The following is a 57,671-nucleotide window of genomic DNA, read 5'->3' as shown; positions in this document are numbered from 1 at the left end:
CGCCCGCAGCCTGGCCACCGGCCTGGCACACTTCCTCAGCCTCGTTATAGGCCTCGACCATAAACTCGGTCAACGTCTTGTAGCTCGACTTGACCTCGCGCGCCGTGACCTTGAGCAGCTTGCTCTCGGCCAGCTCCACGACCTCCTTGGTGTCGGTAGGAGCGTTATAGGCCAGCGCGTTGATCTCGTTGGTGGCACCGATCAGCTCGCGCAGCATCGAATCGCGGCGAACGATGGCGGCATGGTGCTGCCAGTTCACGAGCGACAGAGTCTGACCCATCAGCTCCAAAATGTACGCCTCGCCGCCCACGGCATCGAGCTTGTTGATGCTTCGCAGGTAATCGATCAGCGAGATAGAGTCGATGGGAATGCGGCTGTTGTACATATCGACCATCGCGGTATAGATGGTCTTATGAATGGGCCGGTAGAAGTCATCGGGCTGCAGCTCGACCTGGGCCTCCTCGACCACCTCGGGCGATAGCAGCATGGCGGCCAGTACATTGGCCTCTGCATCTTGGTTTTGAGGGAGACCCAACTTTGAGCCGCGGTCCTCAACCGTCAGCCCCGTCTCCCTTTCGTCATATGCCATGAGCATCCTCATTCATATCGCTTGCGAGCATCCATAGTATCAGCCACGGTCCCAAAACGCGCCGCGCGCCGCCAATCATCACCGAACGAAACGGATGAACGGTCCCGTATATAGGACTTCGACGCAACGTTCACCATGACACTCACTCAGCGCAAAAAACAAAAGGGCGCCCCGGTTTCCCAGAGCGCCCTTCTTAGAACAAGATTGTTGCGTTGCAGCAAATGCTACTCGGCAGCAGCCTCAGTCTCGACCTCGGCGGTCTCGGCCTCGGCGACCTCAGCGGCCTCCTCGACCTCAGCCTCGGCAGCGAGCTCCTCGGCGGTAACGCCGACGAGAACGACAACCTCAGCCTTGATCTCGCGGTACAGCGAGATGGCAACGGTGTGGGCACCGGCAACCTTGATGGGCTTACCGAGCTCGACGCGCTTGCGGTCGATGTCCATACCGAGCTGAGCCTTGATGGCGTCAGCGATCATAGCGGCGGTAACGGAGCCAAAGAGGATACCCTCGTCGCCGACCTTGACGTCAACGGTGACCGTCTTGCCCTCGAAGGCGGCCTTGGTCTCGTTGGCGGTAGCCAGACGGACGGCCTCGCGCTTGGCGATGTTGTTGCGACGCTCGTCGAGCTGCTTGAGGTTGCCCTTGGTGGCGGCAACAGCGAGCTTCTTGGGGAACAGGAAGTTCTCAGCGTAACCCTGAGCGACCTCTACGACGTCACCCTCGCCGCCCTTGCCCTTGATCTCATCGAGAAGAATAACCTTCATGATGCGTCTCCCTTCTTAGCCGCGGTCGCGGTTGCCACGAGAGGAAACCACGGGGACGGTGTACGGCAGGAGAGCCATCTCGCGGGCGCGCTTGATGGCGTTGGCGATGTCATGCTGATGCTGCGTGCAAGCGCCAGTGACGCGACGGGGCTTGATCTTGCCACGGTCGGTCATGTACTTACGGAGAAGCTGAGTGTCCTTATAGTCGATGAACTCAGTGTTCTCCTTGCAGAACTGGCAGTACTTACGACGCGGCTGACGTGCAGAAAAATCATTAGCCATGTCAAAATACCTTTCGTTTGGCAACTTCGGCGAACCGAAGCCGCCTCTCACTCAAAAATAGGTGAACAACCCTTAAAACGGGATGTCCTCATCGTAGACGTCGACCGCGGGCGGCGTAGCCACCGGTGCGGCAGGACGTGCTATGGGCGCGGGAGCTGCGGGGGCGTAACCGCCCTGATCGTAACCACCCTGGCCACCACGGGAGCTCATAAACTCGATCTCATCGACGATGACCTCAAGCTTGCTCCGGCGCTGGCCGTCGCGCTCCCAAGAGCTGTAGCGCAGCTTGCCCTCGATCGCGACCTTGTTTCCCTTTGCCAGGAAACGGCTCACGGCCTCGGCGCGGGTGCCGAACATAGTGCAGTCGACAAAGTTGGGATAGTCCTCCCACTCGCCAGTCTGCGCGTTGCGGCGACGATCGTTCACAGCGACGCCAAAGGACAGAACCTGGGTTCCGCCGGCGGTGGCGCGCAGCTCGGGATCGCGGGTGAGGTTACCGGTGATGTTCACTCGATTGATGCTCATAACTCACTACTTCCTCTTGGGGCACAAGCCCAGTCCAAAACGACAGTCTTACTCCTGGTCGTCGCGACGGACGATCATGTGGCGGACCACAGCGTCGGTGATGCGCAGAACGCGATCAAGCTCGGCGATCTGGGTAGGATCTGCGTGGAAGTTGATGAGGGTGTAGTCACCATCGGTGAGGTCGTTGATCTCGTAGGCGAGCTTGCGCTTGCCCCACTCGTCAACGGAGTCGACCTTGCCAGCGCCCTCAGCGATCGTGGTATCGATACGCTTCATAACAGCGAGACGAGTCTCGGGGTCGAGCGACGGGTCAACAAAGAACAGCAGTTCATAAGCCTTCATATTGTCACCTCCTCTGGGCAAATGTGGCTTCAGGTCGTGAAGGTGCGCCTGAAGCAGGAAAAGACTTGGTAATAATATCTTTCAACCTCCTAGGCTGCAAGAATATGCAGCTACAACCTCATGACCTCCACATATGCCCATACTCGCACGACGTTTCATGCACATTCCAACCAAATGCTGACCAAAAGCTTGACGGATCTGTGGACAAGATACGGCGCCGTGGGGACAAGTCGCACCAAGCCGCAGGTCAACGGGCACAACGCTGTGGTCGCGAAATGCATACCAGTGGTCCACAACGCCAACCAAAGATTTTTAAATTCATTGCCAAGTCGCTTATGAATACCCTTTTTTGAACAATTGAGGTGATCAACCACGCTGGTCGGAAGCCGTTTTTCGGAACCTCAAACCCCACTGCAGCGCCAAGCGCGGCCAAGCGTTTTAAAAAATGCCAACTTTTCTGTTTGCACTTTGCGATTCCTCGTGTATACTGACTTTCGCATTTAACGGAGAGTTGTCCGAGTGGCCGAAGGAGCACGATTGGAAATCGTGTAGGCGTCAAAAGCGTCTCCAGGGTTCAAATCCCTGACTCTCCGCCAGTTAATTCCAAAGCAGGCCTTCGAGCCTGCTTTGTTTTTACCCCACGCGGAGGGGTGGCAGAGTGGTTGAATGCGGCGGTCTCGAAAACCGTTTGGCCTGTATAAGGTCACGAGGGTTCGAATCCCTCCTCCTCCGCCATTTTGGTTGAGAAAGCTCCCAACAATGGGAGCTTTTTTTGTTATCGAAATACGTCTCGATCCCACGCTTCCCCAAACATGTACGTCACCCTCCAAAACCGACATTTTTCGACATCTTTGAAGGCTGACGTACACGTTTGGATTGAGCTCACGGGAGTGGCACTATTCGGAAGGTGCCTCTTCGTCTCGCATGCCTTTCCAGTTGCGGATAAGCGCCTTGCGTAGTTCGTTTTGCTCTCGCTGGTGCCCGGTGTCGGTACAGCGAGGCATGCCGAGTGCTTCGCGAACGTTGTTCATGGCGCGGTGAAAGGCGAGCTGACTGTCGAACTGAGCCGAAGTGAGTGTAACGATTCGATATCCCATTTGGGAGAGAACGGCCTCTCGCTCCGCATCTGCTCCTTTGCGCTCGAACTCATCGTGAAAGCCGCCCTTATATTCGATACCGAGCTCCCTGCGCTTGTAGGTAACGAGCGCATCGATTTTGAGTGTTCGAGCTTTGGCGCAATGCCAGAGACGTTGAGGGATCTCGAGCGGTTTGTTGAGTTCGATACCTCGGATGCCAACGCCGCCTTCGCTTGTTGGGAGTGAGAGGGCGATTGCCGAAGCGGTCTCCATAGGCGAGGCAGAGCGATCGTAGATGTGCCTGAGCGCGAGCCGTGCACGTGTGGCACCGGGTTTGCCGGGATGCCGATCGAGCAGTTCGATTATTTCATCCTTGGAGGTGGTGGCTGGTTGCTCGGTATAAGGGTCGGCGGGATTGAGCCTCATGCGATAATCGCCGCAAACTTCATAGCCATATTCGAGATATTCGATCCTATTCATCCACTCGGCAGCGAGCACGAAGGTGAAGGCTTCGTCGGTGATGAAGACTCCGGGCGTCAACTCGTTAATATGCTCGTAGGGAAGATTTTGTCCAAGCATGTGGCAAATGACGCCTTTGGTGCGAATTCGCTCGAATTCGAATACAACCGAGATATCGATAGTCTTGAGCATATCGGACGGAATGCCGCAGTCGGTAAGGGCCTGTCGTATGCGCGCAACACGTTGCTGGGTGGAAATGCCTTGTGCGCCTATCTGGTAGTCGTGCCGCGCAAGAGACTGAACCAAATTCTGGGGTGCATGATGGACAAGCCATGCGGTTTTATGCGAAATGAGAACAGGGGTGTCCATTGAGGGCCTCTCGCTCTGAGCCGGTATCCAACTCTTATGTCCGTTGAAGTGGGGAAATATACCGGATGTGAGTAAATCAACTCATTCATGCTGTGGGCCCAATCCAAACATGTACGTCAGCCTCCAAAGATGCCGAAAAATGTCGTTTTTGGAGGGTGACGTACATGTTTTGGACCCCTGACATTCCAGCAATGCCACGCCCGCGCCCAGTCCCTACCGTTTGCCGAGCAATAAGGTCTCAATCGCCGTCAACCATGTACTATGTACGGGCATTGTTCAAACCTACAACTCAAAGGACCCATCTTGCCCGTCGCCGCCGCTATGACCATTACTTCACATGCTTCGGATGCCATGGTCGCTATCCCATTTTGGCTCGAGATGTTCGCCGTTGTCGCGGCATCGATCTCGGGCGTGCTGGTCGCGCGCGAGCACAAGCTCGATCTGGTGGGCGCGGTCGCGCTCGCAGTGGTCTGCGGTCTGGGCGGCGGTCTCTTGCGCGATATGACGCTCCAGGTCGGCAACGTGTATATCCTCAACCAACCAATGGCGTTACCGCTCTCCATCGCCACGGCGGCCATCATCTATATCTTCCCGGCAATCGTCGATAAGCCCGACAAGCTCATTCCCCTGCTCGACATCATCTCGGTCGGCATTTATGCGGCCACCGGCGCGGACAAGGCGCTGGTCTACGGCTTTGCGCCCGCCGTATGCATCATGATGGGCTTCTTCACCGCAGTGGGCGGCGGCATGCTGCGCGACGGCTTTATGGGCGTGGTGCCGGGCATTTTCCAACGCACTAACTTTTATGCCATCGCGGCCATCGCCGGATCGACAAGCTATGTAGGCCTCGTCATGAGCGGGCTCATGAGCAATGTCGCGGCGCTGGTCGTATGCGTCATCGTGACCATGGGGCTGCGTTGGCTATCGCTGCGCTTTGACATCAAAAGCCCAACCGAAGACGACATCGCACGCTTTTTGCACCGTAAAAAGTAGGTAGCACGGCCCAGCCCTTCGAAATGCAACCGGCAGGTTCTTTTAGAGCGCTTGCGCATTGGGTACCCTGTTAGATACCTGTCGAGTATCTAACGAAGGATTCACTATGCCTTACAACCAAGTACCGTCAACCCGGCGCCGCAAAGCGCGGAGTCACATCGCTATCCTATTCGCGCTGATTGCGCTCGCGCTCACCGCACTCCCCACGGCATCGTTCGCCAGCACCGACACCGCGGGAAACGTGCTCGCGACCGAAGTTGACTCAACTCCGTCGGGTGTCGAAGGCGACCTGTACTGGGCCGGCCAAAGCCTCAACCTAGACGACGCCTCCATCGGCCGCGATATTATCGCGGCGGGCGAGAGCCTGTCGATTCGCGACTGCACCGTAGGCGGCGCCGTTCGCCTGGCGGCGCGTACCATCGATATCGCCAAAACCACAATCGATGGCAGCGTCACGGTGGCCGGCCAGCACGTCGTCCTCAACACCGGCAGTACTGCCAACTGTTTTTACGCGGCGGGCGAGACGGTCGCCCTGCGTGGCTCTGCCAAATCGGCGGCGCTCGCCGGCGACACCGTTACCATTGACGGCACCGTCGATGGCGATGTTGAGGTCTGGGCCGACAAGCTCATCCTGGGCAAAAACGCCCGCATCACCGGCACGGTGAACGCCCACGTCTCACAGGATCCCGAGCGGACAGAGGGTGCCCAGGTTGGAGCCCTCAAGATCGACCGAACCGAAAACGAGGACACCTCTACGGTCAACGACATTATCGGCGGCATCGTTGCCGCGGCGCTTTCCACCTGCTTTGTCGCCATCCTGCTTGAGCTTGTCTTTCCGCGCGCAACCGCCAGCGCCGCCGGCATGCTGCATCAGCGTCCCACGCCGCTGTGGGTAAGCGGTCTTCTGGGCACGGTTGCCGTCATTCCCGCCGTCGTGCTGCTCATCATCTCGATTGCAGGCCTGTCGCTCGCCGGTGCCCTCATGTGCGGCATCATCGGCATCGCCCTGGTCTCGGCGGCATTTACGGGCACCGCGATCGCACGCATGGTCGGACACAACCAGAATCGCTACGCCATGGCCGCCGTGGGCGGTATCGTCGCGGGCGCACTCACGGCACTTCCTCTTATGGGCAACTTTGTCAGCGGTGTAGCCTTCGTCTTCACACTCGGCTACGTCATCCAGATCATCTGGCGCAACGCCCACCTCAAGCCGCAGCAGCCGGCTAACACGCCGGGACTCCCCACCGCCTAACCACCAACCACCACAAAGGGGACAGGCACCTTTGTGGTGGCGCAGGCCGTCTCAATCCACGTGCACCAAAAAGGGCGACGACCATTGCGGTCGACGCCCTTTCATTTAAAGCTATGAAGCCCGGCGCTTATTTGTTGACCTGGCCGGCGCGGACAGCAGCCTTCTTGCGGTCGGTTGCGTTGAGCAGACGCTTGCGCAGGCGAATGTTCTTGGGAGTGATCTCGACCAGCTCGTCGTCGGCGATGTACTCCAGCGCCTCCTCCAGCGAGAAGACACGAGGCGGCACCAGCTGAACGGAGATGTCGGAGGTCGAGGAACGCTGGTTGCCCAGGTTCTTGGTACGGGCGATGTTGACGACCATGTCGCCAGCCTTGCTGCGCTCGCCCACGATCATGCCCTCGTAGCACTCGGTGCCCGGCTCAACGAAGAGCTGGCCGCGCTCCTGCAGCGTACCCAGAGCATAGGCAACGGCCTTCTCAGTGGTCATGGAGATCATGGCACCGTTCTGACGGTTGCCGATCTCGCCGGCGTAGGGACCGTACTCCAGGAAGGTGTGGTAGAACACGCCCTCGCCGTGGGTGACGTTCATGATGCGGTTCTTAAGGCCCATGATGCCACGCGTCGGGATCTTGAACTCGAGATGCGTCACGATGCCCGAGGTATCCATGCTCGTCATGATGCCACCGGAGGTGCCGAAGACCTCAACGACCTTGCCCGAGTACTCGTCCGGGCACTCGACGACGGCCTGCTCGACAGGCTCCATCTTGTTGCCGTTCTCGTCCTTCTTAAACAGAACGCGGGGACGACCGACCTGGAACTCAAAGCCCTCGCGGCGCATGGACTCCATCAGAACGGACAGATGCAGGATGCCGCGGCCCGAGACCTCGACGCCGCTCTTGTCCTCGAGCTCCTCGATCTTCATGGTCACGTTGTTCTCGGCCTCGTTGAACAGGCGCTCCTTAAGCTGACGGGCGCCCACGATGTCGCCGTCGCGGCCGACGAGCGGGGAGGTCGAAGCCTCAAAGACGATGGACAGGGTCGGCGGGTCAATCTCGATGGGCTCGAGCTCGACGGGGTTCTCGGGATCGGTGTAGACATCGCCGATATCGGTGCGGTCAATACCCACGACAGCGGCGATATCGCCGGCGCCGACTTCCTGGCACTCGGTACGGCCCAGGTAGTCGAAGGTAAAGAGCTGCTTGACGGTAGCGGTGGCGCTGGAGCCGTCGTTCTTCACAACCAGAATCTGGTCGCCCTGATGGATGGCGCCGGAATACACGCGACCGATGCCGATACGGCCAACGAAGTTGGAGTGGTCGATGGTCACACACTGCATGGCCAGCGGGGCGTTCTCGTCAACCTCGGGCGCGGGCATGTCGTCGATGATCATGTCGAGCAGCGGGTACATGTCCATGTTGCCGTCCTCAGGGTCATGACGGGCAAAGCCGTTGACGCCGCTGGCGTAGATAACGTGCTCCATGGCAAACTCGAGCTGGTCGTCGGTAGCGCCCAGGTCTGCCATAAGGTCGAGGCAGTCGTTGTAGGCCTTCTCGGGGTTAGCGCCCGGACGATCGATCTTGTTGATGACGATCATGATCTTAAGGCCGGTGTCGATAGCGTGACGCAGCACGAAGCGGGTCTGGGGCATGGGACCCTCAAAAGCGTCGACCAGCAGCAGGGCGCCGTCGGCCATACGCAGCACGCGCTCGACCTCGCCGCCAAAGTCGGCGTGGCCCGGGGTGTCGATGACGTTGATCTTAACGTCCTTGTACTCGATAGAGATGTTCTTGGCGAGAATCGTAATGCCGCGCTCGCGCTCCTGGTCGTTCGAGTCCAGGACGCGGTCCTCGACCTGCTGGTTGGCACGGAAAGCGTCCGTGGCACGCAGGAGCTTGTCGACCATCGTCGTCTTGCCGTGGTCGACGTGGGCGATGATGGCGATGTTCCTCAGATTGTCTACGCGCATGTAGTTCCCCTATCTTCTATCCATATACAAACGGCACGCGTATGCGGCCCGCCCAGCGATACAACGCTCAGCGAGAATATTGAGCCTTTTACCGAAAACTCGTTTATTTTAGCGATTTTAGATAAGAGGGGTTTCCTCACCTGCAGGTTCAGGGTCGCTCCACATAAAACCATCGCCGGCACCCATGCCCTCATACAGCACGTATGCCGAAAAACCGCTCTCGAGCGTGGTTTCGAAGAAGCTCACGAGCAGGGCGTCGTGATAGCCGCCGTCAATCTCGACGCAGCCGGTATAGCCGATAGCATAGCGGGCGATACGGCCCAGGCCCTCGTCCTTAAGACCCATCTTGTGCTCGGAGATAAAGTTGGTGGCAGCCTCCAGGCATGCCTCCTCGCCATCCTCGTCGAGCGCGGCAAGATAACGGTTGGAAGTGGCGTCCTCAATTGCCACAACCACGCCAGGGTTTTCGCCCGCGGCCAGGTCGTCCAAGAAGGCGCCAATCAGATCGCACACCATGGCGTCGAGCTCGGCGGAGACGTTACCGGCGTCCTGCATATCCTGTGCCATCTTTAGACCTTCCCATCGAGTCCGGAGTCGTTACAGTTCCTGTGCCTCGGCGGCGATCTTGGCGGCAGCGTCGCGGGCGCGCATCATATCCATCGCGCGCTTGTCGAGCACCTTGATCTGACTGGTCAGCATCACCGCGTCGACCACGCCCCAGATCACCAGGCCCGTAGAGATCGAAAACCCAAGCGCACCAACTGTACCACGAAGGCGCGAGCAGATTGCCGCGACAAGGGCGGAGATGACGACCATCTTGATAAACGAGCCGCGGCGCTCGCGAAGCGTGCGGGCCTGCGTCACATAGGCAATGCGAGCCGCCTCAAAAGCCTCTGAGCGCATCTGGGCTTCACGCGCGATGGCGGCCGCCTCGGCCGACATGCCGCCGGCCATCAGCGAACGCTCCGCAACCTGGACGCCCCGCATTTAGAAGTCATCGGGGGAGAGCGTATGGACGAACTCGTCGAACTTCTCGAACTCCCGCTCGTCGTCGACTTCCTCGGCGTGGGTAGAAAGAGTGCCCAGGCGATTCATGATGTCGTCCTCCACAAACATGGGAGCATTGCTGCGCACGGCAAGGGCAATGGCATCACTGGGGCGGGCGTCGATCTTACGCTCCTCGCCATCGGCCAGCACGACGATCGTCGCGTAAAACACCGGCGGCTCGGCGCGGACGATCTCGATGCGCTCGAGTTTGGCGCCCAGGGCGCCAACAGTATCGAGCAGCAGGTCATGGGTAATCGGGCGCTCGGCGCGGCCGCTATCGATGCCGCGGCTGATGGCAGCAGCTTCAAACGAACCAGTCTGAATGGAAAGGGAACGCAGCGGCGCGGGCGAGTCCGATTTGCTGCAGCGCTCGCGAAGCACGATAAGCGATGGCACGGGACCGGCGGCCATGACGATGGTCTCTATGTCGACACGAACCATGGAACACCTCCGGTACGTAGCGATTAACACACGGCATCTTCGCCGCATTGAATAGCTATACTACCCAATCTTTCGCACAGCACACAAAATTAAAGTAGTTAATTAGGGACGGGGCTTTTTTGACTACTTTCAGTAGGTAAGAAAAGAGCCCCGAGGCAATTGCCCCGAGGCTCTTCACAGTTTTGATGGTGGACCTGACAAGATTCGAACTTGTGACCTCCCGGTTATCAGCCGGACGCTCTAACCAACTGAGCTACAGGTCCATCATGGTGGAGGTTAGGGGGATCGAACCCCTGACCTCAGGCTTGCAAAGCCCGCGCTCTCCCAGCTGAGCTAAACCCCCACGGAGACAGTAATAAACACCCCAGCGGCGACTCGGCTCTCGCTGGGGTGTTTATTGCGAAAGAAAGTGGTGGACCTGACAAGATTCGAACTTGTGACCTCCCGGTTATCAGCCGGACGCTCTAACCAACTGAGCTACAGGTCCATCGCGGGGATTAATATAGCCCAGAGGTCGGTGGCGCGTCAACAACTTTTTTTTCAAATTTGTTTTGAAAAATGAGGCGGTACACGAATGAGCCAATACTCCAAGCTATAAAGACGCAGGTAACAGCCGTGATGTAGCCTGAGGCATCCAGAAACAAATCGAGCTTGTCGAAGTGACGACCAGGCACATACAGCTTGTGATACTGGTCGGCAAACGACGCCGCCGCGCAGGCCAGGATAGTCAGGGCGTACATGAGCCACGTTCTCCATATACGAATGTGGCCTCGACGGCTGCGACGGTGCGCCCATCCAGACATCCAGGCGAGCACGTTGAGGGCTATCACTCCGCCCAAAATGGCAAATTCGACCACGTGCGCCTGCTGGCGAACGGATAGACCATGGTTAGAGAACTTCACAGAAAGCAGCAGGATGTGAGCGGCCGTCCATTTGATTGGATCGTCCTCGAAGGCCGGAATCAGCCCAGCCTGCACCAAATAGGCCCCATGTTCGGCAAGCGAGCCCGCGCCGGAGGACAGGGCGGATGTGTCTGCGACCGACTGCTCTGTAAGGTAGTAGACGGTCATCGCCCCGAAAACAAGCAGGCCGAGGCACAAGATACGCGCGATCCAGCGGAGCGCAGATGCGCCGCGGCGAGGCTGAGGCTCGGCGAGCTGCTGAGACGTCTTGCGTGTGGGGCGCTCGGGTTTTGCCGGAGACGGGTCATAGGTGTCAGGATCGTAGGCCGACGGATATGGCTGCTGACCACGCTGCCCATATGCTGCCTGATCTGCAGGAAGATTCTGCCGAGATGTGGGCGGGCGACGCATTTGCACCGTTGGAGCATCCTGCATGATGCGGTGTTGTGGAGCCGTGCTGCCTGGCGATGCAACCTGGCCGTCCTGAACATTAGGAGACTCGTAGGGGCTCGGCTGCGGAGTCGCTGCTTGAGGGCTGGTGTATGGATCAGGCTGCAGCCCCGCAGGCCAAGAATCTGCGTAGGGGTTATTCACCACCGTCTTGTCGGCAGACGGGTAATCGCCAGATGGCGCATTTTCGTTTTGAAACGGGTAATCGTTGTTGGGCATGTTGACCCCCTTCCAAACGCCATCATTTTCCTACGGTTTTATTCCAAGCGCGGAAACTCAACGGAATGGGCATGAGGAGAAATGCGCGCAACACGCGATCCCACTTTATAAAGGTTCGATTACAGGGCCCTCTCCACACCCTGCAGTAAACCCCTTAAAAGAAAGAATTGACGATTTCTTTCTTTTAAGGGACTCCTGTTTGACCCATCTGAAAGAGGGGCACGTTTCTTTTTTCCGTTACCCAATGCCCAAAAGCTCGGCACCCACATCCGTCAACTTATAAATAGGAGGTCGCTGTGAGACCCTAGACATTAACTCCAGCCTCTCAAGCTCTTTCGCGCAGTTTCGAGCCGTCGGCAGTGATACATCCAGGTATTCTCGCAGCCCATCGAGCCTGATTTCCCCAAAAATGCTGTAAAGATGAATCTGCGCCGCGTAACAAAGCGCCTCGAGCTGCCTCTTGCTGAACTCCCCTTCCAGATTATGCACGCACTCAAATAGGCCATCTAGAGCGCGCTTCTTCTCCTCAAGATTCGCGATGAGCCCATCTTGCGCGTCCGAAATCAAATCCAGAATAGCAATGACGAAGCTTGTTGCATCCGATCTGTTTAATGGGCGCTCGACCGCATCGAATGCGCGATAATACGTTGCCTTGTTTTCTGCAATCACGCGAGATAACGATAGAACGGTCGGCTGAGACAGCGGTCTGCTCAACTGCAAAGCAAGCAGATACCTGCCGGTTCTTCCATTGCCATCAAAGAAGGGGTGAATATAACCGAACAGAAAGTGACACAGTGCCGCAACATACAGCTCGGGAATGTCCTCACGTTGAGAAAGGCCGAGCCACGCGCTCATCATCTCTTCGATTTTCTGAGGCGGGTAAACCCCTTTGTGGACTGTCTTCCCATGCTGATTGAGTATCTCGACCGGCCCGGACCGAAACAGACCATCCCCCGGTAGGTCTTCGGGGGATATCGCATCCGCAACTACCGAGTCGTATATCCGCCTGATGTCTTGCAGCGATTGGGGCATAGGTGGATTGTTGCTCAAATTAAGATACAACTGAGCAAACTCAACAAAGGGTGCATGAGCCGACTTGTCGTTGGCGGCGAGAGCCTCCTCAATCTGACGCCGGGTACTGTGCACACCCTCAATCTCATTGCTATACACAACCTCATCCATAATGAGGGAGCGAACGTAGGCACCCAAGGCAACGATAGGCAGGTCCCTCCAAAGGGCAGACACCCTTCTCTCCTTGCGAAGCACTTGTTCCGTGTTATAGAGCAGCTCATGGGGCACAGACAGAAACATCTCGCCCGATTCGAGCTCAATTCCAGTTCTATAGGTCGATTCGCTATTGAATCTAGACGTATACAGTTCTTCGACATTTGCATATCGATCGGACGAAGCGTCCGCATAGAAAGTTTTTTCGAGAGTACAGTATGCCATCAATCCTCCCTACTTTTTTCTTTTACGGTAACAGGAAGTGCTTATAAAAGAAAGAAATCGCCGTTTTTTTCTTTTATAAGATTAAATCTACCCCAAGATAAAAGAAGCGTTTTTTCGCGTTTACACCGTTTGAATCGCAGACGAGCCGACCTCTTTCCACAATGAATATCACTCTCTTCGGCAGCGGCCCCACTCACATTGGCAATATGTCCAACCTCAACAGAGTTCAGACGCACCCCAGCAGGGGTCGACCGAAAACGTCACACGATATGTACGCCCTCTACACTTGGGCAGAATCAATAAATACCGACGACAAGGAAGTAATATCACATGGAGCTTTTTAGCGCGCTCGGAGCCAATATCGACCACCGAAATCTAATTCAACTTGACGGAACCTCCCCCTCGCAACATGCTCTATATGAGAGAAGTCCGGTATTCAGTGACACCACCACAAGCTCGCTCTCCAGGAAACTTGATTTGGAAAGCGACGATCGAAAGCGTCTGGAACTTTGGAAGCACTTTTGGCTCGAGTATATTGATTCCTTTGACACACTAGCAACCGTACGCCCCGACTCCGTCGCAACCGCCTATCTAGGTGGACATGCAGTTGAACTTGGGTTTAAGTATCTCCTGCTCGCCAAAACCAACTCCTTCATTAGAACCCACAACCTCGGTGTTCTTGCCGAGAAGGTCAATAACGCATATAGCCCGCTACCGGCGTATTGCGATTGGATTGTCGATTTCTGCACGTTATACCAAAAGTGCGTTGAGGAGGGACACATTGAATACTTTCGGTATCCAGAATACGGCGGTGCGGAAGGCAGCTCCCTATTCAAAGGCATGAAGTTGGACATTCACTGGATTTCATACAACCTCGCGCTGATTACGCTCAAGCTATTACATCTTGCAGGAATAGAAAGATAATTGCGTCGAGGTCCGCTTTGAAGAACTCGAAGTCGGGCCACATCCCTCCGGAAGAACTTGTCCTTCATGTGGCCGAAGACCTGCTCCATGGCGCCGTCGTCGATGCAGTTACCCTTCCGGGGCATGCTCTGCTCAATTCTCAATGACCACGGCACTCAGGAAGCGGTGGTCATTCGGACCACATCTTAGTGAACATCAACAGTGACTACACCGTCAGCTATGAGCCTTTTGAGACGATATCTAACATCACCCCATCTATATCGGACTATCTCTGTGGTATCGATATAGATGTCAGAGTTCCAGATATAGTTCGATATAGATATTGAGCCCCACTACTGGGAGCTCAGGACGTAATGGGCGTCCGGACCGCGTTTTGCCGACTTAAGCTCTCCAGCCTTGATCAACTTCCGAATTTCATAGTAAGCAACATCGGGATTAACGTGAAGGAGCTCCGCCACATCCTGCTTGGTCACACGCCCCTGTTCCCGCGCCAGTCTTAAAATGAGTTCTGGATAGCGGATCGAATCGATGTCCGCCTGACGTACATACTCCTTAACTCTTCCCGTGCGCTTATATACTTTTGAGCTCATACGGTATTCCCTATGCGCCGCCGAGCCAACTGCCTCAACCAGACCAGACTCGACCAGCAGCTCTACCGTCTGGATGAGTTGAGCCTTTCGAACGTCAACATGCTCTGTCAGCACCTCAATCGTAGCTCGACGCAGGCGCTTGAGCGCATCGAGGACAAGCAGGGTCTGCAGGGGAAGCGGCGCAGATCTCTTCTCCGACTCTTCCGCAATGAGCTTGATGAATTCCTGGTCCGGCTTGCTGCGCGCAATAAACAGGCTGACGCCCGTCGAACCGGATTCGGAATAATCCGGGAGAGGCCTGCCCGAAAGCAGGGAGCCTTCATAGATTCGGTCGATCCCTCGCCCGGTTCGCTCTGCGAGGCCGATGCGCTTAAGGGCGTCCATGAGACTCGGATTTCTTCCATGGGGATCGGCAGTGAGAAGGTTATCGATCGATATGCCTTCGATAAAACCGCCCGGATTCGAAATGGTTAAACCCGTGTCGTCAATCAGAACGCGGACCCTACCCAACATCGAGTAATCCCTGTGCCCGAATGCGTTTACAAGCGCCTCGCGAATTGCGCGGCCGTTAAACGTTTCAATCGGATCGCTGAACAACCCCAAAGATACTTCGGTGACGGGATTCCACGGTATGATCGCCTCGGAGACCTGCTCGATAGTGCGGAGCAGGGGGCCTTTATAGGTAAGGTTTACCCTCACATTCGTGCCCTCCAGCACCTGAAGGGTCGCCTCGGAAGTGGGGACGGCCTTGGCAAGAACATCTTCGCGGCCGATCATCAACAGTCCCGTCAAAGTTGGAATTGTTTGGTCTCCAACGGTTGCGACAAACCCCAACGCCCTCTCAAGATCCTCATCGTCGAGCTCTAGAAGCGATTTATCGCTGTTATTGTATTTCCGCACAACATTACGAAGATTTTCCATCGCCAACGGATCAAAATCTTCACGCGTAGTATCCGGGACGGGCTGGGCGGAGTAATCCAAGCGACCAAGGTCGGAGAGGCGGGTCGATATCTCGTACGGATACATTGGTATGCTCTCAGGTTCGCCGTTGGCCTTGAGACGCCGGCGCAGGATACGCCCCTGGGCGGAAGCGATGACGCTCGTGGAACGCGGAACCTCTATTCGAGTAATGTACTTTTCGTCTTCCACAAGGACGACCGTTCGCACGGAGACAGAAGGCACTGTCTTGTTCGCAATCATGGCGCTCATCTGCAACGGGTCTCGATGTTGAGGCTGAGCACCGGTGAGCGTTCCGTCGTCCTCGACACCAATGTACAGCTCCCCTCCATCGGTGTTGGAGAGGGCAACCACCTCATCTACGATGACATTTTCGGAGATGGTCTTACGATCGCTCTTAAATTCTACGATTAAAGATTCGCGCTGCGGGACACTCATATCCAACTCCTTATATCTGAATCTGTATCAGATTATATCTGTAATCAGATATATATATCGATAGTATAGATATAGTTTGATATATCGCCTCACGACGGGGCATATTCCAGCAATTAATTCCAAATTCCTCGGGAACGGCTTTTTTTCGATATCGTGAGACTAGAATGCCCTTTCAAGGACCTAACATGCACGCAATATGAATGGAGACGGCATGACTTGTGATCGACTCATAGAGTTAGCAGTTCAAATCATAAGCGCGATAGCAACTGCCACAGCGGTCATAGTCGCACTCCGAGACTCTCATCGCGCAAGAAATGTACACGATGAAGATATGCGGCGGCGCTCAGGTGGAAGGCGTCTCGTGCTGGCTTGAGGATCTCGGGCCCGACGACCACCCATACGACAGCGCTTTCCTATACATGCGGACTGTCTTGTCAAACAAAAGTGAATCTCCGGTTTACAACGTCGTCATAACTTGTGTTGGAATCCAGGGAAGCGGCCCTAAACCTAACGGTGAACTCGCCGGCCCTGACTATGAATGTCGTTCTTACATATCCGTTCTTCCTCCGGGTTCCTGGTCCACTCTTTTGCCAACTCACGGGCGCGGAATGGGAATTGTTCTTGGCTCAGAGATTGCTTTTACCGACGCCCGTGGCACATCGTGGATCCGTAGGGCGAACGGCCACCTCGAAACAATAGACACCTCTCCGATTAATTTCTATGGGATAAGCCTTCCGATACCATGGGCGACATGCGATCTCGATATATCCGACACCCCGATACACGGTCGGAGATGGGTGTGAATGTTATAGGCATTGGCTCTCCAGGGGGCTGGATAATTGACAATCTTGAAGTGCCGCTGAGGATTAGGACGAATGGCATCGCAAATCGACACGGATGAAGAGGCCGCTCCATGCCTAACCAACCCACGAAATGAGACGCCCCCATGGACCCGCCATCATTTGGGTCCACGGGGGCATCGTCAAACCAATGGAAGCCTCAGGCGAGACAGGCCCTTTCGGAAGACGCCAGAGAGGCCCGCCGTATTGACGCGGGCGGTCCTACTGCCCCTGAGATTTGTACCTGGCCTCGGTGGCCTCCTTGGCGGAGCGCCGCCGGGCCTCGTTGGCGCGGTACCAGCGGATCGTCCCCGCGAGGCCCGCGGCGAAGTCGGTGTTCCTCGGCTCCCAGCCGAGCTCGCGGCGGAGCTTGGCCGCGTCGATGGCGTAGCGGCGGTCGTGGCCGGGGCGGTCGCGCACCCAGTCGAAGTCGTCCTCGGGGCGGCCGAAGGCCTTCACTTACTCCTCGAGCAGGTCCTCCAGCGCCTCGTCACCAGAGCCGATGTCAACATGGTCGTCATCGGCCGGGACTTCCATCGCGCCGGCGGCCAGCGGGTCGAGCGACTCCTGGCCCTCGGCAACGGCCGGAACCTTGGCCTTCTTCTTGGCACTCGTCATACGAGCCACAGCGGTGACGCGGTCGCCATCTCCCACGCTCATCATCTTCACACCCTGGGTCGCGCGACCGGTCTGGCTGATCTCGTCGGTCTTGACTCGAATGACCGTCGCGCCTTCCGTCACGATGAACAGCTCGTGCTGCGGGCCCACCGCCTTCATGGCCGCGAGGTTACCCTTACGCTCGGTCATTTGGATGGTGTAGACGCCCTGGCCGCCGCGATTCTGCTCCGGGTAGTCCGCAACCGGCGTGCGTTTGCCGTAGCCGCGCTCGGTAATGACGAACAGATCGCCGTTGCCGTTAGTGACTTCCATGCCCAGAACGCTCACGCCGTCCTTCATACCGATACCGCGAACGCCGCTGGTGTCGCGGCCGGTGGCGCGCACCTGCTCCTCGGAGAACATAATCGCCTTGCCCGCAGTGGTGGCCAGGATGATCTTGTCACCCTCGCGCACGCGGCGCACGTTCAGCAGCGCGTCGTCGTCACGCAGGTTGATAGCGATCAGGCCGTCGCGGCGGCTGCGGTCATATGCGCTCATCACGGTCTTCTTGACCATGCCGCTCTTGGTGGCAAACATCAGGTACTCGTCGGCCGGGAACTCGCGGCAGCTGATGACGCTCGCGATCTTCTCGCCCTCCTCGAAGGGCAGCAGGTTGACGATCGCGGTGCCGCGGGCCTGGCGGGTGCCCACGGGCAGCTCATGCACCTTGAGGCGGTACACCTTGCCGCGCGTCGAGAAGAACAGCACGTATTCATGGGTGCTGGCGATGAACATCTCGTCGATGACGTCGTCTTCCTTGAGGCTCACGCCGGAGACGCCCTTGCCGCCGCGCTTCTGGGCGCGGTAGGCGGCCACCGGGATGCGCTTCACGTAGCCGGTGTGGGTGATGGTCACGACCATGTCCTCGTCGGCGATGAGGTCCTCGACGTCGAGGTCCTTCTCGGCGTGGGTGATCTCGGTGCGGCGCTTGTCGCCAAACTTGCGGGCGATCTCGCGCATCTCCTCCTTGATCACGCCGAGGATCTTCTCCTCGTGCGCAAGCAGATCCTCGTAGTAGGCGATGGCGCGGCGCAGGCCTTCGAGTTCTTCCTCGATCTTGTCGCGCTCCAGGCCGGTGAGGCGGCGGAGCTTCATCTCAAGGATGGCCGTGGTCTGCTCGGGCGTAAACCCAAAGCGCTCGATCAGGCGGCTGCTGGCCTCGGAGTCGGTCTGCGAGGAGCGGATGATGCTAATGACCTCGTCGATATGGTCAAGGGCCATCAGGTAGCCCTCGAGGATATGCGCGCGGGCCTGGGCCTTCTTAAGGTCGAAGCGGGTGCGGCGGGTGACGACGTCGACCTGGTGGTCGATGTAGTGCTGCAGCATCTCGCGCAGGCTCAGGCATTTGGGCACGCCGTTGACAAGCGCCAGGTTGTTGGCGCCGAAGGTCGTCTGCAGCGAGGTGTACTTATACAGGTTGTTGAGCACGACCTGCGGAATGACGCCCTTCTTGAGCTCGATGACCAGACGGATGCCCTTCTGGTTGGACTCATCGCGCATGTCTGAGATGCCCTCGATGCGCTTGTCGTTAACGAGCTGGGCGATCTTCTCCTGCAGGGTGCCCTTGTTGACCATGTAGGGAATCTCGGTAAAGACCAGGCGGCTGCGGCCGGTCTTGGTGGACTCCACATGTGCCTTGGCACGCACGGTAATGGAGCCGCGGCCGGTCTCGTAGCTCTGCTTAATGCCAGCGCTGCCCATGATGATGGCGCCGGTGGGGAAGTCCGGACCGGGCATGATCTGCATGAGTTCGTCGACGGTGGCGTCGGGGTTGTCGATCAGGTAGCAGGTGGCCTCGATCGCCTCGGTGAGGTTATGCGGGGCGATGTTGGTGGCCATGCCGACGGCGATGCCCTGGCTGCCGTTGACCAGCAGGTTGGGGAAGCGCGCAGGCAGCGCCTGGGGCTCGGCGAGCGATTCGTCGTAGTTGGGCTGCCAGTCGACGGTATCCTTCTGCAGGTCGCGCAGAAGCTCCATGGCGGGCTTTGCCAGGCGGCTCTCGGTGTAACGCATGGCCGCCGCGCCGTCGCCATCGATGTTGCCGAAGTTGCCGTGGCCGTCGATGAGCGGTGTGCGCATGGAGAACCACTGCGCCAGGCGAACCATGGCCTCGTAGACCGCGGAATCGCCGTGCGGGTGGTACTTACCGATAACTTCGCCGACCGTCCACGCCGACTTCTTGTGCGGGCGGTTGGGGTAGATGCCGCTCTCGTTCATCGCGTACAGGATGCGGCGGTGCACCGGCTTTAAGCCGTCGCGCACGTCCGGCAGGGCGCGCGCCGTGATGACCGACATCGAATACTCGATAAACGACTGCTTCATCTCGCGACCGAACTCCGAAATCTGGAGCTGGCCGCCGTTGATATCCTCGCCGGCCGAGGCGCCACGGTCGACTTCGCCAAAGCTCTCCTCGAGCTCGGCGTCGTCGTCCTCTTCCTCCTCATCATCGGCATCGGGGTTATAGGCGTCCGGATCGCCGTCCTCGCCCTGCTCAGCACGGGCAAGCAGGCGCTTCAGATCGTCGGGCATACCGGCATCGCCGGCCTCGCCCATACCCTCGTTATTGTTGATATCGTCTGCCACGTTACCTCCTCTTAAGCGTCAAGGAATCGTGCATCATGTGCATGTTTTTCAATGTACTCGCGGCGATAGCCGACCTCGGAACCCATCAGCTCGCGCACGGCGCGGTCTGCCACCACGGCGTCCTCGATCGACACGCGCTGCAGAATACGGGTCTTGGGGTCCATCGTCGTCGAGGCAAGCTGCTTGGGGTCCATCTCGCCCAGGCCCTTGTAGCGCTGGACGGTATAGCCCTTGCGTTTCTTGGTGATCTTGCCATCCTTGGCCTTGCCGTCCTCGTCGTTGTCGTCGGGGTTCAGGCCCAGACTCTGGATGGTGTCGCGTAGGATCTCGTCTTCGGGCTGGCGGCCGTTGGGATACACGTAGTGGATCTTGTTGCGCACCTTAATGCCAAAGATGGGCGGGCAGGCAACATAGACGTAGCCGGCATCGATCAGCGGACGCATGTACTTGTAGAAGAATGTCAGCAGCAGGATGCGGATATGCGCACCGTCGACGTCTGCATCGGTCATGATGATGATCTTGTGGTAACGCGCCTTAGCAATATCGAAGTCGCCGCCGTCGCCGGCACTCGTCGTAACGCCGCAGCCGATCGCGGTAATCAGCGACTGGATGGTGTCACTCGAGAACGCGCGGTGGTCGCCAACGCGTTCGACGTTCAAAATCTTGCCGCGCAGGGGCAGAATCGCCTGGATGTCTCGGCGACGGCCGTCCTTGGCCGAGCCGCCTGCCGAGTCGCCCTCTACGATAAAGAGCTCGGTCAGCTCGGCATCGCGCACCGAGCAGTCAGCGAGCTTACCGGGCAGGGACGCCGTCTCGAGTAGGCTCTTGCGACGCGTCGCCTCGCGCGCCTTGCGGGCGGCATTGCGGGCCTTGCAGGCCTGCTGGGCCTTCTTGACGATCTCGCGGGCAGGCTTAGGGTGCTCCTCGAGGTAATCGGCGAGGCCGTCGGTCACGATCTTGAGCGTCAGCGCGCGCATATAGGAGCTGCCGAGCTTGGCCTTGGTCTGGCCCTCAAACTGCGGGTCGGGCAGCTTGACCGAGATAACGGCCGAAAGGCCCTCGCGCACATCGTCGCCGGTCAGGTTGGCGTCCTTTTCCTTGAGCAGATTCTGCTTGCGCGCGTAATCGTTGATTACGCGGGTAAGCGCGGTGCGGAAGCCCTCAAGGTGCATGCCGCCCTCGGGGGTGTAGATATCGTTGGCAAACGACATGACGTTCTCGCCGTAGCCGCTATTCCACTGCAGGGAAACCTCGACCTCGCCCATCTTGGCCACAGGCGCGTCCGGGTCCGATTTGCCCTCGATGTAGATGGGCTCCTTAAAGGCCTCGGGGACGTCCTTGCCCTCGTTGAGGAACTCGACGAAGTCGATGATGCCGCCCTCGTAGCAAAACTCCTCCACGTGGGGAGTCGCCTCGCGCTCGTCGGTCAGCACGATCTTGAGGTTCTTATTGAGGAACGCCGTCTCCTGCAGACGGTTGTGCAGCGTATCGAAATCGTAGATGCAGGTCTCGAAGATCTCGTCGTCGGGCCAGAAGGTGACGGTGGTGCCCGTCGAATCCGAGGTGCCCACGACCTCCATCTTCTTGACAGTCTTGCCGCGCGAGAACTCCATCTCGTAGGTGTTGCCATCGCGGCGAACCTGAACGACCACGCGCTTGGACAGTGCGTTGACGACGGAGATGCCCACGCCGTGCAGGCCGCCCGAGACCTTATAGGCCGAGTTATCGAACTTACCGCCGGCGTGCAGGATCGTCATGACGACCTCGAGCGTCGGAATCTTTTTAACAGGGTGCTCGTCGACGGGGATGCCGCGCCCGTTGTCGACGACCGTGATGGAGTTGTCGGCGTGGACCGTCACCTGGATCTCGGTGCAGAAACCGGCCATGGCCTCGTCGACGGAGTTGTCAACGATCTCCCACACCAGGTGATGCAGACCGCTGGCACTCGTCGAACCGATATACATGCCCGGGCGCTTACGAACGGCCTCGAGACCTTCGAGAATCTTAATCTCGCCGCCATCGTAATCGTTTTCGTTTGCCACACGTCCTCCTTCAGTCAAGAAAATGTGTACAGCCTTACTAGTTTATCGTAAAAAAATACCCTCGGGAACGAGGGTATTTGGCTCTACAAGGCCACCAGATGCGATTTAAGGCTCTTTTTTGCTTTGCACGCCCTTGGCCCACTCGGCACTGGCTCTCATGGCGTTCTCGAGGGCCTCGCGCAGTTTTTGGTCTTCGATGGGCGCCACTTGGCGCTTGATCTCGGTGCGCTCGGCCTCACTTAGGTCGGCGTGCGGGGCCGGCGGGCGCTCGGTCGTCGCCGGGCGCAGGCGCTCCTTGGCGACGGGCGGTGTGTGACCGGGTGCGGTGGTTTTGAACACCAGGCCGTCCACATGCGCACCGGCGCGCTCCATGCGCGCGCGGATGATCTCGCGCAACAGCGTCATTTCCTGCGTCCACGAGGGCGAGTCGAGATACACCAGCAGCTCATTGGACTCAGGCAGGTAGCGCAGCCCCGTCACATGCCGCCCCTCGCGCGTGCCCGAGCACACCGCGTTCCACGCGCGATAGACCGCGCGCGATTCCTCGGCAGCCTCCATCTGCGCACGGCGCTTAGGCGTCGCCGACGCCAGGATGCGCTGGCGCTCTGCGTTCAAAAAGCCACTGAAGGCGACCGTCTCGCTCTCGCGCTCGTAATTAGCACGTCTCACCCATGCTCACCACCTTGGCTCGATCAAGCAGGTCATCGGTAAAGTACCCCAGGTTGGTCGTGGTTATGACCGTCTGGATATCATCGCCGATCAGACGCAGGAAAGCACCGCGGCGCTCGCCGTCGAGCTCGCTCATCACGTCGTCCAGAAGCAACAGCGGGGCGGTGCCCAGGACATCGCGAGCCACGGCCACCTCGGCCACCTTCCAGGACAGTACCAACGTTCGCTGCTGTCCTTGGCTGGCAAATGAACGGGCGGAGCGACCCGCCACGGTAAACTCGATCTCGTCGCGATGCGGTCCTACCAGCGTCACGCCGCGGCGAATTTCCTCGTCGGCGTGCTCATCAAGGGCAGCCAGCATGCGCTCGTACGCCCAGCCCTTCAGCTCTTCGCGATCCTCGACCTGGGGCAAATCCCCCAGCGTGGACGCATAGGTCACGTTGGCGGCCTCGCCGGACGCCACTTGCCCGTAGGCAGTGTGCACATGGCCCGCCAGCCGGTCGAGCAGGGCCAACCGGTGCACGAGCAGAGCCGAGCCCGCGCGGGCAATCGAATCGTTCCACGCGCCGAGCATCTCACGGCAGCACCAGGTCTCCTTGAGCAAGGCGTTGCGCTGGGTCACGCAGCGCCCATAGGTGCTCACAAGATCGGCATAGCGCGCGCTCAGTTGCATGCCAAAGTCATCGAGAGCGGAGCGGCGCACACTGGCGCCCCGCTTAACCATGTCCAGATGGTCGGGGCAAAACAGCACGCTCGGCAGAACCCCGCGCACACCGGCGGCAGAGCATCTCTTGCCGTTTCGGCTAAACGAGCGCTTACCGTCCTCCGCGCTCAATCCCATATCAAGCACGCGGCCGTCGCCCTCGAGTCTCAGCTCGACCTTGCACGAGCCCACGCCGTCATGGACGAGCTCGGCTGCGGTCGGATGCCTAAACGAGACGCCGCTCGTCAGCAGCTGCAGCGCCTCTATGAGATTGGTCTTTCCCGCCGCGTTGGGTCCCGCAAGTATCGTCACGCCTTCGTCCAGGGCAAGGCGATAGCTATCGAAACTGCGGTAGTGCGCGACGGAAAGATCGCGGGCGAATATGGTCATGGCGCAGCGCTAGATGCGGACCGGCATGACCAGGTACAGGTAGTTGATCTTGTCGTAGGACTTGAAGATGCCCGCCTGCGAGTAGCTCTTGAGCTCCAGTGTGATCTCCTTCTCTTTGGACAGGGCATTGAGGCAGCCGAAGATGTAGTGGTAGTTGAAGGCGATGGTGCCCGACTCGCCCTCGGCCTCGACATCGATCGTCTCCTGTGCAAGGTCCTGGTCATTGGAAATGGAGGACAAGCCCATCTGCCCGTTCTCGACATCGATCTCGAACTTGACGGCGGGGTTGGCGCTCGCGATAACGGCCACGCGCTTGAGAGCGGCGTTAAAGGCGGCGACGTCGATCTTGACGCTTGTCACGCACGAATCGGGGATGAGCTGCTTGTAGTTGGGGTACACGCCCTCGATGCGGCGCGACACGTAGGTGGTGTTGCCGGCCTCGAAGACGACCTGGGTGTCGGTAGCCCCGATCATGATGGTCGCCTGGCTGGCCATGATGTTCAGTGCGTCGTTAAAGGCGTCCGCCGGAACGTTGAGCTCAAAGGAGCCCTCGAGGGTCGAGGTCTCGACCTGCGTATCGCACACGGCCAAGCGGAAGGAATCGGTCGCCACCAGGCGCACGGTGTTGTTCTCGACCTTCATGTGCACGCCGCCCAGGATGGGGCGGGCTTTGTCGGTCGAGGTGACGCGCCACACGCGGCCGACCATCTCGGACAAGATATCGGTCGGCAGCTCCACGGCACTCTCGATGGCATAGGCCGGAAACTCGGGGAAGTCATTGGCATCGAGCGTGTTCAGGCGGAAAGAGCTCTTCTCGCAACCAATCAGCACCTGGCGCTCGGACAGCTCAAAGGTGACCGGGGCATCGGGGAGAGTCTTGGTGATATTGGAGAGCATCTTACAGGGGATAACCATCTCGCCCTCTTCTTCGACATGCGCCGCGATGCGATGACGGATCGAGATGGTGTAGTTAGAGGTCTGGAATTCCAAGATGCCGTCTTGCGCCTTAACGAGCACGCCCGACAGGATGGGAAGGGTGGATGCCGAAGCGACACCCTTCATAACGACGCTGATGGCTTGTGTAAGCGAGCTCTGGCTGACGGTGAACTTCATCTTTTAATACCTTTCTATAGATATAAATATCTTAATAATAGTAATAGCACTGACGAAACTGTTGATTACTCCCAAAGACGCAGGTCAGACCCAAAAAGAGAATCGACAGCAACCTGTGTGCAACGGGGGTGGTTTTCCACGTTCAAAACCTGCGCAAAACTTTTCATCACCGCGGGTTGGGTTTTAGACACCTTATGCCCGTGGTTTCGACAAGTTTTCAACAGGTGTCTCTATTTCCCTACGAGCGCAGTGTAATTTTATCGCGCAGCGACTTGAGGTCTTCGGTGACGGTGCGGTCTTCCTGGATCATCTTCTGGACCTTTTTGTAGCTTGTACTGACGGTCGAGTGGTTGCGGTTGCCAAATTCGGCGCCCACTGCCGTGGTCGTCATCTCGCACATCTCGATTGCCAGATAGATGGCAATGTGGCGTGCTTTGGCGATGTTGGCGTTGCGCCGCGGGCCGATGAGCTCCTCGTGCGTCACGCCGTACTGCTCTTCGATGACGGACTGAACCGTTTGCACGTTGATCTTTTTGGCCGATGTGTCGAAGTACTGGCTGGCGATGGCGTCGATATCATCAAAGGTGAGCTCCCCGCCCTCGCGCTCGCGGTCGCCCGCCTCGCCGGCGCAGCGCTCGCAGAAGCTCTCGAGTTCGCGGATGTTGGTGCCCGAGACCTCGGCCATGTGTTTAAAGTGCTCATCGGTCAGGTGCCCGCCGTCGCCCCCATAGGCCGCCAGCAGCGAGTCGTCGCCTGCCTCGGGAGCGGCGACGATGGTGTTCTCGTAATAGCGCTGCAAGATCTTGTATTTCATCTCGTAGCTGGGCTCTGCGACCAGGCAGAGCATGCCGGCGTTGAAGCGGCTGGTCAGACGCTCGTCCATGCTCAGGTCCTTGGGGGCGCGGTCTGCCGCGATGACGACCTTCTTGTTGTTGCGGATGAACTCGTCCATGAGCTGGAAAAAGTAGTCCACGCTCGCGCGCTTGCCGATGATGTTTTGGATGTCATCGATGATGAGCACGTCCACGCCGTGGTACGCCTGCATGATGGGGGCGTTGCTCTTCTTTTGGCGGTCGAACTCGGTCATCAGGTCGTCCAGATATGCCTGGGAGTTGGCATACTTGACCTTGATCTCGGGCGACTTCTCGGCGAGCTCGTTTTTGATGGCAAGCAGCAGGTGCGTCTTGCCCAGGCCCGATTTGCCGTAGATGAACAGCGATGTGCACGTGCCGCGCTCGTCCGCGAGGGCGGCAAACTTGAGTGCCGAGCGATAGGCGTGGCTGTTCTCGGGGCCGTAGACAAAGTTCTCAAAGGTAAATTTTGAGTTCGCGGCGAGTGGGGCTCCATCCGTATTCTGCTCGGCCGGCACGGTCGGTGCTGGCATGGGTGAAGCGGGGGTCGCAGCTTGCGTGGGTTTAGTCGGCGCTCCGCCCTTCATCTGGTTCATCATGCGACGAAAATCATCGGCCGAGAGCGTGTTCTTGATTGCAATGCCCGAATCCGCGCCCGCCGCTGCGTCGTGGGCGATGGGCATGTGCGTGACGGGTGCGTTCGTTGACGTCGCCGCCGCGGCCGGCAACGGTGCCATGGTTTCACGGGAAACATCGCCGTGCTGGTGCTCGATTGTCGGCGCGTCGCCTGCGGAGGCCGGCGCCGCCGGGGAAGTAGCGGGAGCCGTGGCGGGCGCCGTCGCGGCAGCGGATTCTGTCGCGGCGCCTTGCGGTGCCACGATGTCGAGTGCAATCGGTGCAAAGGCGATTTCTTCCAGATAGGCCTCAATAGTCGACTGATGCTTTTTGAGCTGCGCGATGGCAAAGCGCGAGGGCGCCTCGATCGTGAGCGTATCTTCGGTCAGGCTTATGGCGCGCGATTGCCCCAGCATATTGATGAGGCGTGCATCTTGGCCGTCGCGCTGGCAAAAGGCGATGGCATCCCCCAGGATGATGCTTGCTTCCTCGTCCACTGTCTCTCCCGTTCTTTAGCTCTGAGCTCGCACGCGAGCGGCGCCGAGTTCGGTCAGATGGTATTTCTGGCCATGCTTGATGACCAAGCCGGCCTGCGCCAAGTCATTGAGCGTGCGTGACCAAGTGGGGGCCGAGTTTCCAAACGCCCTCGCCAGATCGGTTGCGCCGCACGCTTGATTTTGCGCCAGATAGCCCAGCGCGGCGTTGCCGCGATCGCTTACGAACACGTCCGGTTGTGGCTGCGCATACTGATTTGCTGCATTAGGATACATCATTTGAGCTGCTGGTTGTTGAGAACTCTGCACCGGCGGCATTTGCTGTTGAAAACTTTGGGGCCACTGTTGGTAAGGCTGCGGAGGCATCTGCTGGGCCCAGGGGTTGTACTGCTGCTGCGGCATCTGCTGGTACGGCTGCTGATATCCCTGCTGGTACTGCTGCGGGAACTGCTGGCCATACCCCAGTGGCGGCATCTGCTGCGTTGCCATGGGCTGCTGCGCAAAAGCTCCCGGCAGGGGATATGTGGGCTGCTCCGTCTCGGGCCGCACGGCAGCACCGCGTCCGCCGGCACGCTCGATTTCCTGCACGCGCTTGGGGTCCAGACTTACCGTAACCACGGTGCCGCTGCCCATGTTGTCCTCGATGGACACGGCGCCGCCGGCATTTTCCAGGTATTCCTGCACCATGGGAAACCCAGCCCCAGTCCCGCGAATGTATCGCTTCATGTTGCTGTTTGCGCTGGTCACGCCAAAGTCGAAAGCGCGTTCCTTGTCATCGATGCCCGGTCCTTGGTCTGCAAAGCGGATAGTGTCGCCGCCGTCCAGGATCGAGATGATGGGCTCGGCAAAGTGGGCGTGGATAAAGTTTTCGACAATCTCGCGGATGACCATGAGCGAGATATGGCCACCTTGTTCTTTCATGCACTGGTAGACGGTGTTGGTTGTCTCTTCCAAATACGTGCGGACATCTTGCGGATCTATGACGATCACACGCGGCGTCGACAGCATATCGTCATAGACCGCTATGCGTGCGGCGTACATGGCTTTTGGCGCCTGCGTGGTCGTCTGCTCGCCTTCGTCGCGCTCTTCGCGCACGCCGGTGATGTGCTCGTTGTCGGGTGCCGGGTCTCCGGAATCGACCATGGTGTAAAAGTCGTCAGACATGCCGCTCGCAATCTTTCAATAGGTTTCGAACAAATAGTAGCTCACCGTGCAATGTTTCTCATCTTTCGACAAACTTTCAAAACCTGTTGAAAACTTTGGAAAACGGACGAAAAGTTATCAACATTGCCAACATGACCTGTTGAAAACTCGATGAAATATCGTGAAAAGTTGCCACGCACCGCTAAATCGAGCTCGGCTTATGGGGGAACCGTGTGAACTGCGCAACCTTTTACCTTTGATTTCTTGACATTTGAACATTGATTTCCCTACAATCTTCAAGCTCACGTGTCTATATCTGCGTCCGCGCCCCCGCGGACACTCGAAATGCAGCAGGAGGAACTTAAGATGAAGCGTACGTATCAGCCTAATAAGCGTAAGCGTGCCAAGACCCATGGCTTCCGTGCCCGTATGGCCACCAAGGGTGGTCGTGCCGTGCTCGCCCGTCGCCGCGCCAAGGGCCGCAAGCGTCTCACTGTCTAGCAGCGATACACACATCTCGCATGAAGACTATTAAGTCTCGGCAAGATTTCGAGCATGTGTTCAGTCAGGGGCGTCGTTTCAATCACCCTCTGATTCGAATGACCATATGTGAATCGGTTGGCGAAGGCGACTCCGGAAGGGTCGCCTTCGTTGGTGCTAAACGGCTCGGTTGTGCTGTCGTGCGCAACCGTTCTAAGCGTGTGATGCGCGAGGCCGCCCGCAGCTGTGGATTTCCCGTTGCTGGTTATGACATCATCTTGTTCGCAACTCCCAAGACGAGGGATTCCTCGCCGCAGGAGATGGACAAGGCATTGCATTCGCTTATGAAACGCGCCGGCGTTGCCGGGGAGGAGCGATGAGCAATCACGTTTTGCGACGTGTTGCCATCGCTCCTATTCACATATATCAACAGGTTATTTCGCCCTTATTGCCTGACGCCTGCATTTATTACCCAACGTGCTCGCAATACGCCGTCCAGGCGATTGAGAAGCACGGCGTTTTGAGAGGCTGCTGGCTTGCCGTGAGGCGCATCGCTCGCTGCAATCCCCTGCACGTCGGCGGTTATGACCCTGTGCCTTAGCGGGCACTCGCTATCGGAGGAAAACTTACATGTGGGATTGGATCGTTAACATCCTTTTCGAGCTGCTCAAGCTCATCCAGACCTTTGCGGTCGACTGGGGCCTGTCCATCATCATCCTGGTGGTCATCATCCGTCTGCTGCTGACGCCGCTTATGCTCAAGTCGACCAAGTCGACGGCTCGCATGCAAGTGCTGCAGCCCAAGATGCTCGAGATCCAGGAGCGCTATGCCGACGATCCCCAGCGTCAGGCCGAGGAGATGCAGAAGTTCTACAGCGAGAACAAGTTCAATCCCATGGCTGGTTGTCTGCCGCTGTTGATCCAGATGCCTGTCCTGTTCGCCCTATTTACGCTGCTGCGTAACCTGCCGGACTACTTTAACGACGGCACGTTCTCGTTCTTTAATATTCTGCCCGACCTGACCACCACGCCGAGCGCCTCTTTTGCCGATGGCTTTATGGTCGCACTGCCTGCGTTGATCTGCCTGATCCTCTTTGCCGTCCTGACCTTGATTCCGCAGCTCTATATGTCGCGCAATCAGACCGGCCAGCAGGCGCAGAGCATGCGTATGATGGCCGTTGTCATGACGGTCATGATGCTTTGGATGGGCTGGAGCCTGCCCGTCGGCGTTCTGCTGTACTACGATGTGTCCTCTGCCTGGCAGGTTATCCAGCAGATCTTCGTGACGCAGAAGGTTATTGACAAGGCTAAGGCCGATGAGGAGGAGCGTCTTAAGAACGCTCCGCTGCAGGTCGAGGTCACTCGTCGCGAGAAGAAGCCGCGCCCGCACAAGAAGAAGTAATGGGACAGTAATCTTATTTAGGTACCTAACTTTTGGAGTACGTTATGTCTGAAGAGATCATCGAGGATATGCTTGAGGAGGTTGCCCCGCAGGTCGCGGGCGATTATCCCGAGATTGCACAGCGCTACAAGGCTGGTGAAGAGCTGACAGACGAGGAGCTCGACACCATTGCCGATGTCGCGATTTCCATCCTGCGTTCCATCCTTTCGCACTTCGATGCCGCCAACTCTCCTATCGATGAGTATGAGGGCGACGAGGGTGAGCTGATTTTGGATGTAACGGCTCCGGATCTTGCTGTTCTCATTGGGCGTCATGGACGTACCCTCGATGCCCTTCAGGTTATGTTCTCGCTGCTGGTGAGCCGCAAGCTTGGCTTTAGGTATCCGGTCGTCGTGGACGTCGAGGGTTATAAGAGCCGCCGACAGGACAAGGTTGCTTCCATGGCGCAGTCCGCTGCCGAGCGCGCCATTCGCACTCATAAGAGTGTTTCCTTGCCGCCCATGAATGCTTATGAGCGTCGACTGGTTCACATTGCCCTTCGCGGCAACGATGCCGTTGACACTCATTCCGAGGGCTCTGATCCCGATCGCCATGTTGTGATTGTTGCTCGATAATCTACTCGAGCTTATGCTTAGGGGACGTGGTTTCCACGTCCCCTTTTTTTGTCAAAAGTTCTCGATACACTGATTTTTGTCAGAAAGGAGCTTTCGTTGTTAGTGCTTACTGATCAGCAAGCTGACGAGATGTTGAGTCGTCTAACTTCCTATTGCAATGCGTATTCCTTGAGCGTAACTGATGTTGAGCTGATGAAATGTATTCAGCATTTGGATTTAGTTCTGGAAACAAATAAGACAACGAATCTTACCCGCATCATTAACGTAGAAGATGCTGCGATACTTCATATCCTCGACTCACTAGTTTTGCTCCCCTATATCAATAAGGCTCCTGAGGGGGCTTTGCTCGATATGGGAACAGGTGCTGGCTTCCCTGGTATTCCTTTAACCATAACCACGCATCGTAAAGCTACTTATATTGACTCTGTTGGCAAGAAGGTTGATGCCGTTAATTCTTTTGTTCATGCTCTTGGATTGAAATATGCTCATGCGGTTCATTATCGTCTTGAAGAATATGCTCGAAGCCATAAGAAGCAGTTCTCTGTCGTAACCGCCCGCGCACTGGCCCCTCTACCGATTCTTGTTGAGTATGCGGCTCCGTATCTCAAGGATGGAGGGTTATTTGTTGTCACCAAAGGCAATCCTTCGGATGAGGAGCTTGCTTCCGGCATGTCAGCAGCTAAGATCTGCGGCTTCACTTTGCTTCTGAATGATGCAATCGATTTGCCTGAGGGCTTGGGCCACAGGGAGTTTATTGTTCTTAAAAAGAGTCATCCGGCATCCGTTTCATTGCCTCGTGCAAATGGCATGGCAAAGAAGAATCCGCTTGCCTAGATGTTTCACGTGAAACATAATGGATATTAACAACTTGCAGTGTTTCACGTGAAACATGGCGGTTGATATCGATTCGGAATGTTTCACGTGAAACATCCTCCGTTTGACAGCTTTAATACACACCAGGAGGGACCGTGGGATTTCGCGACGTTAAGCGCTCTAAGAGCGCAAAAGACACGCGTATCATTGCAATCATCAATCAAAAAGGCGGCGTTGGTAAGTCGACGACGGCTGTAAACCTTGCGGCAGCATTGGGTGAGCAGGGTCGTAAGACACTGATTGTCGATTTTGATCCGCAGGGAAATAGCACCAGTGGATTTGGAATTGAAAAAGAAGACCTTGATCACTGCATCTATGATGCATTGTTGAATGATGTGCCGGCAGAATCGCTTGTTCTTGATACAAATTGCAAAAAGGTATTCGTAATTCCTGCTACAATTCAGCTTGCAGGCGCCGAAATTGAGCTCGTAAGTGCAATTGCTCGTGAAACCCGCCTCAAAGATTTGCTTGAGCCGATTCAGAATGAGTTCGATTTCATTTTTATTGACTGTCCTCCATCGCTCGGCCTGCTTACTATTAACGCCTTGACTGCAGCAGATAGCGTATTGATTCCGATCCAGTGCGAGTATTACGCACTCGAGGGTGTTACGAAGCTGCTTGAGTCAATGAAGATGGTCAAATCACGTCTGAACAAGGGCTTAGACACCTATGGCGTGCTTATGACTATGTATGACTCGCGTACTTCTCTGTCGAATCAGGTTGTTGAGGAAGTTCAATCGTACTTTGGTGATAAGGCGTTTAAGACACTGATTCCCCGTACGGTTAAAATCTCCGAAGCTCCGTCTTTTGGAGAGCCGGTAATTACCTATGCGCCACAAAATAAGGGTGCAAAAGCATATATGAACCTTGCAAAAGAGGTGATCAAGCGTGCCTAGTGCAAAGAAACGTGGCGGATTGGGACGTGGACTCAATGCTTTGGTCTCAGAGGCCGAGTATGAGACCGGTGGTTCGGCTGCATCTGCTTCAAATGCTGCATCTGAAGCAAAACTACCTATTGAGGATATCGTTCCTAACCCAAATCAGCCACGAATTCACTTTAACGAAACTGAACTTCGCGAGTTGAGTGAGTCAATCCAAGAACATGGTGTTTTGCAGCCGCTTTTGGTTCGCAAGCATGGAAACGGCTATGAGATCATCGCTGGTGAGCGTCGTTACCAGGCGTCAAAGCTTGCTGGTCTTGAGGAGCTGCCTGTCATCATTAAAGATGTTAATGATGAAGAGATGCTGGCTCTTGCACTTATCGAAAACCTTCAGCGTTCTGATCTGAATCCTGTCGAAGAGGCCAAGGGGTATCGCCAGCTCATTGATGCCAGCGGTATGACCCAGGAGGCATTGTCGAAGGCGGTAAGCAAGTCACGTTCTGCAATTACAAACTCGCTGCGCCTTCTCGATCTCCCCGAAGTTGTTCAGCAGATGATTTTTGAAGGTAAACTTACAGCTGGTCATGCACGTGCTATTCTTGCAGTTCCCTATGAGGATGCTCGAATTCGACTTGCTGAGAAGGTTGTTGCAGAGGGCCTTTCCGTTAGAGCGACAGAAAATCTTGCTCCGTTGTTTTCTGCCGGAGAGACACCTAAGACGCCGCGGCCTGCCACGCCTCAGTCTTTTAAAAAGGCTGCCCGCGTACTTCGTCAGGTATTTAATACCAACGTACGTGTGAAGAGCTCACGTGGAAAGAATAAGATTGAGATTGAGTTTAAAGACGAGGAAGAGCTCTCTCGTATTCTTGGTGAAATGATTCAGTTTGATCAAGGAGACCAAGATGAGGAATAAGATTTTAACTGCGATTGCATTGGCGACGACTGTCGCGGCTGGTGCCTTTGCTGGCTATAAGATTGCGACAGACGATGAGCTCCGAGGTCGTTTGCTTCGTGGTGCGCAAGATATCGTTGATACGTCCAAGAAGAAAATGGATGTTATGACAGAAGATGTTGCCATGCGTACTGCTCAGGTAACGAAGAATCCCAAAATTAATCAAGGTTGGGTTAGCAATCAATGGGAAAATGTAGGCTATTAGGTACCTAACAATTACCCAGCACTTTTTGATGGGTCCTTGTCTGATTCACACGACAAGGACCCCTTATTTTGGCTGTTATTAATGGGACCAGTAGCAGCTGATTTATAATCGAAGTCAATAAATGAAGCAGCCCCGGTTGCATATCCTGCAACCGGGGCTGCTCGATGTTTCACATGAAACGTTTTGGGGTGTGACTCCCCTATGCGTTCTTTTGAACTTTGAAGCGCTGCTTCAGCTGTCCGCAGGCGGCATCAATATCATTGCCGCGAGAATTACGGATTGTGGTCTCGATGCCACGAGACTCAAGGCGGCGCTGAAGATCCTCAACCTTATGAATCGGCGACGGCTTGAGCGGGCTGCCCTCGATGTCGTTAAGCTGAATCAAGTTAACGTGGCACAGCGTTCCCTCGCAGAAGTCGCAGAGCGCCTGCATCTCGGGATTCGTATCGTTGACGCCTTCAATCATGGCATACTCATAGGTCGGGCGGCGGCCAGTCTTCTCGGTGTAGAGCTGAAGCGCCTCGTGAAGGCGAAGCAGCGTGTACTTCTTAACACCTGGCATGAGTTTATTGCGCGTTGACTGGATGGCGGAATGAAGGGAAACGGCAAGCGTGAACTGTTCGGGTATGTCGGCAAATTTGCGAATATCAGGAATAACGCCGCTGGTAGAGACGGTGAGGTGACGGGCGCCGATACCGATGCCATCGGGGTCGTTGAGGATACGCAGTGCCTTGAGAACCTCGTCGTAGTTGGCAAACGGCTCGCCCTGGCCCATGAAGACAACGCTCGTGGCACGCTCGCCAAAGTCGTTGGATACATGAAGTACCTGGTCGACGATCTCTTGAGCGGTCAGAGAGCGCTTGAGGCCGTTGAGGCCAGTAGCGCAAAAGGCGCAGCCCATGCCACAGCCTGCCTGGGTGGAAACGCAGACGGAAAGCTTATTACGACGGGGCATGCCGACGGTCTCGACGGAAATGCCGTCGTGGTACTCGAGCAGATACTTGCGAGAGCCATCTTTGGAAACCTGCTTGGTGAGTTCAGTCGGCGTGTCAAAGGCGAAAGCGCCTTTAAGCTGCTCGCGGAAAGCCTTAGGAAGGTTGGTCATATCGTCAAACGAACAAACGTTCTTCTCAAAGACCCATTCGATGAGCTGCTTTGCGCGGAAGGCGGGCTGGCCGAGTTCGGCCACGAGCTCGCGAATATCGTTTTGGCTCAAGTCGCGAATGTCCTGAGATTTAGTCCTGGGATTCATGGAAGCCTTTCGATTTTGGGGAAACGTAGAGTGTATCGCTACAATATGGTATCAGCTGCAGAAATTATAGAGGAGGAGTCTGCCCATGCCGGGTAAAAGCCTAGAGAACATGCACGTAGCGGTCTTGGCGGGCGGTCATTCCGCCGAGCGCGAGATCTCGCTCAATTCGGGAAAGAACGTCGTGGCGGCACTGAAGGAAGCCGGCTACACCTCGGTGGAGCTGCTCGACACCGCCGCCGATGACTTTATGGTAACCATGGCGACCGGCGGTTTCGATGTGGCATTTATCTCCATGCACGGCGCCGGCGGTGAGGATGGCGCCATGCAGGGTGCCATGGAGACCCTGGGTATCCCCTACACGGCCTCGGGCGTGCTTGCCAGCGCCTGCGGTGCCGACAAGGAGGTCTCTAAGCTCCTGTACGCCAAGGCGGGCATTCCCATTGCCCCCGGCCTCGCGCTCGAGGTGGGCGATGAAGTCGATACCGATCATATCGTCGAGGTTTGTGGCGAGCGCTGCTTTGTGAAGCCGGCCGTCAACGGTTCCAGCTATGGCATTTCCCTGGTCCATGAGCCCTCCGAGCTGCCCGCGGCAATCGCCAAGGCGTTTGAGTACGGCGACAAAGTGCTGATCGAGAAGTGCATCGAGGGTACCGAGATCACCGTCGGCGTATACGGTGAGGACGACGTGCGCGCCCTGCCGATCGTCGAGATTCGTAAGCCCGAGGACTGCGAGTTCTACGACTTGGACGTAAAGTACGTCGATCCCGCTGACATCCATCGTATTCCGGCGCAGATCTCGCCCGAAAACTATGCGCGTGCCCAGGAACTTGCCTGTGCGGCCCATAGGGCACTCGGTTGCTTGGGCATCTCGCGCAGCGATTTTATCGTGAGCGAGGACGGCCCCGTTATCCTCGAGACCAATACCATTCCCGGCATGACCGATACGTCGCTGTATCCGGATGAAATCCGCCACACCGACGACATGACGTTCCCGCAGGTCTGTGACAGCCTGATCCGTATGGGTCTTCGTCGAGCGGGCATTGCATGCTAATCGAGGACGCGGTTTCGTCAGGAACGCCGCAGTTTGTCATCGACTCCTATGCCACGCTTGCAGAACGCGCAAAGACACAATCGTTTGGCCTCATCGAAGAGGACGTTATCGTCCTCGATACCGAGACCACGGGTCTTTCGGTACAGGACAACGAGTTAATTGAGATTTCCGCGGCCCGTCTTTCGGGCCGCGAGATCATCGACCGCTTCGATACCTTCGTGCATCCCAAGCAGCTGATTCCCACCGAGATTACCGAGCTCACGAGCATTACAAATGCCGATGTGGCAGATGCCCCGTCGGCCGTTGAGGCCGTCGCCGCTCTCGCCGATTTTGTCGGTGGTTGCCCGGTGATCGCACATAACGCCACGTTCGACCGCTCGTTTATCGAGTCGGTCAAAGGCGGCGTCAACGTGAGCGATATTTGGATCGATTCGCTGGCGCTGTCGCGCATCGCGCTACCGCGCCTGGCCTCGCACAAGCTGTCTTTTATGGCCGATCTGTTTGGCTGTGACTCGGTATCACACCGTGCCAATGCCGACGTCGACGCCCTGTGTGGCGTATGGCGCGTGTTGCTCGTGGCGCTCACCGACTTGCCCCAGGGCCTCATGGCGCGCCTAGCCGACATGCACCCGGGTGTGCCTTGGTCCTATCGTCCTATCTTCTCATTCTTGGCGGGGCAGAACCCTGGCTCTATCTTCTCTCTCAGCGCCGCTCGTGCTGACGTTCTCAAGGCCGACCGCGCCGACGATCGGGTGGACGCCGACGAACTGCCGGTCCTCAAGATGCCGAGTCGTGAGGAGATTGAGGCAGACTATGCGCCGGGTGGCCTAGTCAATCGCATGTATCCCACCTACGAGCCGCGTGATGAGCAGATCGCGATGGCGCTCGAGGTCCGCGATGCGCTGGCCACGGGCACTCATCGTGTAATTGAGGCGGGCACAGGCGTCGGCAAATCGATGGCCTATCTGGTGCCTTTTGCCGAGGCAGCACGCCGCAACAACATCACGGTTGGTATCGCGACTAAATCGAATAATCTCGCCGACCAGCTCATGTATCATGAGCTGCCCAAACTTGCCGAGCAGCTGGACGGAGGCCTATCGTTTTGCGCCCTCAAGGGCTATGACCACTATCCATGCTTGCGCAAGCTTGAGCGCATGAGCCGCGGCCAAGTCGAAATTACGACTAAGCGTGATCCTGCCGATACGCTTACGGCAGTCGCGGTCATCATGGCGTACGTCTGCCAATCAGCCGATGGCGACCTCGACTCGCTCGGCATTCGGTGGCGCAGCGTCAACCGCCCCGACTTTACGACGGCTTCGCGCGAGTGTGTTCGTCGCCTCTGCCCGTTTTTCCCTGATAAATGTTTGGTCCACGGCGCTCGCCGTCGTGCGGCGCATGCCGATGTGGTGGTCACCAACCATTCCCTGCTGTTCCGCAATGTCGCGGCCGAAGGCAGGATTTTGCCTCCGATTCGTCATTGGGTAATCGACGAGGCCCATTCCATCGAGCGCGAGGCTCGCCGTCAGTGGGCGCGCGTGGTGTCGGCGGATGAATCACGCGTTCTGTTTGAGCGCCTGGGCGGCTCGAGCACCGGCGCGCTAAGCCAGGTTTCCCGTGATTTGGCAACCTCCGAGGGCTCTACGCTCTATCTGGGCCTTACTGCCAAAGCGACCTCGACGGTTTCGCGTGCGAGCATGGCGATCGCCGACGTGTTTGATGGCGTTCGCGAGCTCGGCCGCCGTGCCCGTGGGGGTTATGACAATGCCAATCTATGGATTGGCCCCGAGCTGCGCGAATCTGACGACTGGCATGATTTCTTGCAGTCGGCCTACACTGCCATCGACGCATTGGAACAAGCTGACAAGAGCGTCGACGCGCTGGTACAAGCCGTCGCCGCCGACAAGCCCGAGGTTGTTGTCGACCTGGGTGAAATCTCGCGCCGCCTGCACGAGCTGGCCGAGAACCTCAAGCTCATCATTGACGGTACCGATGAGCACTACGTGTATTCGTTGCAAGTCAATTGCAGGCTGCGTGCCGGCGGCGAGTCGATGACCGCGGAGCGTATCGATATTGGCGAGGCCTTGGCAACCGAGTGGCTGCCCGAGGTCCACACGGCTATCTTTGCATCGGCGACCATGACGGTTTCCAAGAGCTTTGAGCACTTTAACCACGCCGTCGGCCTCGATCGCATCAGTGCCTCGATATCCTCATCGCTGCACTTGGACTCGAGCTACGACTTCGATTCGAACATGGCTGTAGTCGTTGCGGGCGATATCCCCGATCCGCGCGATCGTGAGAGCTATCTTACGGCGCTCGAGCGTGTGCTGGTCGACGCGCATCTTGCCATGGGCGGCTCGGTGCTCACGCTGTTCACCAATCGGCGCGACATGGAAGACCTATACGCCCGCGTTGAGCCCAAGATGGCCCGTGCGGGTCTGGAACTCAACTGCCAGCAGCGCAACTCATCTCCTCGCCGTCTGCGCGATCGCTTTATCAACGAACCGACCTCGTCACTCTTTGCGCTTAAGGCCTTTTGGGAAGGGTTTGACGCCAGCGGCGAGACGCTGCGCTGCGTCATCATTCCCAAGCTGCCGTTCTCGAGCCCCACAGACCCGCTCTCATGCGAGCGCAATCTGCGCGAAGATCGCGCTTGGGCGCGCTATTCGCTGCCCGAGGCGGTGCTTGAAGTCAAGCAGGCAGCCGGTCGCCTTATCCGCTCATCGACCGATTGCGGCGTACTCATCTTGGCCGACCCGCGCCTGGTGACGAAGGGCTACGGCAAGAAATTCTTAACGTCGCTGCCCACGAGTTCCTATCAGCGCATCGAATCGGCACAAATCGGGCACTATCTACAGCTGTGGCGCGCACGCCACGAACGGCGCCGCTAAAGCGGACAGACGAGGGATTTTGCCATATCGCACAGACGCTCTGACAGGGCGGGGTCATCCAAGATGCGGATGGCCCCGCCCGCTGCGATTACCTGGCTCAGTAGCCAACGCTCGGAGCCATAATGCACGGTTAGCGTTGCCGTGTCTGCCCCGCCGCGCTCGATGAGGGTGACGCCGGCCCAGTCCAGATGCTCCGCCATATCGAATGGCATCAAGAGCTTTGCGCTACGCTGCGTCCGGGCAAGGGAATCGTGGAGGGATGCAACGTCCGGTGCGTGAGGCACGACGGAGTCTTCCGTCAGGGCGAGTCCCTCGATTTTATCCATGCGATAGGTGCGCTGCTCATCGACCGCGATGTCCCAGGCAATCAGGTATGTTTGGTCGCCGTTTGCCGTAATGCGCAAGGGGTCGACCAGACGCTCGCGTGGCCGTGCATCGTCCATCGAGCGATACGAGATACGACAGCGAACGCCGTCCTGAATGGCGCAGCTCAGCTGCTGCCAGTGCGACCCGCGGTTGACGGTGTCAAAGACGCGCTGGTTATAGCCGAGCTCTTCGGGTAGAAGAGCAGATCGAATCCGAGCCGCCGTCTGCGGCTCGATCCCCAACGATTCAAGTTCATGGTTGAGCACAGCGCCCTCGGCGGCACTCAGGCGCAGCGGTAACACACGCCCGGCGTCACCGGTGAGGACCACACGCTCGCCGTGGCATTCGCAGATGATGCGCGCACCCGATTCTCGATCAGCGAGTGTCGAGACGATCTCGAGAATCTCGTCGAGCGACACCCCCGTGATGTTAAAGCGACTGCAAATCTCGGTTCGAGTCATGCCGTTCTCGCCGGCGGCGTAGAGGGCCTCCATGATGTCGATGGCGCGCGAGAGCCTCTGCTCGCTGGTGAGTTTACGCACGGGCATGCTCGTGCACCGTCCTTTCAATGAGGTGGTTCCACGCCTGTTTGAGCGATTTGGGGGCCACGGGCCTCATGCCGTCCATGGCGTGGGCCATGCAAAATGAAGCGGCGGCTTCAAGGTCGCGCACGTCAACGGTCCAGGTCCATCCCAAATCGGTGTGTGCGAGCTCGCCGCGCCCGCGCGTGAGACCGTTGATCATATCGATCTGCGTCTGAGGGGCGAACGAGAACGTAGCTGCAACGGGCGGTCGGTCGGCAAAATCGAACTCAAAGAATAAGTAATCGTTGAGGTTGAAGTCCGCAGGGATGGCGTAGGCCTTCGAAGGACGCCAAGCGCGAACGATACGGTCGCAGCGGAATGTCCTGATGTCGTCGGTGACATTGTCGAGGCCGCAGAAGTACGCCACGCCCTCGCGCTCGAACATGCCGTAGACGCAAACGGTCCGCTCGCGTTGCTCGCCGCGTCCGTTTTGGTACAAAAAGCGCAGCGCGCAACGCTCGGCAAAGGCACTCCATACCGCATCGACGGCGGGAGAGCGGCGGATCGGTGCTTCGTCCACCGCCGTCCCACCGGTGAGGTAGGCAATTTTGGAGCGAATATCGGCAAGCGGCGCGGCAAAGGTGGAAGAGCCGGCCGCTAGCGTCTGGTCGATGGCGTTGAGTAGGATGTCGGCGTCGCCTGCGGTGATGAGGCCACCTGCGGCAAACGTGTGCTCGCGGTCGATTGTCCACGAGCTTTCCTCGGTCTCCTGCGCACCGGCGGGGCGAACCTCCTTGATTAAGATGCCACGCTCGAGCAGTTTGTCACGATCGCGCCGAAACTTGCGCTTATCCGAGTCGATGTTGCCCGAGCCATATCCCAGGTCAGAATCCAAGACGATCTGCTCGGTCGTCAGCGGTTCGGGGGAGCTGTTGAGCACAAAGAAAAGATTGAGGATGCGCTGAGCCGTTTTATCGAAACTGGGCTCCGAATTCCCCTTTTTAATTGTCGCGGTCGTGTCGCTTGCCGTCATAGAGTCCTCGCATGAGAAGGTGGTTTGCTGCCATGATTTTAGTCCGATATGGAGATTAGGCTATATCCTTGTCCGCTCGGGGCGTTAAGATGGCCCGAATTCGGTCGTTTGCGCTCGCTCGGGGTATACTTTCGACTATATACGGTTCTAATGTGCATGCATTGGGCCTATTTGTCGGATTATGGATGTGGAGCGCACATGGCGAACACCCAGAACTATATTAACCACCTGCTGCAGAACACCGGCATTACGCCGGCATGCAGTGAAGAAGAGCGCTTGGCTGCCGAGGATATCGCTCAGATCTTCCGCAACCACGGCTTTGATCCCGAGGTTCAGGAGTTCAATGCCCCGGCGCCCAGTAGGTTGGCATTTGCCGTTACCGGTATTCTTGCGTTTGCCGGCGCCCTGCTGATGGGCATCGGCGGCGGTATCGGCTTGGTCGGCACCTTGCTGGCCATTGTCGGTGCCGTGCTCTACGTGCTCGAGCGCACGGGCCACCCCGTGGTTTCGCGCCTGGGCAAGACGGGCGTGAGCCAAAATGTCATCGCCTACCACAAGGCCTCGGGCCCGCTTGCGTCTCCGCGCAACCGCCCGGTGGTCGTTGTCGCACACTACGACTCTCCCCGCGCTGAGTTGCTTGCCCGCGAGCCTTATGCTTCGTATCGTGCGCTCATCGCCAAGTTGTTGCCCGTTGCCACGGTTGCCCCCGCTGCCGTTGCCATCCTGCGTATCCTGCCGCTCCCCGGCGCGCTCAAGGTTCTGCTGTGGATTGTCGCGATCCTCGCTTCCCTCGTTGCACTTGCCAACGCGGCAAACATCATCTCTAACCGCCACATTCTTCCCTATACGTCCGGCGCGGTGTGCAACAAGTCTTCTGTCGCCGCTATGCTCGGCGTTATGGACAACGTTGCTCCCTTCCAGGGCGAAAACGAGTTTCCCGACGATGCTCCGTTCGATACCTATTTTGGGGAGCAAAAGCGTCGTGCCGAGGAAATGGCGCGCGCAGCGGCGGAGTATGCCGCGGCCCAGCAGCAAAACGACTACGGCAATACCATCGAGTATGAAGAGCCCACCTACGCCGAGGACGAGTTCGGTCAGCCGATTGCTCCCGACGCTCAGGCCGAGCCCGAACAGGGTGAGGCTTTCGACGAGCAGATCGAGGGCTTTGAGGGTGCGTCTGCCGACGAGACGCTGATTGGCGCCATTGTGCCCGAGGATCAGAATCAGGCTGTCCAGGCCGAAGAGTTCAATGACGAGGTTCCCGCTGTCGAGCCGGCGGAGGAGCCTGTCGCGCCCGACCCCGAGCCCAAGCTCTATCGCAATGCCGCCGGCAACATCCGTTTTGGTTCGGATGCCATCCGTGCTCTCGGAATGCTTCCCGAGTCCTGCACGCTCGATTACGAGGAGGGCGAGGAGCCGACGTTTGAGTCCGAGCCTGTCCCCGTCGTGACTGCGCCTGCGCCCGTTGCCACCGTGGATGATGAGTCTGCCGCGGTTGCCGCTGCCGTTGCCGAGCCCGAGGCAGTGTCCGCGATCGATCCCGCTGCAGGACTGGACGTTTTGGCTCCCGCCGCGCCGGCGCAAGACGTTGCGGACGAGTCTGACGACGATTACGTTGAACAGCCGAGGCTCGTGTCTTACGAGAGCGATACTGATTTCTCAGCCGAGATTCCCGCGGCAACGCCCCATGCCGATATCGCATCCGCGTTCTCTTCGATTGGCGCCAGCGCTTCCAACTTCTTTAAGAGTGCGCTTGCAAAGGGCAAGAAATTTGTCGACGATTTCGAGGAGAAGCGCGCTGCCGCACGCGAGGCTGCCGAGCAGGAGGCTATCGCTCAGCAGCAGGCAGCCGAGGCGGCACGTGAGCTCGCGGCGCAAGAGTTCGAGCAGAACGAGGCTATGCAGTCCGTGCCCGTCGATGCCGCCGAAGCTACAACGTCCTTTGAGTCCCAGCAGCCGACGTCCGCGGATATTGTTGAGGCGACAACGTCTTTCGAGGCTCAACAGCACGTCGATAGCACCATGTCGTTTGATGCCGCGCAGTTCGATTCCACGATAACGTTTGAAAAGCAAGGCACCGCGATTGCCGAGCCCCTTCCTGTTTCCGATGAGCAGGGCGATGCGGCAGACGATGACGAGCCTATTGATGCTGCCGAAATCCAAGATGCCGCCGAGGACGAGCCCGTCGAGGCCAACTCTGACGAAGAGCAATACGCGACAGCCGAGCAAGATGATTCGACCGAGGTCGAGCAGGAAGAAGTGCCTGCGGTTTCCGAGGCTCCCGAGATAGATGAGTCGAGGCCTTACTCCACGCAGATTTTCACCATGCCGACCCCGAGTGGTTCCGGTGCCACGGTTGCCGATGTTGCTCCCACCCAGGACGAAACGGTCGATTCCCTTATGGCCCAGATTTCCTCCCAGGCATCGCCGCGTCCGCAGATGAATGTTCCTGATCCGGCGTCGGCTCCGTCGCCTGCACCTTCCTCGTCTCCGTTGGCTTCGGTCCCCGATCCGTCGCTGCCGTCGATGAAGCAGGCAAACGTTGCGTCTCGCACGTCGCTGTTCGACCTTCCCGACCCCTCCGCACAGGCCAACGACCCCTTTGCTACCGCTCAGGGTCCCGAACCCACATCGGCACCCGTTGCGCCTCCTATGCCCGTTGCGTCGGGCGCTCAGCCGATCGAGACCATTTCGGCTCCCGCCCCGGCGGCACCCAAGTCTCGCAAGCGCGGCCTGGGCGGCCTGTTCGGTCGTAAAAAGAAAAACGAACAGGACAGCATGAGTGATTGGCTGGGCGTCGAAGACGATTACGATGCCAAGAAGTCCGGTCGCGGCATCGGTTCGTGGGATAATTTCGAGGACGATAACGATGGCTGGAAGGGCGGCGCTACGTCTTCCGACGGCGCTTCTTCTGAAGATATGCTCTCGGCTGTCGCCTCTATGGGCGATGATGAGCTGCTCGGTCACGATATCTGGTTTGTGGCAACGGGCGCCTCGGATTGTGATGGCGCCGGTATGAAGGCCTTCTTGGCTTCGCATCGCGATAAGCTCCGCGGTGTATTCTTCATCAATCTTGAATCCGTCGGCGCCGGTAGGCTTTCGGTGGTGACGATTGAGGGCGAACAGCAGCTGCTCAAGGGCGATCGCCGCATCATGAACCTGGTCAGCAAGGTGTGCAAGTCGTTCCATGTCGATTGTGGCGCGCTCGAGATGCCCTATGCCAAGACCGATGCCTACGCCGCGCTCGAGGCGAGCCGCCGAGCCCTCACCATCGCCGGCGTGGACGGCACGCGCCTGGCTTGCGCTCGTACCGAGGACGACCTGCCCCACAATGTCAACCCGACGAACATTGCCACGGTATCCGAGGTCGTGACCGAGGTTATCCGCCGTTCGTAGACGGAGCTCTAAGGAGTCAACGTGTTTTCGTATATTAAGCGCCATTGGCCTGTCTACGTGATTTTGACCTTGATCGCCATTGCGTTAGGATTTGGGGCTGCCTACATCGTGGGTGCGAAGGGCTCGACCCCCGCCTCCGCAATCAGCGAAGAGGTGGAGCAAGAACAGAGCACGGGTGCCGATGGGATTCCTGAGTCCGAGCAGGCAATCGTTGATGGTGGATCTTCGTCTGCAGGGTAGATACGGCGATTTAAATGATTGAAAGCGGGCGAGCCGGGGGACTGGCGCGCCCGCTTTTTTATCGCGCTAGCGCTTCTTTGGGATCGACCTAAGGCGAGCGAACCATATGGCTGCGGCACCCGAGGTCAGGAGCGCAGTGATGCAAGCGGCGATGGGAACTGATCCTGTTGCCGGTAGGTCCTGCGGTAGGGTACAGCGTTGAATGACGCGGTCCTCGTCATGTGACTCAAGTTTATCGCCGCCGCCGTTGCGGCAAAGATCGACGCGCGCGCTGTTGGTGAGTGCGGTTTGGGGCGTATAAGCCGACGTTGCCTGCATGTGCACGACTGCGCTCCGAGCGTCTGTGCCAAGGATTACTTTGGCATCGTCAAGGTCGTCGTGCTCATCTTTGAGATCATCATGGGTCCAGGAATCTGTATCGCTTCGAGTCGTAAAGTCGGCGGCTACCGCACCGTATTCAATGCGAATGCCCGTTACGATGGTATTGGATGCAAGGTCGAGTTCTTTCGCCTCGAGTGTGGTGGATTCTGTGGTCGAGACATCCGCCTTCCAGAGGTGCCAGCCGTCGTAATCGACGAGGCGGCAGTCCTCACCAAGGCTCTCCTTTACCTCGTCGGACTTAAGCCAAGGATTTTCGTGCCCATCGTCAAGTGTCGCGTTTGCCGTCTCATCGACGTCTGTCGAGTCCAACGGCGTCGTGCGATACCACACGTTGCACAGACCGTTGAGGTCGCCGATGGCGACGGGAGTTTCGATTGAGACGAATCTCGCCGTATCGTCCTCGGCACACTCAAGATCATCGGTAATCGTTAATTCATCAACCCAGGTAGCTGAATCGTTTCGAGCGTCGATGGTATAGGAGAAAAGTCCGTCCGTATTGGTTTGCGTTGCGGCGCGATTTTTACCATCGCCGTTGGCCAGCAGACCCTTCCCGATAGGTTGGACAATCTCCTGACGCTTGTCGACCTGTCCTTTGATCTCGATGGGCGCATCCTTCATCGCGACGGATTGGACTTCTCCCGTATCCTTTATTTCAAACGTTATCTCCTCGGCAAGGTCATAGGTCCGCGGAGACATCATTTCGCGCAACGAGTAGGTGCCGGGTGCAAGATGTTCGACGCGGTGCGGCTTGTCGGATGAGGTCCAGGAGTCTATTTCGGTTTTATCGGGACCATATAAGGTGAGCTGTGCACCTTCCACTTCCTGCTCACCACTTGCATCGACCTTGGAGATATCAACCTTGGTGTAATCGTTGGATACGTTAAGCCGTGCCTCCACAACGGGTGTTTTCTGGTCGGCATAAGTAAGGTCGACAATATGGGATGTCCGATCGAGTAAGAAGCCTGCCGGCGCTTGAGTCTCGACAACCTCGTAGCGCGCGGTACCAGATCCCAGCGGGAGGTCGTCCGCGCGTGCTTCTCCAGCTTCATCCGTCATGACAGTAGCGACAGTCTCACCGTCGAGCGCGGCAATGCTACCGTCGGGGCGCACGATATCACCCGAGGCGCGGATCTCAAAGATGGCGCCCGCGAGGCTGCTGCCGTCTACGGCATCGGTTTTAACGATCCTGATGTTTCCGGTCGCGGCGTGGTCATAATACGAGACGATTGCAACGGGCGTTAGGTTCATGTCGGCGGGTATGCTTACCTCGATCTCTTTGCCGACGAGATAGGGCTCTTTGGCCGAGGTTTCGCGTACATAATAGGTGCCCGGCACGAGCGATTCGGGCAGTGTGATGGTTCCGGTCGCGTCAGTCGTAAAGGTGTCCATTACGTTATGTGCTGGATACCAGCAAGTTTGTGAGACAGGTTCGTGATTGCTGTCGAGTAGTTGGAAGGTGAATCCGGCTAGTGGAACAGAAGCGCCTGCTTGGGCATCGCGTTTTACAATTTGGAGATGCGTCGACAGAGCGTGGTTGTCCACGATATATTGAAGCTCGGCGCCGTCGGAAATCTGATTGGCCCCGACGGTCCATTCCCCTGCCCGTTTAAAACCCTCGGGGACGGTTTCCGGAACCTCGCGAACCGTGTAGCCGGCGCGGTCGTATGGGATGGCTCCGTGGACACCGGCGGGTCGCTTGCCTGCGCCAAACCATGCTTCTGACTGATCTTTGGTTGAGGCAAAGCCATAGATGTTTGTGGTCAGTGTGCCAACAACCTGCTGAGAGCTGTTGCTGACAACCTCAAAGACAACACCTCCCGCCGGCTGCTCCAGGCCGGATTGGTCGCTATTGCCGTAGTCCTTGAATTTGGAAATCTCAAGGTCAAACGCAATGGGGATATCGGAAACGCGCGATTCGATCTCGACCACGCCTGAATCACCGAGCTGGTCGGCTCCAACGGTATAGGACCAGCTGTCGTTGGATGGCAGGTAGCCCTCGGGGGCTTTTGATTCATAGATGGTAAAGGTTCCTAGGGGGACATCGGTGAGGGTGGCTCGACCGCTTTCGTCGGTCGTGAGGATTTGCGCCCATCCGGGGGTTGATTGCGACACACACGTGAACTCTGCTCCTGCGAGTGAAGATCCCACCTGGGGGCCGGCATTCGTCGCGGCATCGAGTTTTACGATACACAGGTTGATGGTGCCGGGCTGTTCATCAATGGTGACCTGTCCACCGTCATTCCCCGTGGTAAAGGCGATGCGATCACGACGGGGGACATAGCCGGCCGGCGCCTTCGTTTCAACTAGGTAGTATGCCGTATTGGGCAGAAGTGCTGCCTGCGCTCGACCGTTGCCGTCCATCTGGATGGTGCCGACACGTGCGTCGCTGGCGCTCTCAAAAACATCGAATGTTGCCCCGTCAAACTGATAGGTATTGTTTCCGCTGGTAATAACGGTGTTCGCAGACTGCTTTTGGAAGGAAACAGAGACCGCCGGCAGTACATAGAGCATGTCTTGACGTTTGCTGCCGCCCGATACGGTTCCTAAATAGCGCCGCGCGCGGTGTGGAGCGGCTTTGATGCTTCCTGATTTTGCGTTGTCGTGGAGCCACCGCGCAGCCGCCACGACTTCATTGTCGGCGGTAAAGTGCCCACTCTTGGTTTTGCCCTGAGCGGTCGTGTAGGAGTAGGTGCCGTCGACATGGGTAGTGCCGTTGAGCATCCATACGGCAAGCTGGGTGGCGGCGCGGGCGCGATCTGGTGAAAGATGATAACCGCCAAACGACGTGGCGGTAGGATATCCGTGACAAACGATTGCCGCGAACTCGTCGTCGAGCCACACCCAGCCTTGATCAAAGTTGAGCCATGGGCCGCCCGGCTTGGTGGGCCCGGGGCGTTCCTGGTTCATGCAGTAGGCAATCGAGGCGTCCTGAGCTTCATATTTGCCGATGAAGAAGGGTCCACAATCATCGCTAATGGTGCGGAAGCCGAGCTGATCGTAGCCATCGACGGCAAATGCGGCTCCCGGTGCCAGGCAGCCGAAAAGCAGGAAGAGGAGTAGGAGCAGCGGACCTGTTGCGATTGCGCTGTGGACAGAGTGCGTGGGTGCGTTGGACATGGCTGCTCCTTATCCCTCGTGCGCCGCACGGGGAGGCTGCGGCGCGTAGGATGAGGCTACAGCCGAGGTTCATGCGGGTAAGTACCGGAGCCTGACCAAAAGCTTGCCCAATTCCTGACAAATTGAGCTCAAATACAACAATCAGACAAAAGCGCAGGTAGAAGATAGGGAGAACAGGAGGTCAAAGGTCCTCGTCTCCACAATTGATGTGATATTCAAACGAATCTCCACAGCTAAAACAAGCATCGCCACCCTTGTATCGAACAAGACAACCGCGTTATACTAGCCAACACACAAGCGGGCATCGCCAAGTGGTAAGGCATCAGCTTCCCAAGCTGACACTCGCGGGTTCGAGTCCCGTTGCCCGCTCCAGTTAAGAGCACAAGCACGGCACCATCACGGTGCCGTGCTTTTTTCAATAAAGTGCCGGGACTCGAACCCGACAGGGTGCGAGCGTAAAGCAAACGCGAAGCGTTTGTAGCGAGCAGGCGAAGGCGCCGGCAGGCGCCTGAAGCCGGTGCGGATTTGCGAAGCAAATACGCGGACGTCCCGTTGCCCGCTCCCCCAGCAAAGGGAGACGCTGGGACACACGGCTCGACCGGGTCTCCTTCAGCGGTTCCGTGGACCGGAGCATGCCGACCGCAGCCGGTGCGGATTTGCGAAGCAAATACGCGGACGTCCCGTTGCCCGCTCCATCGAGCGTGGGAGACCTCGGGACGGCCAATTCAACAAAGCCTCCCCATCGTCTCCGTGAATCCGAGGAGATCGCCCACAGCCGGTGCGCGTCCGCGACGCGGGCGCGCGGACGTCCCGTTGCCCGCTCCAATTCCAAAATGTTAGGTTCATGCCTACTGTCCATACTCGCACCCGCGCACGGTACAATGGTTGGGTTACGACCAACGTGCCAATAACCAAAAAGGAGCCGCTATGATCGATCGCTATACCCGCCCGGAGATGGGACACATCTTCTCCCTCGAGAATAAGTACGCCATTTGGCAGGAGATCGAGGTCCTGGCCTGTGAGGCCCAGGCGGAGCTCGGCAAGATCGGCATTTCTAAAGACGAAGCCCAGTGGATCCGCGACCACGCCAACTTTGAGAAGGCAAAGGTCGACGAGATCGAGGAAGTCACGCGCCACGACGTTATTGCTTTCCTGACCAACATGAAGGAGTACATCGACGCCGATGTCCCCGAGGGCGACCCCAAGCCCAGCCGCTGGGTTCACTATGGCATGACCAGCTCCGACCTGGGCGATACGGCTCTGTGCTACCAGCTCACCCAGGCCTGTGACCTGATTATCGAGGACGTCAAAAAACTCGGCGAGATTTGCAAGCGCCGCGCCTTCGAGGAGCGCAACACGCTCTGTGCCGGTCGCACCCATGGCATCCATGCCGAGCCGATGACCTTCGGTATGAAGTTTGGCTCTTGGGCATGGGAGCTCAAGCGCGATCTGGATCGTCTTGAGGACGCCCGCAAGAACGTTGCCTTTGGCGCTATCTCGGGTGCCGTCGGTACCTATAGCTCCATCGAGCCGTTTGTCGAGGAATATGTCTGCGAGCACCTGGGTCTGGTTCACGATCCGCTGTCCACGCAGGTCATCAGCCGCGACCATCATGCCTACCTGGCCGGCGTCCTTGCCACTACAGCGGCCACCTGCGAGCGCATTGCTACCGAGGTCCGCAACCTGCAGAAGACCGATACGCTCGAGGCCGAGGAGCCTTTCCGCAAGGGCCAAAAGGGCAGCTCCGCCATGCCGCACAAGCGCAACCCCATCACCATGGAGAAGGTCTGTGGCCTGTCGCGCGTCGTGAAGTCCAATGCCCAGGTTGCCTTCGACAATGTCGCCCTGTGGCATGAGCGCGACATTTCGCACTCCTCTGCCGAGCGCGTCGCCCAGGCCGATAGCTTTATCGCACTCGACCACATGTTCCAGTGCCTTATCCGCGTTATCGACGGCCTGCAGCTGTATCCGGCTCGCATGATGGCCAACCTCAACAAGACTCGCGGCCTCATCTTCTCCTCCAAGGTCCTGCTGGCCCTCGTCGATACGGGCATCACCCGCGAGGATGCCTATGCCATCGTGCAGGAAAACGCCATGGCTACCTGGCACGAGGTGCAGGATTGCGTCTCCGGTCCCACCTTTAAGGAGCGTCTCGAGGCCGACCCGCGCTGCACCGTCAGCCAGGAGAAGCTCGACGAGATCTTTGATCCGTGGGACTTCCTCACCCGTATCGACACGGTCTTCGATCGCCTGGAGCAGCTGAGCTTCGAGTAGGTTCGGGCATAACGTTAGCTTTTTAGGGCGCTTTGCTGGTAATGTGTGTTGCCGGCAAAGCGCCTCGTTGCATTTAGGGAAAGACGGGGATAATAGTCGTCTCGAATAACATTCTGAGAGAGGATCGCATGATTTCGTTTGATTACAAGCCTCAGGGCGTGTGTGCTCGCAATATTCACCTTGACCTGTCCGATGACGGCAACAAGGTGGTGGGCGTCGAGTTTACCGGTGGCTGCAACGGCAATCTCAAGGCTATCTCCAAGCTGGTCGAGGGCGCTCCTGCCGATCGCGTCATCGAGGTTCTCGCTGGTAATACCTGCGGTATGAAGAAGACTTCTTGCGCCGATCAGCTCACGCGCGCTATCGAGGCCGCTCGCGCCGAGATCGCCTAATGAGTATCGCCGACCAGATCAAGAACGGAATATCGCGCCGCGGCTTTGTGCTCGGAGGGGCTGCCGCGGGCGCTGCCACGGTGCTTGCCGGATGCTCAAAGAAAACGGGTACCAGCGACGACGCTGCCGGCGAGCCACAGGTTATCAAAGACGACTCAAAGATTGTCTCGATTACGGATGAGTACGAAGCTGTTGATATCGATCTTGAGCCTGCGGCCTCGTGGACGCTGCCGCTGGGCACGCTACTGTACTACTGCGATGGTGACTACGCTGCCGCGATGATGGCGCCTGCTTCTGCCCTGCATGCCAATACGCTTGGTGTGCTCAACCTGGGCGATGGCTCGCTCACGACGCTTATCGAGGATCCCGTCGAAGGTACGGGATATTCGTTTTACGATGTCCGCGCCGGCGATGGCGTGTTTGCTTGGGTCGAGATGAACTTTGCGAACTCGTCATGGAAGCTCTATGCGCAAAGTATGGCAGGCGCGTCGCTTGTCGGCGATGTGGTTGAGCTCGACCGAGGCGGCAAGGACTACGATCCGCCGATGTTTACGGCGTTCGAATCGTCTGTCATTTGGTACAAGATGCCCTCAACGGGCGGAAATAAGACGAGTAGCGATTCGTATTGCTACCGCCGTTCGCTCGATGAGGCAAAGGTCGAGACCATTTGGAAGTCAACGGGTCGCTTTGCATCTGCCCCGCGCGTGAGTGGCGGTATCTTGACCATATCCCCGCGCGTGCGCAATGACGAGGGTGTCTACTACGGCATGACGGCGATTGACCTGACGGACGGCAACAATACCAAAAGGGCTCAGCTGGTCCTTCCCTCCTCGGTGTCTCCCTTTGAGGCCGTATATATGGGTGACACATTTGTGTTCTCCATCGAGGCGACCTATAACGGCGTGGGAAGTCTTGGAAACATGGGCACCTATATTGGCAACGAGAACGGGACCTTCCTATTCCTGTCGCGTGAGCCGCTTGCATGTGCTGCCGGCAGGAAGAACAAATATCTGGTTAAGGTTCAGGCATCGCATTTTCTGATCGATACCTCCGCCAAAACCTATGGCTCGCTGCTGTCGCCCGACCGCGCCCTTGAATATGGCGATTATCCAGCTACGGCGGGTAAATCGAATACGTTTTTGACCTATGCCACGGTACGCAACAGCCAGGGAATCCCCGAGACGGTCACTGCCCGCCTATTCTCTCTTTAGTACCGAGGGGTTAAAAAGGCGCCAACGGGGGAATAAACGCGTTGTAATTGTGAGTACCGCCCGCCGAGCCGCCGCACTGCAGCGGTGCTCGGTGGGCATAGGTGCGTTAAAATGGGCTTGTTCTTAGCTAATTGAGACAGGGGGGCCGTGTTATGGCTTCAGATGCAAAAAAGATTCTGCTGGTCGAGGATGAGAAGGCAATCCGTGACGCTGTCGCTGCCTATCTCGAGCGCGAGGGCTATTGGGTTGTGGGCGTGGGCGACGGCCAGTCTGCTATCGAGGAGTTCGAGAAGCATCAGTTCGACCTGGTCGTGCTCGACCTCATGCTCCCTAAGATTCCCGGCGAGCGCGTTTGCCGCACCATTCGCGACACCTCGGATGTGCCTATTATCATGCTTACCGCCAAGGGCGAGATCGAGGACCGTATTATCGGCCTCGAGCTCGGAGCCGACGACTATCTGATCAAGCCGTTCTCGCCGCGCGAGCTTGTTGCGCGCGTTCGCGCTCTGTTCCGCCGTGCCCATCAGGCCGACGAGCCCGCCGTCGAGGTACTCGACTTCGGCGATCTGGTCATCGATATCTCGGGCCACAAGATTTTGGTCGAGAACAAGGAAGTGGACCTGACCGCTTCCGAGTTTAAGCTGCTCACCACGCTTGCTCGTCATCCCGGTCGTGTCTACAACCGTATGGAGCTGGTTGAGAAGGTTCTCGGCTACGACTTTGAGGGCTATGAGCGCACCATCGACAGCCACGTGAAGAACCTTCGCGCCAAGCTGGGCGACGACCCCAAGAAGCCTAAGTGGCTCTACACCGTCCACGGTGTTGGCTATCGCTTCGAGGCCCCGGCCAAGACCGATAAGGCGGACGAGAAATAGGGAAATCACATATGACACCTGCGCGCTTTGAAATCGGACAAAAGCACAAGCAGGAGAACGAGGCGGGTTCCAAAGCAAGTTGGAACACGCCTCGTTCCGATTCACGGCCAACGATGAGCTATCCCTCGCGTATGGCCCTGGCTTTTGCCCTGACGTCGCTCATGACGGTATTGGTGCTGGTGGGCGTTGTCTCCGTTGTATGGGGCACCGTCTTTTCGGATTACACGCGTTCCAATATCGTTGAGATCGCCAATTCTGCCGCCGAAAAGCTTGCGACGTCGTACGAGGAAAACGGCAATTGGACGGCGGGCGAGCTGCGCACGGTCGCGACATCGAGTTTGGTGTCCGACGATCTGGGCATGCAGGTCGTCAACAAAAAGGGCGTGATCGTTTATGACGACTCATGGCCTTCGGCAAGTGCGACCGCCGATGTGCGCGAGAGCGAATCGGCGTCGAGCAGCTCGAGCGGTAAAAAGGCCTCGCATAGCCCGGTTTCGTCGGCGCCCACCGACTCCGATAGTGTTGCCAACGTCGAAATCATAACGTCTTCCGGCGAGCATGTCGGACAGGTAAAGCTATGGGCCATCGGCTCCGACGCCCTGCTCACCAAGGCAGATTCTGCGTTTAGAGAGAAGACCTTTAACGCCATGGCCCTTGCCGCGGTTGTGGCAGTCTGCATCTCGGTCGTTATCGGATCGCTCATGTCGCGCATGCTCACCAAGCCGATTCATCGTATTACCAGCACGGCCAAGCAAATTCGCGATGGCGATCTATCCGCTCGCACGGGCTTGCGCGGCGATGACGAAATCGATCAGCTTGGTGAGACCTTTGACGAGATGGCCACCTCGCTCGAGAAGGATATGAAGCACGAAAAGCGCCTGACCTCGGATGTCGCGCACGAGCTTCGCACACCGCTTATGGCCATGCTTGCAACGGTCGAGGCCATGCAGGACGGCGTGTATCCCACCGATGATGAGCATTTGGAAACCGTTGCTTCCGAGACGCGTCGACTTGCCCGTCTGGTGCAGCAGATGCTCGACCTGTCGCGCATGGAAAACAGCACGGCGCCGCTCAACCTTGAGCAGGTGGACATGGTCCCCTTCGTGCGCTCCATCGTCAACGCTCAGGAGCGCCTGTTTGTCGACCGCGATCTGCGCTTGCGCTTTGCAGACGAGACCCAAGGTCACGATGATGTCGTCGAGGCCGACCCCGATATGATCACGCAATGCGTCATCAACCTCATGAGCAACGCCATGCGCTACACCCCCGAGGGCGGTTGGGTCGTGGTGTCGGTGCTCAGTGACCGCAAGCATGTCAGTATTGCCGTTTCGGATACCGGTATCGGCATTGCCAAGGACGATCTGTCGCGCATCTTCGGCCGTTTTTGGCGCGCCGATGCCAGCCGCGCCCGCGAAGCTGGCGGCCTGGGCGTTGGCCTCGCCGTGACCAAGCAGATCGTCGAGCGTCACCATGGCTACATATCCGTGGAGTCGGAGCTTGGAAAGGGTACGACTTTTACAATTCATCTGCCCCGCGAGCACACGGCGGACGCGGCATCTACTACAATGGAGCACTAGCTTTTCGCTATTCGGTGAAGGAGGGGCCGCGTCCCTGCCGCTCCGAGTTTGCGAAAACGTGTGGGAAAGAACCCGCATTTCTGTCGTATTTAGGTAAGGAGTGACTCACGTGACAACGATGGAGCGTCGTCCGGATTCCCGTGGCAAGGTTCGTGATATCTACGATGCCGGTGAAAACCTGCTGATGGTCGCCACCGACCGCATTTCTGCGTTCGACTTCATTCTTCCCGACGAGATTCCGTTTAAGGGAGAGGTGCTCAATCGCATCTCGGCGTTCTGGTTCGACAAGTTTGCCGATATCGTCCCCAACCATCTCGTCTCCATCGACCCGGCGGATTTCCCCGAGGAGTTTGCTGAGTATCGTGACTACCTCGCTGGCCGCGCCATGCTGGTTAAGAAGGCCCAGACGATTCCTATCGAGTGCATCGTCCGCGGCTATCTGACCGGTTCGGGCAAGAAGACCTACGACGAGAACGGCACCGTCTGCGGCATCCAGCTGCCTGAGGGCCTGATCGAGGCTTCCAAGCTTCCCGAGCCGCTGTTCACGCCGTCCACGAAGGCCGAGATCGGTGACCACGACGAGAACATCTCGTTCGAGCGTTGCTGCGAGATCGTGGGCGAGGACATCGCCACGCAGATTCGTGACCTGTCTCTCAAGATCTACAAGGCCGCTGCTGAGTACGCCGCGACCCGTGGCATCATCATTGCCGACACTAAGTTTGAGTTTGGCGTCATAGATGGCAAGGTCACGCTGATCGACGAGTGCCTCACGCCCGACTCCAGCCGTTTCTGGCCTGCTGCCAGCTACGAGGAGGGCAAGATCCAGCCTAGCTACGACAAGCAATTCGTCCGCAATTGGCTCAAGGCCAACTGGGATATGACGGGGGAGACCCCGCACCTGCCCGCCGAGGTCATCGATGGCACGTCTGAGCGCTATCGCGAGGCCTTCCAGATCATCACGGGCTCCCAGTTCACAAGCATGAAGGAGAACGCGTAAGTGAGTACCCGCAGCGCCACGAACAAGCGCACGCAATCCCACGAGGTTACCGGGGTTGCGCGCAAGTCTGCCGCATCTGCTAAGCCCGCCCGCCAAGCAGCGAGCTCCGTTCGCGTCGTGCCGGCTTCGTCTAAGGCACGCCGCAAAGAGCTCGAGAAGGGTGAGAACCTCGAGGGCCTCTCTAAAGAGGAGAAGCGCGCCCGCAAGGCTAAGCAGCGCGCCAAGGAGGACCGCATCTATACGGTGTCGAATATCCTCCTCAAGCAGGATGAGGACTACACCAAGCGCCGTCGCATCTGGTGGGCCGTGCTCGCCATCGGTATGGTGCTCGTCGTGGCCATTTGGGCTTCGCTGTACTTCGCTCCCGCTGGCATGGTGTCCAGCCCCGTCCAGATGGTCGGCATCGTTTTGTCCTATGTCATCATTCTGGGTGACTTTATCTACGATTTCATTCGTATTCGTCCCCTGCGCAACATGTACCGCACGCAGGCCGAGGGCATGTCCGAGAACAAGCTCAACGCCCTTATCGAGCGCGCGGCTGCCGAGGAGGACAAAAAGGACTCCAAGAAGAAATAGCGTTTGCATTCATACTTATCGCTAAGATATAAGGCGCGTCGTTTTTGCGGCGCGCCTTTTTACTGTCCTATAGATAGATGGAGTGGCGCATGATTCGAGCTGCCCTGACGGTTGAAGAAGCTCTGGAGGGCATGAAGGCCCTGGAGCCCAAGATTAAAAACTACGCTCGCCTGGTTGTCTGCAAGGGCGTAAACGTCAAGCCCGGCCAGGAAGTCGTCGTTCAGTCTCCGGTCGAGTGCGCGCCGTTTGCGCGCGTGGTGGTCGCGGAGGCCTATGCTGCCGGCGCCGGCCATGTGACGGTCATTTGGGCCGATGATGCCGTGACGAGGCTCACGTACGAGCATGTCGATAAAAGCTATTTTGAGCAGACGCCCGAGTGGAAGCGCCTGCAGCTGGATTCCCTGGCCCAGGACGGTGCCTGCTTTATCTTTATCGAGGGTGCGGATCCCGCAGCCCTCAAGGGCATCGATCCAGCTAAGCCGGCCGCGGCATCCAAGGCGAGGAATACGCAGTGCAAAGTTTTCCGCCGTGGGCTGGATTACAACATCAATTCGTGGTGCATCGCCGGCGCTCCGGTCGTGGCTTGGGCGCACGAGGTGTTCCCGGGAGACGCCGATGAGGTTGCAATCTATAAGCTGTGGAATGCGATTCTGCACACCGCTCGCGCCGATGGCCAGGACCCGGAGAGCGACTGGGAACTCCATGACGCCGCATTCGAAAAGAACCTGCGTTTCCTAAACGATAATCAATTTGATTGCCTGCACTACACCGCTTCGAACGGAACCGATCTGACGATTGGCATGACGAAAGGTCACGAGTGGGCCGGCGGCAAGGGCAAGACGCCCGATGGACATCCCTTCTTCCCCAACATTCCCACCGAGGAGGTCTTCACTTCGCCCGATCGCATGCGTGCCGACGGTATCGTGTACTCGGCCATGCCGCTCATCCACCACGGTAACAAGGTCGACGATTTTTGGATTAAGTTCGAGGGCGGCCGTGTGGTGGACTACGACGCCCGCGTGGGCAAGGCGACGCTTGCGAGCATCATCGATACCGATGAGGGCGCTGCTCATCTGGGAGAGGTCGCGCTCATTTCCAAGAACACGCCGATCCGCGAAAGTGGCGTTCTGTTCTACGATACGCTCTATGACGAGAACGCCAGCTGCCACCTTGCGCTGGGTGTCGGCTTCCCCGAGTGCATCGAGGGCGGGTATGACATGTCCAAGGAGGAGCTCCTGGAGCATGGCGTTAACGTCTCGAGCACGCATGTTGACTTTATGATCGGCACGGACGACATCGATATTACGGGCATTACGCCTGATGGACGTGAAGTTGTGATTTTCCAGAACGGCCAATGGAGTTGGGAATAGACCCAGACCGTGGTACAATGCCACCCGCGGGCCGTTAGCTCAGCTGGCAGAGCAGGGGACTTTTAATCCCAAGGTCCAGGGTTCGAACCCCTGACGGCCCACCATAGAAAAGAAAAGCGACTGGCGGATGCCGGCCGCTTTTTTGTTGCCGGTACACGGGTTCGAACCCGTCGGGGCGCGGAGCTGAGTAAACGCGAGAGCGTTTGCCAGCGCAGCGCGCGAGGCGAGAAAGCGCCGCAGCGGCCGCCTGCGAAGCAGGCTGAACCCCTGACGGCCCACCAAAGATTGTTGAGACGGTCAACTTCGGTTGGCCGTCTTTTTTTCGCCCTTTCATGGGTTAGAACCCGTATCTATCTATATATAAGAACGCTTGGCGAACAAAACCCGCCTTTTACCGATGAGAAACAAATAGCTGATGCCTTTGGAGTAAAGTAGCGCTCCAGAGATGACCGATGTCTCAATACTCGTAAAACAGCTGGTCATCGCCAATATCAGAAGCCAATGCTTCAGTTTTAACCTCAGTGACGCGACTGAGGGATCTATTTATTTGTGAACAAAATATGGAGTGCGTGATTCCCGCCCCCGGGGCCCCTCCGGTCTGGCAATATATCT

Annotated in this window: 48 protein-coding genes, 7 tRNA genes and 1 pseudogene (1 of these 56 running past the window's edge); 28 read left to right on the top strand and 28 right to left on the bottom strand. The window is 57.7% G+C overall.

All coding sequences use genetic code 11. The features are described from left to right. The 5 genes from dnaB to rpsF form a co-directional block, all read right to left on the bottom strand. Positions 1-595: the start of a replicative DNA helicase gene (gene dnaB, locus DXD49_RS07340; protein ID WP_117734797.1), read on the bottom strand. It extends 803 nt beyond the left edge of the window; 595 of the gene's 1,398 nt are visible here — the first part of the coding sequence; the start codon lies at positions 593-595; its stop codon lies beyond the left edge, outside the window. Between the two features lie 218 nt (positions 596-813). Then, positions 814-1,353: a 50S ribosomal protein L9 gene (rplI, locus tag DXD49_RS07335; RefSeq protein WP_022094073.1), complete on the bottom strand. Its 540-nt coding sequence runs from the start codon at positions 1,351-1,353 to the stop codon at positions 814-816. A gap of 15 nt (positions 1,354-1,368) precedes the next feature. After that, entirely contained in the window at positions 1,369-1,635 is a 267-nt protein-coding gene (rpsR, locus tag DXD49_RS07330) for a 30S ribosomal protein S18 (RefSeq protein ID WP_006235829.1), read from the bottom strand. A 72-nt stretch (positions 1,636-1,707) separates the two neighbouring features. After that, a complete protein-coding gene (locus DXD49_RS07325) occupies positions 1,708-2,160 on the bottom strand; it encodes a single-stranded DNA-binding protein (protein WP_117794619.1) in 453 nt (150 codons plus the stop codon). A 48-nt stretch (positions 2,161-2,208) separates the two neighbouring features. Continuing rightward, positions 2,209-2,502 (bottom strand): 30S ribosomal protein S6, encoded by a 294-nt coding sequence (gene rpsF, locus DXD49_RS07320; RefSeq protein ID WP_006235831.1) that lies wholly within the window; start codon positions 2,500-2,502, stop codon positions 2,209-2,211. Positions 2,503-3,007: 505 nt separating this feature from the next. On the opposite strand from rpsF, the gene DXD49_RS07315 reads away from it, so the two are divergent. Together DXD49_RS07315 and DXD49_RS07310 are read left to right on the top strand one after the other, a co-directional pair. Further along, positions 3,008-3,098: transfer RNA gene (locus DXD49_RS07315), tRNA-Ser, on the top strand. A gap of 48 nt (positions 3,099-3,146) precedes the next feature. Beyond that, a tRNA-Ser gene (locus tag DXD49_RS07310) sits at positions 3,147-3,237 on the top strand. 161 nt (positions 3,238-3,398) lie between these two features. Here DXD49_RS07310 and DXD49_RS07305 read toward each other — a convergent pair. Next, positions 3,399-4,406, bottom strand: a complete 1,008-nt coding sequence (locus DXD49_RS07305) for a hypothetical protein (RefSeq protein ID WP_117743357.1) — start codon at positions 4,404-4,406, stop codon at positions 3,399-3,401. Positions 4,407-4,709: 303 nt separating this feature from the next. On the opposite strand from DXD49_RS07305, the gene DXD49_RS07300 reads away from it, so the two are divergent. Then, positions 4,710-5,399, top strand: coding sequence for a trimeric intracellular cation channel family protein (locus DXD49_RS07300; RefSeq protein ID WP_233502136.1), 690 nt, complete (start codon positions 4,710-4,712; stop codon positions 5,397-5,399). A 106-nt stretch (positions 5,400-5,505) separates the two neighbouring features. Next, complete coding sequence (locus tag DXD49_RS07295; RefSeq protein WP_117734801.1) at positions 5,506-6,651, top strand: polymer-forming cytoskeletal protein; 1,146 nt, start codon at positions 5,506-5,508, stop codon at positions 6,649-6,651. A 127-nt stretch (positions 6,652-6,778) separates the two neighbouring features. On the opposite strand, the gene typA is transcribed toward DXD49_RS07295, so the two are convergent. From typA to DXD49_RS07250, 9 genes are all read right to left on the bottom strand, one after another. Further along, a complete protein-coding gene (gene typA, locus DXD49_RS07290; protein WP_117734802.1) occupies positions 6,779-8,617 on the bottom strand; it encodes a translational GTPase TypA in 1,839 nt (612 codons plus the stop codon). Positions 8,618-8,734: 117 nt separating this feature from the next. Further along, positions 8,735-9,184 carry a hypothetical protein gene (locus tag DXD49_RS07285; RefSeq protein ID WP_117734803.1) on the bottom strand — a complete coding sequence of 150 codons (450 nt, stop codon included), beginning with the start codon at positions 9,182-9,184 and terminating at the stop codon, positions 8,735-8,737. A 30-nt stretch (positions 9,185-9,214) separates the two neighbouring features. Beyond that, complete coding sequence (locus DXD49_RS07280; protein WP_117734804.1) at positions 9,215-9,604, bottom strand: hypothetical protein; 390 nt, start codon at positions 9,602-9,604, stop codon at positions 9,215-9,217. After that, positions 9,605-10,105, bottom strand: a complete 501-nt coding sequence (locus DXD49_RS07275; RefSeq protein WP_117734805.1) for a bifunctional nuclease family protein — start codon at positions 10,103-10,105, stop codon at positions 9,605-9,607. It abuts the gene before it with no gap. Between the two features lie 186 nt (positions 10,106-10,291). Further along, positions 10,292-10,368, bottom strand: a tRNA-Ile gene (locus tag DXD49_RS07270). A 4-nt stretch (positions 10,369-10,372) separates the two neighbouring features. Then, positions 10,373-10,448 (bottom strand) — tRNA-Ala (locus DXD49_RS07265). A gap of 67 nt (positions 10,449-10,515) precedes the next feature. Then, positions 10,516-10,592: transfer RNA gene (locus DXD49_RS07260), tRNA-Ile, on the bottom strand. 10 nt (positions 10,593-10,602) lie between these two features. After that, on the bottom strand, positions 10,603-11,676 hold the full coding sequence (locus DXD49_RS09925; RefSeq protein ID WP_233502137.1) for a VanZ family protein: 1,074 nt from the start codon (positions 11,674-11,676) through the stop codon (positions 10,603-10,605). A 237-nt stretch (positions 11,677-11,913) separates the two neighbouring features. Beyond that, positions 11,914-13,125 carry a Fic family protein gene (locus DXD49_RS07250; RefSeq protein WP_117794618.1) on the bottom strand — a complete coding sequence of 404 codons (1,212 nt, stop codon included), beginning with the start codon at positions 13,123-13,125 and terminating at the stop codon, positions 11,914-11,916. A 330-nt stretch (positions 13,126-13,455) separates the two neighbouring features. On the opposite strand from DXD49_RS07250, the gene DXD49_RS07245 reads away from it, so the two are divergent. After that, on the top strand, positions 13,456-14,049 hold the full coding sequence (locus DXD49_RS07245) for a hypothetical protein (RefSeq protein ID WP_117734807.1): 594 nt from the start codon (positions 13,456-13,458) through the stop codon (positions 14,047-14,049). A gap of 332 nt (positions 14,050-14,381) precedes the next feature. On the opposite strand, the gene DXD49_RS07235 is transcribed toward DXD49_RS07245, so the two are convergent. From DXD49_RS07235 to DXD49_RS07195, 9 genes and pseudogenes are all read right to left on the bottom strand, one after another. Beyond that, positions 14,382-16,034: an RNA-binding domain-containing protein gene (locus DXD49_RS07235; RefSeq protein WP_117734808.1), complete on the bottom strand. Its 1,653-nt coding sequence runs from the start codon at positions 16,032-16,034 to the stop codon at positions 14,382-14,384. 1,061 nt (positions 16,035-17,095) lie between these two features. Beyond that, positions 17,096-17,320 (bottom strand): annotated as a pseudogene (locus DXD49_RS07230) (dTDP-glucose 4,6-dehydratase); the annotation flags it as partial. Between the two features lie 12 nt (positions 17,321-17,332). Then, positions 17,333-20,083 (bottom strand): DNA gyrase subunit A, encoded by a 2,751-nt coding sequence (gene gyrA / locus DXD49_RS07225; protein ID WP_199568996.1) that lies wholly within the window; start codon positions 20,081-20,083, stop codon positions 17,333-17,335. Positions 20,084-20,124: 41 nt separating this feature from the next. Then, on the bottom strand, positions 20,125-22,155 hold the full coding sequence (gyrB, locus tag DXD49_RS07220; protein WP_117734810.1) for a DNA topoisomerase (ATP-hydrolyzing) subunit B: 2,031 nt from the start codon (positions 22,153-22,155) through the stop codon (positions 20,125-20,127). 105 nt (positions 22,156-22,260) lie between these two features. Beyond that, positions 22,261-22,824 (bottom strand): DciA family protein, encoded by a 564-nt coding sequence (locus DXD49_RS07215; RefSeq protein ID WP_117794617.1) that lies wholly within the window; start codon positions 22,822-22,824, stop codon positions 22,261-22,263. Then, entirely contained in the window at positions 22,811-23,917 is a 1,107-nt protein-coding gene (locus DXD49_RS07210; RefSeq protein WP_117734812.1) for a DNA replication/repair protein RecF, read from the bottom strand. The genes DXD49_RS07215 and DXD49_RS07210 overlap by 14 nt, the downstream gene beginning before the upstream one ends. A gap of 9 nt (positions 23,918-23,926) precedes the next feature. Continuing rightward, entirely contained in the window at positions 23,927-25,030 is a 1,104-nt protein-coding gene (gene dnaN / locus DXD49_RS07205; RefSeq protein WP_117734813.1) for a DNA polymerase III subunit beta, read from the bottom strand. Positions 25,031-25,268: 238 nt separating this feature from the next. After that, complete coding sequence (locus DXD49_RS07200) at positions 25,269-26,993, bottom strand: DnaA ATPase domain-containing protein (RefSeq protein ID WP_117794616.1); 1,725 nt, start codon at positions 26,991-26,993, stop codon at positions 25,269-25,271. Positions 26,994-27,008: 15 nt separating this feature from the next. Then, entirely contained in the window at positions 27,009-28,154 is a 1,146-nt protein-coding gene (locus DXD49_RS07195) for an ATP-binding protein (RefSeq protein WP_117794615.1), read from the bottom strand. 345 nt (positions 28,155-28,499) lie between these two features. On the opposite strand from DXD49_RS07195, the gene rpmH reads away from it, so the two are divergent. The 9 genes from rpmH (at position 28,500) to DXD49_RS07150 (ending at position 33,539) form a co-directional block, all read left to right on the top strand. Continuing rightward, a complete protein-coding gene (gene rpmH, locus DXD49_RS07190) occupies positions 28,500-28,634 on the top strand; it encodes a 50S ribosomal protein L34 (RefSeq protein WP_019127408.1) in 135 nt (44 codons plus the stop codon). A gap of 20 nt (positions 28,635-28,654) precedes the next feature. After that, on the top strand, positions 28,655-28,993 hold the full coding sequence (gene rnpA, locus DXD49_RS07185) for a ribonuclease P protein component (RefSeq protein WP_117734816.1): 339 nt from the start codon (positions 28,655-28,657) through the stop codon (positions 28,991-28,993). Beyond that, complete coding sequence (yidD, locus tag DXD49_RS07180; protein ID WP_117734817.1) at positions 28,990-29,214, top strand: membrane protein insertion efficiency factor YidD; 225 nt, start codon at positions 28,990-28,992, stop codon at positions 29,212-29,214. Before rnpA ends, yidD begins: the two co-directional genes overlap by 4 nt. Positions 29,215-29,243: 29 nt before the next feature. Then, on the top strand, positions 29,244-30,014 hold the full coding sequence (locus DXD49_RS07175; protein ID WP_117734818.1) for a YidC/Oxa1 family membrane protein insertase: 771 nt from the start codon (positions 29,244-29,246) through the stop codon (positions 30,012-30,014). A 44-nt stretch (positions 30,015-30,058) separates the two neighbouring features. Next, a complete protein-coding gene (locus DXD49_RS07170) occupies positions 30,059-30,628 on the top strand; it encodes a R3H domain-containing nucleic acid-binding protein (RefSeq protein WP_022093802.1) in 570 nt (189 codons plus the stop codon). 102 nt (positions 30,629-30,730) lie between these two features. Beyond that, positions 30,731-31,462: a 16S rRNA (guanine(527)-N(7))-methyltransferase RsmG gene (rsmG, locus tag DXD49_RS07165; RefSeq protein WP_233541766.1), complete on the top strand. Its 732-nt coding sequence runs from the start codon at positions 30,731-30,733 to the stop codon at positions 31,460-31,462. A 134-nt stretch (positions 31,463-31,596) separates the two neighbouring features. After that, a complete protein-coding gene (locus DXD49_RS07160; RefSeq protein ID WP_117734820.1) occupies positions 31,597-32,397 on the top strand; it encodes a ParA family protein in 801 nt (266 codons plus the stop codon). Continuing rightward, on the top strand, positions 32,390-33,295 hold the full coding sequence (locus DXD49_RS07155) for a ParB/RepB/Spo0J family partition protein (RefSeq protein ID WP_199406604.1): 906 nt from the start codon (positions 32,390-32,392) through the stop codon (positions 33,293-33,295). The genes DXD49_RS07160 and DXD49_RS07155 overlap by 8 nt, the downstream gene beginning before the upstream one ends. Beyond that, positions 33,285-33,539 carry a hypothetical protein gene (locus DXD49_RS07150; protein ID WP_022093798.1) on the top strand — a complete coding sequence of 85 codons (255 nt, stop codon included), beginning with the start codon at positions 33,285-33,287 and terminating at the stop codon, positions 33,537-33,539. Before DXD49_RS07155 ends, DXD49_RS07150 begins: the two co-directional genes overlap by 11 nt. 199 nt (positions 33,540-33,738) lie before the next feature. On the opposite strand, the gene rlmN is transcribed toward DXD49_RS07150, so the two are convergent. Continuing rightward, positions 33,739-34,791: a 23S rRNA (adenine(2503)-C(2))-methyltransferase RlmN gene (gene rlmN, locus DXD49_RS07145; protein ID WP_117794613.1), complete on the bottom strand. Its 1,053-nt coding sequence runs from the start codon at positions 34,789-34,791 to the stop codon at positions 33,739-33,741. Positions 34,792-34,876: 85 nt separating this feature from the next. Between rlmN and DXD49_RS07140 the strand changes: the two genes are divergently transcribed. Together DXD49_RS07140 and DXD49_RS07135 are read left to right on the top strand one after the other, a co-directional pair. Further along, the gene (locus tag DXD49_RS07140; RefSeq protein WP_117734823.1) at positions 34,877-35,842 is read left to right on the top strand and encodes a D-alanine--D-alanine ligase; all 966 of its coding nucleotides are present in this window, start codon (positions 34,877-34,879) and stop codon (positions 35,840-35,842) included. Then, entirely contained in the window at positions 35,836-38,730 is a 2,895-nt protein-coding gene (locus tag DXD49_RS07135; RefSeq protein WP_117794612.1) for a helicase C-terminal domain-containing protein, read from the top strand. Before DXD49_RS07140 ends, DXD49_RS07135 begins: the two co-directional genes overlap by 7 nt. Here DXD49_RS07135 and DXD49_RS07130 read toward each other — a convergent pair. Further along, the gene (locus tag DXD49_RS07130; protein WP_117763249.1) at positions 38,727-39,644 is read right to left on the bottom strand and encodes a YafY family protein; all 918 of its coding nucleotides are present in this window, start codon (positions 39,642-39,644) and stop codon (positions 38,727-38,729) included. The two genes, DXD49_RS07135 and DXD49_RS07130, sit on opposite strands and share 4 nt — an antisense overlap. Beyond that, positions 39,631-40,653: a YafY family protein gene (locus DXD49_RS07125; protein ID WP_117763248.1), complete on the bottom strand. Its 1,023-nt coding sequence runs from the start codon at positions 40,651-40,653 to the stop codon at positions 39,631-39,633. The genes DXD49_RS07130 and DXD49_RS07125 overlap by 14 nt, the downstream gene beginning before the upstream one ends. A 198-nt stretch (positions 40,654-40,851) precedes the next feature. Between DXD49_RS07125 and DXD49_RS07120 the strand changes: the two genes are divergently transcribed. Beyond that, positions 40,852-44,049: a hypothetical protein gene (locus DXD49_RS07120; RefSeq protein ID WP_117763247.1), complete on the top strand. Its 3,198-nt coding sequence runs from the start codon at positions 40,852-40,854 to the stop codon at positions 44,047-44,049. A gap of 21 nt (positions 44,050-44,070) precedes the next feature. Then, the gene (locus DXD49_RS07115) at positions 44,071-44,289 is read left to right on the top strand and encodes a hypothetical protein (protein ID WP_117743380.1); all 219 of its coding nucleotides are present in this window, start codon (positions 44,071-44,073) and stop codon (positions 44,287-44,289) included. 66 nt (positions 44,290-44,355) lie between these two features. On the opposite strand, the gene DXD49_RS07110 is transcribed toward DXD49_RS07115, so the two are convergent. Beyond that, positions 44,356-47,787, bottom strand: coding sequence for a SpaA isopeptide-forming pilin-related protein (locus tag DXD49_RS07110; protein ID WP_117794611.1), 3,432 nt, complete (start codon positions 47,785-47,787; stop codon positions 44,356-44,358). Positions 47,788-48,084: 297 nt separating this feature from the next. On the opposite strand from DXD49_RS07110, the gene DXD49_RS07105 reads away from it, so the two are divergent. From DXD49_RS07105 to DXD49_RS07060, 10 genes are all read left to right on the top strand, one after another. Continuing rightward, a tRNA-Gly gene (locus DXD49_RS07105) sits at positions 48,085-48,159 on the top strand. A 555-nt stretch (positions 48,160-48,714) separates the two neighbouring features. After that, entirely contained in the window at positions 48,715-50,061 is a 1,347-nt protein-coding gene (gene purB, locus DXD49_RS07100) for an adenylosuccinate lyase (RefSeq protein WP_055251306.1), read from the top strand. A 128-nt stretch (positions 50,062-50,189) separates the two neighbouring features. After that, positions 50,190-50,453: a TIGR03905 family TSCPD domain-containing protein gene (locus DXD49_RS07095; protein WP_117629999.1), complete on the top strand. Its 264-nt coding sequence runs from the start codon at positions 50,190-50,192 to the stop codon at positions 50,451-50,453. Next, complete coding sequence (locus tag DXD49_RS07090) at positions 50,453-51,664, top strand: twin-arginine translocation signal domain-containing protein (RefSeq protein WP_117794610.1); 1,212 nt, start codon at positions 50,453-50,455, stop codon at positions 51,662-51,664. The genes DXD49_RS07095 and DXD49_RS07090 overlap by 1 nt, the downstream gene beginning before the upstream one ends. Positions 51,665-51,816: 152 nt before the next feature. Then, a complete protein-coding gene (locus tag DXD49_RS07085) occupies positions 51,817-52,539 on the top strand; it encodes a response regulator transcription factor (RefSeq protein WP_117734830.1) in 723 nt (240 codons plus the stop codon). 11 nt (positions 52,540-52,550) lie between these two features. Next, positions 52,551-54,116: a cell wall metabolism sensor histidine kinase WalK gene (locus DXD49_RS07080; protein ID WP_117734831.1), complete on the top strand. Its 1,566-nt coding sequence runs from the start codon at positions 52,551-52,553 to the stop codon at positions 54,114-54,116. A gap of 118 nt (positions 54,117-54,234) precedes the next feature. Continuing rightward, a complete protein-coding gene (locus DXD49_RS07075; protein WP_117734832.1) occupies positions 54,235-55,113 on the top strand; it encodes a phosphoribosylaminoimidazolesuccinocarboxamide synthase in 879 nt (292 codons plus the stop codon). Then, entirely contained in the window at positions 55,114-55,689 is a 576-nt protein-coding gene (locus tag DXD49_RS07070; protein ID WP_117734833.1) for a hypothetical protein, read from the top strand. Between the two features lie 89 nt (positions 55,690-55,778). Next, the gene (locus tag DXD49_RS07065) at positions 55,779-57,059 is read left to right on the top strand and encodes an aminopeptidase (RefSeq protein WP_117794609.1); all 1,281 of its coding nucleotides are present in this window, start codon (positions 55,779-55,781) and stop codon (positions 57,057-57,059) included. A gap of 28 nt (positions 57,060-57,087) precedes the next feature. After that, positions 57,088-57,163, top strand: a tRNA-Lys gene (locus DXD49_RS07060). Positions 57,164-57,671: the final 508 nt, after the last annotated feature.

Origin of the sequence: Collinsella sp. TM05-38, from assembly GCF_003466445.1 — a bacterium.
Lineage (GTDB): Bacteria > Actinomycetota > Coriobacteriia > Coriobacteriales > Coriobacteriaceae > Collinsella.
This window is presented reverse-complemented; position numbering and strand designations above follow the sequence as displayed.

Coding starts and splice junctions, on each gene's coding strand:
- rplI (WP_022094073.1), bottom strand. CDS start 1,353: ATGAAGGTTATTCTTCTCGATGAGATCAAGGGCAAGGGCGGCGAGGGT.
- rpsR (WP_006235829.1), bottom strand. CDS start 1,635: ATGGCTAATGATTTTTCTGCACGTCAGCCGCGTCGTAAGTACTGCCAG.
- DXD49_RS07325 (WP_117794619.1), bottom strand. CDS start 2,160: ATGAGCATCAATCGAGTGAACATCACCGGTAACCTCACCCGCGATCCC.
- rpsF (WP_006235831.1), bottom strand. CDS start 2,502: ATGAAGGCTTATGAACTGCTGTTCTTTGTTGACCCGTCGCTCGACCCC.
- DXD49_RS07305 (WP_117743357.1), bottom strand. CDS start 4,406: ATGGACACCCCTGTTCTCATTTCGCATAAAACCGCATGGCTTGTCCAT.
- DXD49_RS07295 (WP_117734801.1), top strand. CDS start 5,506: ATGCCTTACAACCAAGTACCGTCAACCCGGCGCCGCAAAGCGCGGAGT.
- typA (WP_117734802.1), bottom strand. CDS start 8,617: ATGCGCGTAGACAATCTGAGGAACATCGCCATCATCGCCCACGTCGAC.
- DXD49_RS07285 (WP_117734803.1), bottom strand. CDS start 9,184: ATGGCACAGGATATGCAGGACGCCGGTAACGTCTCCGCCGAGCTCGAC.
- DXD49_RS07280 (WP_117734804.1), bottom strand. CDS start 9,604: ATGCGGGGCGTCCAGGTTGCGGAGCGTTCGCTGATGGCCGGCGGCATG.
- DXD49_RS07275 (WP_117734805.1), bottom strand. CDS start 10,105: ATGGTTCGTGTCGACATAGAGACCATCGTCATGGCCGCCGGTCCCGTG.
- DXD49_RS09925 (WP_233502137.1), bottom strand. CDS start 11,676: ATGCCCAACAACGATTACCCGTTTCAAAACGAAAATGCGCCATCTGGC.
- DXD49_RS07250 (WP_117794618.1), bottom strand. CDS start 13,125: ATGGCATACTGTACTCTCGAAAAAACTTTCTATGCGGACGCTTCGTCC.
- DXD49_RS07245 (WP_117734807.1), top strand. CDS start 13,456: ATGGAGCTTTTTAGCGCGCTCGGAGCCAATATCGACCACCGAAATCTA.
- DXD49_RS07235 (WP_117734808.1), bottom strand. CDS start 16,034: ATGAGTGTCCCGCAGCGCGAATCTTTAATCGTAGAATTTAAGAGCGAT.
- gyrA (WP_199568996.1), bottom strand. CDS start 20,083: ATGGGCGAGGCCGGCGATGCCGGTATGCCCGACGATCTGAAGCGCCTG.
- DXD49_RS07210 (WP_117734812.1), bottom strand. CDS start 23,917: ATGACCATATTCGCCCGCGATCTTTCCGTCGCGCACTACCGCAGTTTC.
- dnaN (WP_117734813.1), bottom strand. CDS start 25,030: ATGAAGTTCACCGTCAGCCAGAGCTCGCTTACACAAGCCATCAGCGTC.
- DXD49_RS07195 (WP_117794615.1), bottom strand. CDS start 28,154: ATGTCTGACGACTTTTACACCATGGTCGATTCCGGAGACCCGGCACCC.
- rpmH (WP_019127408.1), top strand. CDS start 28,500: ATGAAGCGTACGTATCAGCCTAATAAGCGTAAGCGTGCCAAGACCCAT.
- rnpA (WP_117734816.1), top strand. CDS start 28,655: ATGAAGACTATTAAGTCTCGGCAAGATTTCGAGCATGTGTTCAGTCAG.
- yidD (WP_117734817.1), top strand. CDS start 28,990: ATGAGCAATCACGTTTTGCGACGTGTTGCCATCGCTCCTATTCACATA.
- DXD49_RS07175 (WP_117734818.1), top strand. CDS start 29,244: ATGTGGGATTGGATCGTTAACATCCTTTTCGAGCTGCTCAAGCTCATC.
- DXD49_RS07170 (WP_022093802.1), top strand. CDS start 30,059: ATGTCTGAAGAGATCATCGAGGATATGCTTGAGGAGGTTGCCCCGCAG.
- DXD49_RS07150 (WP_022093798.1), top strand. CDS start 33,285: ATGAGGAATAAGATTTTAACTGCGATTGCATTGGCGACGACTGTCGCG.
- rlmN (WP_117794613.1), bottom strand. CDS start 34,791: ATGAATCCCAGGACTAAATCTCAGGACATTCGCGACTTGAGCCAAAAC.
- DXD49_RS07140 (WP_117734823.1), top strand. CDS start 34,877: ATGCCGGGTAAAAGCCTAGAGAACATGCACGTAGCGGTCTTGGCGGGC.
- DXD49_RS07135 (WP_117794612.1), top strand. CDS start 35,836: ATGCTAATCGAGGACGCGGTTTCGTCAGGAACGCCGCAGTTTGTCATC.
- DXD49_RS07130 (WP_117763249.1), bottom strand. CDS start 39,644: ATGCCCGTGCGTAAACTCACCAGCGAGCAGAGGCTCTCGCGCGCCATC.
- DXD49_RS07125 (WP_117763248.1), bottom strand. CDS start 40,653: ATGACGGCAAGCGACACGACCGCGACAATTAAAAAGGGGAATTCGGAG.
- DXD49_RS07120 (WP_117763247.1), top strand. CDS start 40,852: ATGGCGAACACCCAGAACTATATTAACCACCTGCTGCAGAACACCGGC.
- DXD49_RS07110 (WP_117794611.1), bottom strand. CDS start 47,787: ATGTCCAACGCACCCACGCACTCTGTCCACAGCGCAATCGCAACAGGT.
- purB (WP_055251306.1), top strand. CDS start 48,715: ATGATCGATCGCTATACCCGCCCGGAGATGGGACACATCTTCTCCCTC.
- DXD49_RS07095 (WP_117629999.1), top strand. CDS start 50,190: ATGATTTCGTTTGATTACAAGCCTCAGGGCGTGTGTGCTCGCAATATT.
- DXD49_RS07090 (WP_117794610.1), top strand. CDS start 50,453: ATGAGTATCGCCGACCAGATCAAGAACGGAATATCGCGCCGCGGCTTT.
- DXD49_RS07085 (WP_117734830.1), top strand. CDS start 51,817: ATGGCTTCAGATGCAAAAAAGATTCTGCTGGTCGAGGATGAGAAGGCA.
- DXD49_RS07080 (WP_117734831.1), top strand. CDS start 52,551: ATGACACCTGCGCGCTTTGAAATCGGACAAAAGCACAAGCAGGAGAAC.
- DXD49_RS07075 (WP_117734832.1), top strand. CDS start 54,235: ATGGAGCGTCGTCCGGATTCCCGTGGCAAGGTTCGTGATATCTACGAT.
- DXD49_RS07065 (WP_117794609.1), top strand. CDS start 55,779: ATGATTCGAGCTGCCCTGACGGTTGAAGAAGCTCTGGAGGGCATGAAG.